The 57,671-nt window shown below is 60.3% G+C and carries 42 protein-coding genes and 3 pseudogenes (2 of these 45 running past the window's edge); 28 read left to right on the top strand and 17 right to left on the bottom strand.

Annotation, left to right across the window (positions count from 1 at the left end):
• The 5 genes from AB8A38_RS02180 to arsC form a co-directional block, all read left to right on the top strand.
• Positions 1–247: the 3' end of a multicopper oxidase family protein gene (locus AB8A38_RS02180; protein ID WP_439084795.1), read on the top strand. The gene continues 1,139 nt to the left of window position 1, outside the view; 247 of the gene's 1,386 nt are visible here — the last part of the coding sequence; its start codon lies beyond the left edge, outside the window; the stop codon is at positions 245–247.
• A 51-nt stretch (positions 248–298) separates the two neighbouring features.
• Positions 299–760, top strand: coding sequence for a cupredoxin domain-containing protein (locus AB8A38_RS02185; RefSeq protein ID WP_439084796.1), 462 nt, complete (start codon positions 299–301; stop codon positions 758–760).
• 39 nt (positions 761–799) lie between these two features.
• The gene (locus AB8A38_RS02190) at positions 800–1,102 is read left to right on the top strand and encodes a copper-binding protein (protein ID WP_439084797.1); all 303 of its coding nucleotides are present in this window, start codon (positions 800–802) and stop codon (positions 1,100–1,102) included.
• 177 nt (positions 1,103–1,279) lie between these two features.
• Positions 1,280–3,538: a DNA topoisomerase IV subunit A gene (gene parC / locus AB8A38_RS02195; RefSeq protein WP_439084798.1), complete on the top strand. Its 2,259-nt coding sequence runs from the start codon at positions 1,280–1,282 to the stop codon at positions 3,536–3,538.
• An 11-nt stretch (positions 3,539–3,549) separates the two neighbouring features.
• Positions 3,550–3,894, top strand: a complete 345-nt coding sequence (arsC, locus tag AB8A38_RS02200; RefSeq protein WP_439084799.1) for an arsenate reductase (glutaredoxin) — start codon at positions 3,550–3,552, stop codon at positions 3,892–3,894.
• Positions 3,895–4,068: 174 nt separating this feature from the next.
• Here the strand turns inward: arsC and AB8A38_RS02205 are convergent, their stop codons facing one another.
• Positions 4,069–5,037, bottom strand: a complete 969-nt coding sequence (locus AB8A38_RS02205) for an amidohydrolase family protein (protein WP_439084800.1) — start codon at positions 5,035–5,037, stop codon at positions 4,069–4,071.
• Between the two features lie 424 nt (positions 5,038–5,461).
• On the opposite strand from AB8A38_RS02205, the gene AB8A38_RS02210 reads away from it, so the two are divergent.
• Both AB8A38_RS02210 and AB8A38_RS02215 read left to right on the top strand, forming a co-directional pair.
• On the top strand, positions 5,462–6,940 hold the full coding sequence (locus tag AB8A38_RS02210; protein WP_439084801.1) for an MmgE/PrpD family protein: 1,479 nt from the start codon (positions 5,462–5,464) through the stop codon (positions 6,938–6,940).
• A gap of 146 nt (positions 6,941–7,086) precedes the next feature.
• Positions 7,087–8,568 (top strand): MmgE/PrpD family protein, encoded by a 1,482-nt coding sequence (locus tag AB8A38_RS02215; RefSeq protein WP_439084802.1) that lies wholly within the window; start codon positions 7,087–7,089, stop codon positions 8,566–8,568.
• 29 nt (positions 8,569–8,597) lie between these two features.
• Here AB8A38_RS02215 and AB8A38_RS02220 read toward each other — a convergent pair.
• A pseudogene (locus tag AB8A38_RS02220) lies at positions 8,598–9,899 on the bottom strand (hemolysin family protein).
• Positions 9,900–10,232: 333 nt separating this feature from the next.
• Here AB8A38_RS02220 and AB8A38_RS02225 point away from each other — a divergent pair.
• Genes AB8A38_RS02225 through AB8A38_RS02235 form a run of 3 tightly spaced genes read left to right on the top strand, consistent with a single transcriptional unit; the run spans position 10,233 to position 15,883 of the window.
• Positions 10,233–11,405, top strand: a complete 1,173-nt coding sequence (locus AB8A38_RS02225; RefSeq protein WP_439084803.1) for an efflux RND transporter periplasmic adaptor subunit — start codon at positions 10,233–10,235, stop codon at positions 11,403–11,405.
• Positions 11,402–14,569, top strand: a complete 3,168-nt coding sequence (locus tag AB8A38_RS02230) for an efflux RND transporter permease subunit (protein WP_439084804.1) — start codon at positions 11,402–11,404, stop codon at positions 14,567–14,569. The genes AB8A38_RS02225 and AB8A38_RS02230 overlap by 4 nt, the downstream gene beginning before the upstream one ends.
• 51 nt (positions 14,570–14,620) lie before the next feature.
• Positions 14,621–15,883 (top strand): adenylate/guanylate cyclase domain-containing protein, encoded by a 1,263-nt coding sequence (locus AB8A38_RS02235; protein ID WP_439084805.1) that lies wholly within the window; start codon positions 14,621–14,623, stop codon positions 15,881–15,883.
• Here AB8A38_RS02235 and AB8A38_RS02240 read toward each other — a convergent pair.
• The 5 genes from AB8A38_RS02240 to AB8A38_RS02260 form a co-directional block, all read right to left on the bottom strand.
• Positions 15,880–17,106 (bottom strand): multidrug effflux MFS transporter, encoded by a 1,227-nt coding sequence (locus tag AB8A38_RS02240; RefSeq protein WP_439084806.1) that lies wholly within the window; start codon positions 17,104–17,106, stop codon positions 15,880–15,882. The genes AB8A38_RS02235 and AB8A38_RS02240 overlap by 4 nt on opposite strands.
• Before the next feature lie 128 nt (positions 17,107–17,234).
• Positions 17,235–19,097, bottom strand: a complete 1,863-nt coding sequence (locus AB8A38_RS02245) for a TRAP transporter large permease (protein ID WP_439084807.1) — start codon at positions 19,095–19,097, stop codon at positions 17,235–17,237.
• Entirely contained in the window at positions 19,094–19,762 is a 669-nt protein-coding gene (locus AB8A38_RS02250) for a TRAP transporter small permease subunit (RefSeq protein WP_315842591.1), read from the bottom strand. Before AB8A38_RS02250 ends, AB8A38_RS02245 begins: the two co-directional genes overlap by 4 nt.
• Before the next feature lie 118 nt (positions 19,763–19,880).
• Positions 19,881–21,014 carry a TRAP transporter substrate-binding protein gene (locus AB8A38_RS02255; RefSeq protein WP_439084808.1) on the bottom strand — a complete coding sequence of 378 codons (1,134 nt, stop codon included), beginning with the start codon at positions 21,012–21,014 and terminating at the stop codon, positions 19,881–19,883.
• A gap of 198 nt (positions 21,015–21,212) precedes the next feature.
• A complete protein-coding gene (locus tag AB8A38_RS02260) occupies positions 21,213–22,472 on the bottom strand; it encodes an MFS transporter (RefSeq protein WP_439084809.1) in 1,260 nt (419 codons plus the stop codon).
• 417 nt (positions 22,473–22,889) lie between these two features.
• Here AB8A38_RS02260 and AB8A38_RS02265 point away from each other — a divergent pair, with 417 nt between their 5' ends.
• Both AB8A38_RS02265 and AB8A38_RS02270 read left to right on the top strand, forming a co-directional pair.
• Positions 22,890–23,201: a hypothetical protein gene (locus tag AB8A38_RS02265; protein WP_439084810.1), complete on the top strand. Its 312-nt coding sequence runs from the start codon at positions 22,890–22,892 to the stop codon at positions 23,199–23,201.
• Positions 23,202–23,255: 54 nt separating this feature from the next.
• Positions 23,256–23,510: a hypothetical protein gene (locus AB8A38_RS02270; RefSeq protein ID WP_439084811.1), complete on the top strand. Its 255-nt coding sequence runs from the start codon at positions 23,256–23,258 to the stop codon at positions 23,508–23,510.
• Here AB8A38_RS02270 and AB8A38_RS02275 read toward each other — a convergent pair.
• Positions 23,446–23,931, bottom strand: coding sequence for a TniQ family protein (locus AB8A38_RS02275; protein WP_439084812.1), 486 nt, complete (start codon positions 23,929–23,931; stop codon positions 23,446–23,448). The genes AB8A38_RS02270 and AB8A38_RS02275 overlap by 65 nt on opposite strands.
• Before the next feature lie 1,571 nt (positions 23,932–25,502).
• On the opposite strand from AB8A38_RS02275, the gene AB8A38_RS02280 reads away from it, so the two are divergent.
• Both AB8A38_RS02280 and AB8A38_RS02285 read left to right on the top strand, forming a co-directional pair.
• The gene (locus tag AB8A38_RS02280) at positions 25,503–25,985 is read left to right on the top strand and encodes a hypothetical protein (RefSeq protein WP_439084813.1); all 483 of its coding nucleotides are present in this window, start codon (positions 25,503–25,505) and stop codon (positions 25,983–25,985) included.
• A gap of 740 nt (positions 25,986–26,725) precedes the next feature.
• Positions 26,726–26,986, top strand: a pseudogene (locus AB8A38_RS02285) (thiamine pyrophosphate-dependent enzyme); the annotation flags it as partial.
• Positions 26,987–27,201: 215 nt separating this feature from the next.
• Here AB8A38_RS02285 and AB8A38_RS02290 read toward each other — a convergent pair.
• The 5 genes from AB8A38_RS02290 to AB8A38_RS02310 are packed head-to-tail and all read right to left on the bottom strand — an operon-like array spanning position 27,202 to position 33,105.
• Complete coding sequence (locus tag AB8A38_RS02290) at positions 27,202–29,682, bottom strand: glycoside hydrolase family 2 protein (RefSeq protein ID WP_439084814.1); 2,481 nt, start codon at positions 29,680–29,682, stop codon at positions 27,202–27,204.
• A gap of 33 nt (positions 29,683–29,715) precedes the next feature.
• Positions 29,716–30,708, bottom strand: a complete 993-nt coding sequence (locus AB8A38_RS02295) for a DUF1839 family protein (RefSeq protein WP_439084815.1) — start codon at positions 30,706–30,708, stop codon at positions 29,716–29,718.
• A gap of 3 nt (positions 30,709–30,711) precedes the next feature.
• Positions 30,712–31,620: an amino acid--[acyl-carrier-protein] ligase gene (locus tag AB8A38_RS02300; RefSeq protein WP_439088449.1), complete on the bottom strand. Its 909-nt coding sequence runs from the start codon at positions 31,618–31,620 to the stop codon at positions 30,712–30,714.
• A 26-nt stretch (positions 31,621–31,646) separates the two neighbouring features.
• Positions 31,647–32,828, bottom strand: a complete 1,182-nt coding sequence (locus tag AB8A38_RS02305) for an acyl-CoA dehydrogenase family protein (protein WP_439088450.1) — start codon at positions 32,826–32,828, stop codon at positions 31,647–31,649.
• A gap of 31 nt (positions 32,829–32,859) precedes the next feature.
• Complete coding sequence (locus tag AB8A38_RS02310; RefSeq protein WP_439084816.1) at positions 32,860–33,105, bottom strand: acyl carrier protein; 246 nt, start codon at positions 33,103–33,105, stop codon at positions 32,860–32,862.
• 502 nt (positions 33,106–33,607) lie between these two features.
• Here AB8A38_RS02310 and AB8A38_RS02315 point away from each other — a divergent pair.
• From AB8A38_RS02315 to AB8A38_RS02340, 6 genes and pseudogenes are all read left to right on the top strand, one after another.
• Entirely contained in the window at positions 33,608–35,413 is a 1,806-nt protein-coding gene (locus AB8A38_RS02315) for a serine aminopeptidase domain-containing protein (RefSeq protein WP_439084817.1), read from the top strand.
• 815 nt (positions 35,414–36,228) lie between these two features.
• Positions 36,229–38,289, top strand: coding sequence for a glycine-rich domain-containing protein (locus tag AB8A38_RS02320; protein WP_439084818.1), 2,061 nt, complete (start codon positions 36,229–36,231; stop codon positions 38,287–38,289).
• Between the two features lie 173 nt (positions 38,290–38,462).
• Positions 38,463–39,644: an acyltransferase family protein gene (locus AB8A38_RS02325; protein WP_439084819.1), complete on the top strand. Its 1,182-nt coding sequence runs from the start codon at positions 38,463–38,465 to the stop codon at positions 39,642–39,644.
• A gap of 321 nt (positions 39,645–39,965) precedes the next feature.
• The gene (locus tag AB8A38_RS02330; protein WP_439084820.1) at positions 39,966–40,847 is read left to right on the top strand and encodes an FkbM family methyltransferase; all 882 of its coding nucleotides are present in this window, start codon (positions 39,966–39,968) and stop codon (positions 40,845–40,847) included.
• Positions 40,848–40,905: 58 nt separating this feature from the next.
• Positions 40,906–41,242, top strand: a pseudogene (locus AB8A38_RS02335) (thiamine pyrophosphate-dependent enzyme); the annotation flags it as partial.
• Between the two features lie 666 nt (positions 41,243–41,908).
• Complete coding sequence (locus AB8A38_RS02340; protein WP_165826668.1) at positions 41,909–42,208, top strand: DUF3551 domain-containing protein; 300 nt, start codon at positions 41,909–41,911, stop codon at positions 42,206–42,208.
• 248 nt (positions 42,209–42,456) lie between these two features.
• Here the strand turns inward: AB8A38_RS02340 and AB8A38_RS02345 are convergent, their stop codons facing one another.
• The 4 genes from AB8A38_RS02345 to AB8A38_RS02360 are packed head-to-tail and all read right to left on the bottom strand — an operon-like array spanning position 42,457 to position 46,841.
• Positions 42,457–43,881, bottom strand: coding sequence for a DHA2 family efflux MFS transporter permease subunit (locus tag AB8A38_RS02345; RefSeq protein ID WP_439084821.1), 1,425 nt, complete (start codon positions 43,879–43,881; stop codon positions 42,457–42,459).
• Positions 43,878–45,026 (bottom strand): NAD(P)/FAD-dependent oxidoreductase, encoded by a 1,149-nt coding sequence (locus tag AB8A38_RS02350; RefSeq protein WP_439084822.1) that lies wholly within the window; start codon positions 45,024–45,026, stop codon positions 43,878–43,880. Before AB8A38_RS02350 ends, AB8A38_RS02345 begins: the two co-directional genes overlap by 4 nt.
• A complete protein-coding gene (locus tag AB8A38_RS02355) occupies positions 45,023–45,760 on the bottom strand; it encodes a methyltransferase domain-containing protein (RefSeq protein WP_439084823.1) in 738 nt (245 codons plus the stop codon). Before AB8A38_RS02355 ends, AB8A38_RS02350 begins: the two co-directional genes overlap by 4 nt.
• Positions 45,761–45,764: 4 nt before the next feature.
• Entirely contained in the window at positions 45,765–46,841 is a 1,077-nt protein-coding gene (locus AB8A38_RS02360; protein ID WP_439084824.1) for a type III polyketide synthase, read from the bottom strand.
• An 876-nt stretch (positions 46,842–47,717) separates the two neighbouring features.
• On the opposite strand from AB8A38_RS02360, the gene AB8A38_RS02365 reads away from it, so the two are divergent.
• From AB8A38_RS02365 to AB8A38_RS02400, 8 genes are all read left to right on the top strand, one after another.
• On the top strand, positions 47,718–48,395 hold the full coding sequence (locus AB8A38_RS02365) for a response regulator transcription factor (RefSeq protein ID WP_093760866.1): 678 nt from the start codon (positions 47,718–47,720) through the stop codon (positions 48,393–48,395).
• Positions 48,355–49,737: an ATP-binding protein gene (locus AB8A38_RS02370; protein ID WP_439084825.1), complete on the top strand. Its 1,383-nt coding sequence runs from the start codon at positions 48,355–48,357 to the stop codon at positions 49,735–49,737. The genes AB8A38_RS02365 and AB8A38_RS02370 overlap by 41 nt, the downstream gene beginning before the upstream one ends.
• Positions 49,738–49,861: 124 nt before the next feature.
• Complete coding sequence (locus AB8A38_RS02375; RefSeq protein WP_439084826.1) at positions 49,862–50,284, top strand: hypothetical protein; 423 nt, start codon at positions 49,862–49,864, stop codon at positions 50,282–50,284.
• A gap of 64 nt (positions 50,285–50,348) precedes the next feature.
• Positions 50,349–51,461: an RNA polymerase sigma factor RpoH gene (gene rpoH / locus AB8A38_RS02380; RefSeq protein WP_439084827.1), complete on the top strand. Its 1,113-nt coding sequence runs from the start codon at positions 50,349–50,351 to the stop codon at positions 51,459–51,461.
• Positions 51,462–51,555: 94 nt separating this feature from the next.
• Positions 51,556–52,935 (top strand): ATP-binding protein, encoded by a 1,380-nt coding sequence (locus AB8A38_RS02385; protein WP_439084828.1) that lies wholly within the window; start codon positions 51,556–51,558, stop codon positions 52,933–52,935.
• Positions 52,936–53,101: 166 nt separating this feature from the next.
• Positions 53,102–53,371: a hypothetical protein gene (locus AB8A38_RS02390; RefSeq protein ID WP_439084829.1), complete on the top strand. Its 270-nt coding sequence runs from the start codon at positions 53,102–53,104 to the stop codon at positions 53,369–53,371.
• A gap of 72 nt (positions 53,372–53,443) precedes the next feature.
• A complete protein-coding gene (locus tag AB8A38_RS02395; RefSeq protein WP_439084830.1) occupies positions 53,444–56,626 on the top strand; it encodes an efflux RND transporter permease subunit in 3,183 nt (1,060 codons plus the stop codon).
• On the top strand, positions 56,623–57,671 hold the 5' portion of the coding sequence (locus AB8A38_RS02400; RefSeq protein WP_439084831.1) for an efflux RND transporter periplasmic adaptor subunit. It continues 205 nt past the right edge of the window; 1,049 of the gene's 1,254 nt are visible here — the first part of the coding sequence; the start codon lies at positions 56,623–56,625; its stop codon lies off the right edge, out of view. The genes AB8A38_RS02395 and AB8A38_RS02400 overlap by 4 nt, the downstream gene beginning before the upstream one ends.

Genomic DNA, 57,671 nt, shown 5'->3' on the forward strand with positions numbered 1-57,671 from the left:
ATCAGGTCAGTTCGGTCCGATCGAGATGGGCGGCATGTTCAGCGTCATGAAGGTGCGGGACGGACTCGCGCGCGACGATTACCGCGATCCCGGTCCTTACGATTTCCCGAAGGGCACGGTGGCCTATGAGATCGAGGCGCCGCAGAGCGAGGCTCCACGACAGACGGGTGTGAAGGGCAACACCATCAAAGGCCAGGGATCGAAGCCGATGGACATGAAGAAGGGCATGAAAATGAAGGGAATGTAGGGCCAGGACTGCACATCGTCATCACGGACAACAAGCACCATGGAAACTGAAATGAACAAGACCCGGAAATACATTGGCGGCGGCGTCATGCTGGTCGCGATGGCTTACTCGGCTGCTGCTGCGGCCCACGACAAGCACGGAGGATATTCGGCCGGCGAACCCGGCGATCCCAAGAAGCCGGCGCGCGAGATCGTCGTCAGCATGAACGAGATGGATTATTCGCCTGCGGTCATTGAGGTCAAGCGCGGCGAACAGATTCGCTTCGTGATCCGTAACGCGGGGACTGAAGCACATGAATTCCTGCTGGCGACCACGGCAGAGAATCTGAAGCACGGCGAAGCGATGAAGAAAAATCCCGATATGGAGCATGACGAGCCCAACGGCTTGCGTCTTGCGGCCAAGAAGTCCGGGGAAATCCTGTGGAAGTTCTCGAAGGCAGGGACGTTCGAATATTCGTGCTTGATCCCGACGCATCGTGAATTGGGCATGACCGGCAAGGTCGTCGTGAAATAGCCGATGCGAACGACTCAATCTGAAGCAAAGGAATGCATGATGAAGACCAATGGATTTATCGCGCTTGTCGCGTTTGTCGCGCTCTCAATGTCCGGCGTCGTGGCGGCCGCGCAGGACGCTGCGGTGCGCGGAGAAGTGAAGAAAATCGATGAAGCGGCGGGCAAGATCACGCTGAAGCACGGTCCGATCAAGAGCCTCGATATGGACGAGGGCATGACCATGGTGTTTCGCGTCAAGGACCCGGCGATGCTGAAATCGGTCAAGGTGGGCGACAAGGTGACGTTCAATGCCGGTCGCGTCGATGGTCAGATCGTCGTGACCTCCATCCAGAAAGCCAAATAGTCTCCGGAAGGGGGCGTCCGGGCGGAGCTTGGAGCCGCCATCTATCGAACGCCTCATGGTTGTCGGAACGACGTGGGCGGCCTTCCCGGGCAAGGCCGCCCCGATATCGATGGAACTTGATCGGTGGTGCATGATTCATTTCTTGCCCGATTCGCCGGGAGGCGCTAACCCCTCGCCATGGGAAAAAGACTGATTCCGCCGGAGCCGGCTGAAATTCACGAAGTGCAGCTGCGGGACGCGCTCGAGGAGCGCTATCTCGCTTATGCGCTGTCAACAATTATGCACCGGGCGCTGCCGGATGCGCGAGACGGGTTGAAGCCGGTTCACCGCCGCATCCTCTATGGCATGCGCCTGCTGCGGCTCGATCCGGGCACGCCGTTCAAGAAGTCCGCCAAGATCGTCGGCGACGTGATGGGCTCGTTCCATCCGCATGGTGACCAGTCGATCTATGACGCGCTGGTGCGCCTCGCGCAGGATTTCTCGTCACGCTATCCGCTGGTCGACGGCCAGGGCAATTTCGGCAATATCGACGGCGATAGTGCTGCGGCCTATCGTTACACCGAAGCCCGCATGACCGATGTGGCGCGGTTGCTGCTCGAAGGGATCGACGAGGACGCGGTCGAGCTGCGCCCGAATTATGACGGCCAGACCAAAGAGCCCGCAGTGCTGCCGGGCGGTTTCCCGAACCTGTTGGCCAATGGCGCGCAGGGCATCGCGGTCGGCATGGCCACCTCGATCCCGCCGCACAACGTCGCCGAACTCTGCGACGCCGCGCTGCATCTGATCGACAAGCCCGACGCCAAATCGAAATCGCTGATGCGCTGGGTGAAAGGACCGGATTTCCCGACCGGCGGCATCATCGTCGATTCCAAGGAAAGCATCGCCGAGGCCTATATGACCGGGCGCGGCTCGTTCCGCACCCGCGCCAAGTGGCATGTGGAAGAGGGCGTCCGTGGCGCCTGGAATGTCGTGGTCACCGAGATTCCATGGTTGGTGCAGAAGTCGCGGTTGATCGAGAAGATCGCCGAGCTGCTCAACGACAAGAAGCTGCCGCTGATCGGCGATATCCGCGACGAGTCTGCCGAGGACATCCGCGTCGTCATCGAACCGAAGACACGCAATGTCGATGCCGGTCTGGTGATGGAGTCGCTGTTCAAGCTCACCGAGCTCGAAAGCAAGATTCCGCTGAATCTCAACGTGCTGGTGAAGGGGCGCATCCCCAAGGTGCTCGGCCTTGCCGAATGCCTGCGCGAATGGCTCGACCATCTGCGCGACGTGCTGCTGCGCCGCTCCAACTTCCGCAAGAACCAGATCGAGCATCGGCTGGAAGTGCTCGGCGGTTACCTGATCGCCTATCTCAACATCGATGAGGTGATCAGGATCATCCGCACCGAGGATGAGCCGAAACCGGCTTTGATGAAGGCGTTCAGCCTGACCGAATTGCAGGCCGAGTCGATCCTGAACATGCGGCTGCGCAGCCTGCGCAAGCTCGAAGAGTTCGAGATCAAGAAGGAAGACAAGGAACTCCGCGCAGAGCTCAAGGGCATCAACGCGATCCTGAAGTCCGAGACCGAGCAGTGGGCCAAGGTCGGCGAGCAGGTCCGCAAGGTGCGCGACATCTTCGGGCCGAAGACGCCGCTCGGCAAGCGCCGCACGGTGTTTGCCGACGCGCCGGAGCACGATCTCGCTGCCCTCGAAGAGTCACTGGTCGAGCGCGAGCCCGTCACGGTCGTGATTTCCGAGAAGGGCTGGGTCCGCACGCTGAAGGGCCAGGTCGCAGATCTCTCAAACCTGACCTTCAAGACCGACGACAAGCTCGACAAGGCGTTCTTCGCCGAGACCACGTCGAAGCTGATGCTGCTGGCCACCAATGGCCGGTTCTATTCGCTCGACGTGTCGAAGCTGCCGGGCGGTCGCGGCCATGGCGAGCCGATCCGCCTGTTCATCGACATGGAAGGCGACGCCGCCATCGTCTCGATGTTCGTGCATAAGGGCGGCCGCAAGTTCCTGATCGCCAGCCACGACGGGCAGGGCTTCCTCGTCAATGAGGATGACTGCGTCGGCACCACCCGCAAGGGCAAGCAGGTGCTGAATGTCGAGATGCCCAACGAGGCGCGCGTGCTGACGGTGGTCGGCGAAGGCAGCGATCAGGTCGCGGTCATCGGCAACAACCACAAGATGGTGATCTTCCCGCTCGATCAGGTGCCGGAGATGGCGCGTGGCCGCGGCGTGCGGCTCCAGAAATACACCAGCGCAGGCCTGTCGGACGTCGCCACTTTCGTGGCCAAGGAAGGCCTGACCTGGAAGGATTCGTCCGACCGCGAGCATCGTCTGACCTGGAAGGAACTAGCCGACTGGCGCGGCAACCGTGCGGACGCCGGTCGTCTCGCGACCGGCCTGCCGAAGTCGAACAAGTTCGGCCGGGTGATCGAGTAACCTCGCGCGCTATGGCGGTCACCATCTTCCACAATCCTTCCTGCGGGACATCGCGCAATACGCTCGCGATGATCCGGCAGAGTGGGATTGAGCCGGTGGTAATCGACTATCTCAAGACATCGCTGGATCGTGATCGGCTCCAAGTGTTAGCGAATGCCATAGGCGGCGCTCGTGAACTGCTGCGCGAGAAGGAAGGTGTCTATGGCGAGCTTGGGCTTGCTGATCCCGCGCTCGGCGATGACGCCCTGATCGACGCGATCATCGCGCATCCGATCCTGATGAACCGACCCATCGTCGAGACGCCGAAGGGCACGCGATTGTGCCGGCCGGCAGATGTGGTGCTGGGGCTGCTCTAGGGATCCAACTCGCCGATCAAAGGACGGCCTCATCCTGAGGAACCGCGTTCTTGCGCGACGTTTCGAAGGACGGCGGTAAGGTTGGTGTCAACAAGCCCATGGTTCGAGACGAGCGCAAAGGGCGCGTCCTCACCACGAGGGCTGCAGATCTCGGCGCCAGATGGGCCGCGGCAATTACGTCACCGGCGCGAACTTGAACAGCTTCTCTGGGTTGGTCACCAGCAGTTTGCGTTGAACCGCAGGATCCGGCGCGTAAAGCGGGATCAGATCCACCAACGTGCCGTCATTGGGCATGATCTTGACATTCGGATGCGGCCAGTCGGTGCCCCACAACACGCGGTCCGGCGCATTGTCGATCAACTGCTTCGCGAACAGCACGGAGTCATGGAATGGCGCTGCGCCAGCCGAGGCGCGTTCGAGACCTGTAATTTTCATCCAGCACTTATCGTCGCTGGCCTGCAGATCGAGCAGTGCCTTGAATTCGGGATCGTCGAGGCCCTTGGCGGCGCTGATCGTCCCCATGTGATCGATCACGTAAGTCACCGGGAGCGCTTTCAGGATCGGCACGAACTCACGGACTGTGCCGGCTTCGAGATAAATGTCCACATGCCAGCCGATGGCGGCGACGCGGTCGACCAGCGTACGGAAGACCTTCATGTCGCCGACGCCGCCAAGTCGTTTGAGGAAGGCGAAGCGGCAGGCGCGGATGCCGCCTTTGTCGAGCGCCATGAGATCGGCTTCCGACATGCTGTCGTTCACATTGGCGACGCCCCTGTACTTGCCGCCGCTCTGCGCGATCGCGTCGATCACCACGCGGTTGTCAAACCCATGGACGGTCGCATTGACGATGACGGCGCGTTCGACGCCGATCGCTTCATGCAGCTTGCGAAACATCTCAAGCGGAGCGTCAGGCGGCGAGTAGGGGCGCTTGGGCGAGAATGGATACACCGCGGCAGGGCCAAAGATGTGTGTATGTGTATCGACGCTTCCGGCGGGCGCGCGGAATTTTGGAGGAATTGTATTGAGATCGGGGCCTGCAATGGTGGGGATTGCGGGTTCGTCGGCAGCCTGCGCTATTCGGCTTCCAATCACATTTGTGAGGCCAAGTGATGCCATCGCGGCCAGAACGTCACGTCGGTGCATTTAATCTCCTTGCGTCTGCATGCGCTGCGGCATGCACCAGACGTGAATCGTCGGTGCATGTGTCGCCGTAGAGCGGCACCTGCAAATTTGTTGGCTGTCTAAACGATATATGTCTCTGAGGGAATGCGAGCAGCGCTCATGGCCGGATGATAAATCTCTGCAGCGTTTCACCCTGAAAGTTATTTGTTGGAATCCAGAGCGCGCATGACGTGCAACGGAAACAGACCGCATCAAGGCTAGTGGGGGTGAATTTATGAAACAAATGAGAAATTCGGGATAATAGCGCTATCTCGTGCATATATTGCAAATCCGTAAGGTCGCCTGAATTCGAACTGCTTGCTATCGAATTGTAATAGGCGTATCGCCGCAGCCCGACGAAGCGGCGCGTCGATCGCGCGAAGAATGATAGTTCGGAGAAAATCCCATGGCGTACACCAATCGCAGGACCATCTTGCAGGCAGCTGCTGCGCTCCCGGCTCTGGCTGCAGCGGGGCGTGGTGTCTTGGCTGCAGAGCCAGCTGCCAGTGAGGCGCCGAAGAAGGTCGCATCGGTTGCTCCGCCGCATGTGACGCAGATTCTCGCGCATTACATCGTCAATGCCAAATACGATGACCTTCCGGCTAATGTTCGCAAGGAAGGCGTGCGCACGCTGTTGAACTGGGTCGGTGTCGCCATTGGCGGTTCGCATCATCAGACGGTGGACATCGCGGCGTCGGCGCTGGTGCCATTCTCCGGTCCGGCGAAGGCCTCGCTGTTCGGGCGCAACGAACGCTTCGACATCATGAACGCCGCTTTCATCAATGGTGTCTCAAGTCACATCTTCGATTATGACGACACCCATCTGAAGACGATCATTCATCCGGCTGGTCCAGTCGCATCTGCGATTCTGGCGATTGCGGAAATGAAGCCGGTGTCCGGCAAGGATTTCCTCAATGCGCTGGTGCTCGGTATCGAGACCGAATGCCGGATCGGCAATGCCGTTTATCCGAACCACTATGACGTTGGCTGGCACATCACCGGCACCGCTGGCGTATTTGGCTCGGCCGCCGCGGCTGGCAAGCTGCTCGGTCTCAACGAACAGCAGATGATCTGGGCGCTGGGGCTCGCGGCCTCGCAGCCTGTGGGCCTGCGGGAGTCCTTCGGTTCGATGAACAAGAGCTTCAATCCCGGCCGTGCTGCCAGCAACGGCATCTTTGCCGCTATCCTTGCGTCAAAGAATTACACCAGCTCCGATGGCATGATCGAGGCCAAGCGCGGCTGGGCCAATGCCATCAGCACCAAGCAGGACTATGCCGAGATCACCGAGGGGCTCGGCAAGCGTTACGAGTCAGCGCTCAACACCTACAAGCCGTTTGCCTGCGGCATCGTCCTGCATCCGCTGATCGACGCGGCGATCCAGCTCAGGAATGAGAACAAGCTGACGCCGGATATGATCAAACAGGTCGACGTGAAGGTTCATCCGCTGGTGCTCGAGCTTACCGGCAAGAAGACACCCAAGGAGGGGCTCGAAGGAAAATTCAGCGTCTATCATGCGGTTGCCATCGCCTTTATCGAAGGCGCCGGCGGCGAGAAGCAGTTCAGCGATGGGGCGGTGCGCGACGCGAAGACGATCGAATTGCGCGGCAAAGTCGTTCCGACTGTCGATCAATCGATCAAGCCGGAACAGGTCGAGATGTCCGTCGAGTTGAATGACGGGCGCGTGCTCAAGAAGCGGATCGAGCACGCCATTGGCAGCCTTGAGAAGCCCATGAGCGATGCCGATCTCGAACGCAAGTTCAAGGATCTCGCTGAAGGAATCCTGCCGCACAAACAGGCGGCAAAGGTGATGGATCTGTGCTGGAAAGTCGAAAGCCTGGCCAGCGCAGGTGACATCGCTCGGGCAGGCGCAAAGTCAGGCGCTTAGTAAATTTTGTCTTATCCATACGCTTACGTCATTGGTGCAGTGACGTAGGTGCGTCTACCGGAATACCGCGTTCCGGAATATGCGTCGTGTGAGGCGTCGTTGCCTCGAATTGGTCAACCAATCCACCTTCATCGTCAAAGGTTCACATGCCCCAGCGCCGTACGCCGTCACGCCGTCGCGTTCTTCAGTCCGCCAGTGCTCTCGCCGCATTGACGCTTTCGCCGCCCATCATTCGCAACGCTGCAGCGGCAGATGCGAAGGCTGCCGCGGCAGGTGCGGATGTCACCGGGCGTCTTGCGCGCTACATGGTCTCGGCGCGCGACAAGGCGCTTCCTGATGTGGTGATGACGGAATGCAAACACCGCATCCTCGATACCTTCGGCGCGATGGTCTCCGGCGCGCGGATGCATCCGGGCGAGATGGCCCTGAAATATGTTCGCGGGCTCGGCGGCGAACAGCAGGCGTCGGTGATCGGATCCAGTTTCCGCACTACCGCCGTCAACGCCGCGCTGGCCAATGCCATGTGCGCGCATGCAGACGAGACCGATGATTTCGAGCCGGTCACCAAGGCGCATCCGGGAAGCGCTGTCGTGCCGTCCGCGCTGGCGATGGCGGAAAAGGAAGGTGGCCGGTCGGGCATCGAATTCATTCGGGCCGTGACGCTCGGATATGATCTCACTTGCCGGCTGCTGATGGCGCTTGGACCGGATCTCGTCCGTGGTTCGCATCGCAGTGCGGAGGGGACCAGCTCCACCTTCGGTTCTCTTGGTGCAGCGGCGTCGCTGGCCCGGCTGGACGAGAAGGGTATGCGTTATGCGATCTCCTATTCCTCGCAGCAGGTGGCTGGTCTGTGGAGCTGGGTGAAGGACGAGGATCACGTCGAGAAGGCTTTCGACTTCGCGGGCATGGGCGCCCGCAACGGCCTGACCGCCGTGACCATGGTTCAGGCCGGTTTGACCGGCGTTCATGACGTCCTCGATGGCACGCATAACCTGTTCATTGCGCTGTCCACGGATCCGAAGCCGGAAGAGATGCTCGCCGGTCTCGGCAGCCGCTTCTACGTCACTGAAACGGCGATCAAGACATTCTCGGTCGGCTATCCCATCCAGTCGCCTCTCGACGCCATCCTGACCCTGCGCAAGCAGAATGGCCTGACGCCTGGCAATGTGAAGAGCATCCTTGTCAAGATCCCGACCGATGCGACAGGGATCGTCGGCACCAGCGCGATGCCCGACGTCAACTGCCCGCATCTGGTGGCGGTCGCACTCGTCAAGGGTGCCGTGTCGTTCGTCGACAGCCATGACCAGGCACTGATGAAGGATTCCAAGATCCTTGAGCAGCGCGCCAAGGTAACCGTGGTCGGCGATAAGGCTCTGATGGACCCTGCCGCGCCGCGCGGCGCCATCGTCGAGGTGGAGATGATGGATGGCAAGAAGGTGGAGCACTTCACCAAGTTTCCGCCCGGCACCAAGGAAAATCCGCTGAGCACTGATGCGGTGAGTGCGAAGACACGCGATCTCATCGCGCCGGTTCTCGGGGCCGAAAAGGCGAAGAAGCTGATCGATCAGATCAACAATCTGGAGAAGGTCAAGGATATCCGCTCGCTGCGGCCACTGTTCACGACCTGATACCCGATACGCGAAGCGCTGGGATCAATTTACCCCAGCGCTTCTTCCTTGACGCGGCTCGCCAGCACCTTGTCGATGCGACGGCTGTCGAGGTCCATGACCTCGAACCGCCAGGCATGCGAGACGATCTCGTCGCCGACCTCGGGAATCTAGCCGAATTCCTGCAGCAGGAAGCCGGCGAAGGTCTGATAGGGGCGCGACTGCGCGGGCAATTCGATGCCGAGCAGGGCAGCGAACTCCACCGCGGGCATCCAGCCCGAGATGAGGTAGGAGCCGTCCTCGCGTTTGTGGAAGGCGACCTCGGCCGGGCCTTCCTCGGTGTGGAAGGCGCCGACTATCGACTCCAGAATATCCGCCGATGTCACCACGCCCTGGAATACGCCGTATTCGTCATGTACGAGGCCGATATGGAATGGCGAGTCACGCAGGATCGCCACTACGTCGCGCGCATCGACGGTGTCGGGGATGACCGGCGCCTCGCGCACCAGCGCGCGGATGTCCGGCGTCTTGCCGCTCAAATACACATCGAGCAGATCCTTGGCCTGCACGATGCCGATGGCGGAATCGCCATCGCCATCGAACACCGCAAAGCGCGAATGCGAGCTGCCGGCGAGTTCGGCCTGGATGGTCTCGATGGGATCGGCAAGATCGATCATCGCCACTTCATGGCGCGGCGTCATGACGGCACCGACGGGCAGGTCGCCGAGGCGCATCACGCCTGCGATCATTTCCTTTTCGCCGGGCTCAAGCACGCCGGCGGTTTCCGCTTCGGTCACGAGCGTGCGGATTTCGTCTTCGCTGACCTTCTCCTCGGCTTCTCCGCGCTGCCCAAGTAGGAACAGGATCGCCTTGCCGGAGCGGTCAAGCAGCCACACCAGCGGCAGCGAGATTTTTGCGAGCAGCACCATGGCGGGCGCAACGCGCACCGCCACGGCCTCGGGATCGCGCAACGCGATCTGCTTGGGCACGAGTTCGCCGATGATCAGCGAGGCGTAAGTAATGATCGATACGACGATGCCGACGCCGAGCGTATCGGCGAGGCCTTTTGACACGCCAAGGTCAAGCAACAGTACCGTGAGACGCTGGCCCAGCGTCGCACCTGAGAAGGCGCCCGACAGGACACCGATCAGCGTGATACCGATTTGTACGGTGGAGAGGAACTTGCCCGGATCGGAGGCCAGCGTCAGTGCGCGGCGTGAACCTGTCACGCCTTTTTCAACCAAAGCGGCGAGGCGGGCAGGACGGGAGGATACGATCGCCAGCTCCGACATTGCGAGCAGGCCGTTGACGACGATCAGGACCGCAACGATCCCGAGTTCGAGAGATAACACCTTGGTTCCTTCTGGTGATGGAAACGCAAATCTAGTCGATCCGGCGGGATCCCGCCATGGTGCAAGCCCGAGGCGACACATGGGCTCATCCCGTTGGAATCACGGCGATGGGCTAATTCCAGGTGGGGCAAATGGCAGCGGAGGTCGCTTTCCCCTCATTCGCGGCCTCATTTATCAAACTTTTGTGCGGTCTCGGCGCATTGTGTGACGCGGCGGAGGCCCACAACTGCTGCCCAACTTGGGATTGTGATCGCCGCCGTCAAAAAATTCGACGTGTCGCAATTTTCATGTACCATTGATTTTGGTCAGTTTGTTTCGCTGGGGGCATTTGTGTTGATTTGCTTCAGATCGATCTTTCCTGCCGTCTCGTCCGTCATCGTACTTCTGCTTCTCGCAGGTTGCGGCAAGAAGGAGGAGGTAGCGGCACCGCCGGCGCCACCGGTCACGGTTGCCAATCCCGTCAAGCGGATGACAACTGACTGGGATGAATTCACCGGTCGCTTCGATGCCGTCGATCAGGTGCAGGTGCGCGCCCGCGTCACCGGTTTTGTCACCAAGGTGACCTTTGTCGACGGCGCCGTCGTCAAGACCGGCGATGTGCTCTACGAGATCGATCCGCGGCAATACGAGGCGACGGCAGAGCAGGCGCAGGGGCAGCTCGACGATGCCAAGGCCAAGGTCGTTCTGGCAGAGAAAGAACTTGAGCGCGCCACAACGCTGATCAAGACCCAGGCGATCTCCGAAAACATCGTCGATCAGCGAAACCAGCAGCTCGCGGCGGCGCAGGCTGCGGTTTTGCAGGCCGAAGGCGCCTTGAAACTGGCCAAGCTCAATCTCGAATATACCAAGGTTGTTGCGCCTATCGATGGCCGCGTCAGCCGGCATCTGATCAGCGTCGGTAATCTCGTGCAGGGCAGCGACAGCGGTGCGACGGTGCTGACCTCGATCGTGTCGATGGCGCCGATCTATCTGTATTTCGACATGGACGAGTCGATCTATCAGCGGAACAGCCGGCTGTGGTTCGAGGGCAGGCGACCAAGTTCGCGGGATACGCCCAATCCGGTGCAGATAACACTGACCGGTGATACCAAGCCGTCGCGCGAAGGCAAGATGGACTTCCTCGACAATCGCCTCGATGTCGGCACTGGCACGCTCCGCGGCCGCGCCATCGTTGAAAATAAAGACCTCTCGATTCTGCCCGGCCAGTTCGCCCGCCTGCGTGTCATCGCCAGCGGCGAATATGACGCGCTGCTGGTGCCCGACACGGCTATTGCGACCGATCAGTCGCGCAAGATCGTGATGGTGGTGAAGGCCGACGACACGGTTGAAGCGCGACCGGTGGTTCTGGGGCCGCTCGATGACGGGTTGCGGGTCATCAGAGAGGGTCTGAAACGCGATGATCGGGTGATCGTTGACGGGCTGCAGCGGGCGCGGATCGGCGCCAAGGTGTCGCCAAAGATGGCGGACGCCAAGCCTGCTACTCCAGCTGCCGGCGCCAAGCCATGAATCTGGGCAGCCTGTCCGTCAATCGTCCGATCCTCGCGATGGTGCTGTCCATCGTGCTGATCATCGTCGGTGCACTCGCTTACACCACGTTGCCGGTGTCGGAATATCCGGAAGTTGCGCCGCCCACGGTCGTGATCACAACGCAGTATCCGGGTGCGTCCGCGCAGACCGTATCCGAGACGGTGGCGACGCCGATCGAGCAGGAGATCAATGGCGTCGAGGACATGCTGTATCTATACAGCCAGGCGACCTCGAACGGCCAGCTCAACATCACCGTCACTTTCAAGCTCGGCACTGACCTCGATAAGGCGCAGGTGCTGGTGCAGAACCGCGTTGCCATCGCCCAGCCGCGTCTGCCTGAGGAAGTCCAGCGCAACGGTGTCGTCACCCGCAAGAACAGTCCCGACCTGATGATGGTTGTGTTCATGCTATCGCCCGACGACACCTACGACCAGCTCTATATCTCCAACTATGCGCTGCGCCAGGTGCGCGACCAGTTGTTGAGGCTCAATGGTGTCGGCGATATCCAGATATTCGGTGCACGTGATTACTCGATGAGGCTGTGGCTCGATCCCGACAAGATCGCCAATCTCGGCATGACCGCGGGCGACGTCATCACGGCCATCCGCGCGCAGAACATCCAGATCGCCGGTGGCCAGATCGCGGAGCCGCCGATCTCCGACCGTGCCTTTTCGCCGAACCTGACCTTTACCGGTCGTCTCAAGGATCAGTCCGAATTCGGCAACATCGTCATCAAGGCAGGCAGTGACGGCCGCACTGTGCGATTGCACGACGTTGCGCGGATCGAACTTGGCGCGCTGTCCTATGCGACCAACAGCTTCCTTCTGAAAAAGCCGGCGGTGGCGCTCGCGGTCTCGCAGCGGCCGGGATCGAATGCGCTCTCCACGGCGAAAGCCATCGCCGATACGATGGTCAAGCTGAAAGCCGATTTCCCGAAAGGTCTCGAATATAATATCGGCTATAATCCGACTGAATTCATCGCACAGTCAGTCAGCGAGCTGATCAAGACGATCTACGAGGCGATGGTGCTGGTCGTGATCGTCGTGCTGGTGTTCCTGCAGGGCTGGCGGCCGGCGATCATTCCGATTATCGCCATCCCGGTGTCGCTGGTGGGTACTTTTGCGGTGATGGCGGCGCTCGGCTTTTCGATCAACAATCTGACGCTGTTCGGGTTGGTGCTCGCTGTCGGGATCGTGGTCGACGACGCCATTGTCGTGGTGGAGAATGTCGAGCGGCATCTCGCCGAAGGAAAGACCCGACGTGACGCGGCGCTGCTGACCATGAACGAGGTCGGCGGCGCGTTGATCTCGATTGCGCTGGTGCTGTGCGCGGTGTTCGTGCCGACGGCGTTTATCGGCGGCATATCAGGCCAGTTCTTCCAGCAATTCGCCGTCACCATCGCGGTCGCGACGGCGATCTCCTGCTTCTGTTCGTTGACCTTGTCGCCGGCTTTGGCCTCGATGATCCTCGAACAGCATCACGAGAAGAAACCGCCCCCAAGCTGGAACGTGGTTGCGCGTGGCTGGAACGCGTTCACCGGTCTGTTCAATCGCGGCTTCGACCGGCTGTCGCACGCCTATGGCACCGCGGCCGGCTTTGTGATCCATCATCTGGCGCTGATGCTCGTCGTCTACGCAGCCCTGATCGGCACGGCTGGCTGGCTGATTTATGCGACGCCGCAGGGCTTCATTCCCGCGCAGGATCGCGGCTATGTCATCGTCGTTGTGCAATTGCCCGGCGCGGCATCGCTCAGTCGCACCACGGAGATCGTGCGGCAGATCGAGCGCATTGCGCTTGAAGTCCCGGGCGTCGTCCGCGTGCCGTCCTTCGCCGGCTTCAACGGTGCCACACGCACGCAGGCATCAAATGCTGCGGCGTTATTCCCTGTATTTGACGATGCGGAGGAGCGCGCCAAACATGGGAATACCGCAGCCAAGATCACGGCCGAATTGCGCAAGCGGTTGGCCGTTATCGAAGGCGCGCTGGTGATCGTGGTGCCGCCACCTGCGGTGCCGGGCATTGGTACCGGTGGTGGCTTCGCCATGCGCATTCTCGACAATCAGGGCAGGGGTCCTGATCTGCTCGAGAAGGCGACCGACGAACTTGTGAATGCCGCGCGCAAGGCGCCCGGCCTCACTGCCGTGTTCTCCCCCTTCAGTGCGAACACGCCGCAAGTGTTCGTCGAGATCGACCGTCAGAAGGCACAGATGCTCAACGTGCCCGTTCAGAACGTCAATGAGGCGATTCAAACCTATTTCGGTTCGGCCTATGTCAACGACTTCAATATCCTTGGCCGCACCTATCATGTCACGGCGCAGGCCGATCTGCCGTTCCGCAAGGAACGGTCTGATCTGGCGCGGATGCAAACCCGCAATGCCGATGGCAACATGGTGCTGCTGGGCAGTGTGGTGAACTTCAGGGATACGGCAGGCCCTGACCGCGTGCCGCGCTATAACCTTTATTCCGCTTCTGAAATCCAGGGTGATACGCTGCCCGGCGTCAGTTCGACGACGGCGCTCAATACCATGAAGAAGCTCGCCGACGAGACGCTGCCGAGCGGCTTTACCTTCGAATGGACCGATCTGTCCTATCAGCAGGTGACCGGAGGCAATGCGGGCCTGTACGTGTTCCCGATCTGCGTGCTGTTCGTCTATCTCGTTCTGGCTGCGCAATATGGCAGTTGGTCGCTGCCCTTTGCGGTCATCCTGATCGTGCCGATGTGCCTGTTCGCGGCAACCATCGGTGTGCGGATCATGGGGCAGGATATCAACATCCTCACCCAGATCGGTTTCGTCGTGCTGGTCGGCTTGGCGGCAAAGAATGCGATCCTGATCGTCGAGTTTGCCCGCGACATCGAGCAGGAAGGCCGCGATCAGCTCGAAGCCGTGATCGAGGCCTGCCGTTTGCGTATCCGCCCGATCCTGATGACGTCCTTTGCCTTCATTCTCGGCGTGCTGCCACTTGTGATCTCGTCGGGCTCAGGCTCTGAGATGCGGCAGGCCGTTGGTGTCGCGGTATTCTTCGGCATGATCGGCGTCACGATCTTCGGTCTCGTTTTCACGCCGGTCTTCTACATTCTGATCCGGCGCCTGTTCCCCGGCTCCGTCGAGATCCACGCCAAGGAGCAAAGCGCGCATGGTTAAAGCGCCGCAGGATGGGTTTCGCAAAGGCTCAACCCGTCCTACAAGTGTCTCATGGAAACTGCCGCACGCATTGAACTGATGAGCTGGCTGGTCGGCGAGGGTCTGACCGGCCTTCCCGAAAACGACCTGATCCGTGGCTTCTGCGAGCGCTGCCGTGCCGGCGGCATCGATGTATCCCGTGGCCTCGTCTTCATTGACACGCTGCATCCGATCTTCGAGGGCCGTGGCTTCCGCTGGAACGACACGGCCAGCAACGAGAGCGACGTGTTCGAATACGGCTCGACCGAGATTGGCGAGGCCGCCGCGAACTGGCGACGGTCGGTGTTCTTCCACATGTTGGAAGAGGGGCACGACGAATTGCGGCTCGATTTGCACGCGCCCGGGATCGCCGACCGCTTCTCGATGGTCAGCAGCTTGCAGGAAGGCGGTCACCGCCACGGTGCCGTGTTCCTGCACAAATTCGGCGAGGCCGGCTCGATGGGGCAGATGGATTGCCTCTATTCGTATTGGGCTACGCGTCATGAAGACGGGTTCGACGAGCGCCAGATGTCGGCGCTGCGCGAACTGGTGCCGATGCTCGGTCTCGCCATTAAGTCGGGAGCCCAGATGGAGATCGCGCGCACGCTTGGCCGCGTGTATCTCGGCCGCGATGCCGCCGAACAGGTTCTCCGCGGCAAGATCGCGCGAGGAATCACCGAGCGTATCAATGCGGTGTTGTGGTTTTCCGACCTGCGCAACTCCACGGGGATCAGTGAGGCGATCGGACCGGACGAGATCATCCCGTTCTTGAATGACTATGCCGAAGCCTCGATCGCAGCGATCCATGATGTCGGCGGCGACGTGCTCAAACTTATCGGCGACGGCATTCTGGCGATGTTCACCGGCGACGACATGGTGAAGGCGAAGCGCAACGCCTTGCGCGCCGAACATCAGTTCCGCAAGAATATCGCCAAGCTGAATGCGAAACGATCGGCCGCGAACCGGCCGGTGACCACGGCCTATGTCGGTCTGCATGAGGGAGAGGTGTTTTACGGCAATATCGGCAGCGACGAGCGGCTCGATTTCACCGTGGTTGGTCCCTCGGTTAACGAGGTGAGCCGCATCGCTTCCATGTGCTCGTCGGTCGATCGGCCGCTGCTGACCTCGACTGCGTTCCAGGCCGGGCTCGATGGCGCCGGTCGCAAGTATTTGGTCTCCACTGGCCGCTATGCCTTGCGCGGCATCGGCCGCGCGCAAGATCTCTACACGCTGGATCCCGAGATCGACAGCGACGAGGTCGTGCGCGGTGGCTATGAGCGCTATTTGGCGCGTTAGCTGACCGTAGTGGTTGGCTGGCGCATCGCGTAGAGTACGATAGCGATCAGGCAGGCTGCACCGAGAACGATCCCGAGCGCCAATGCGGCCTGCGGCACGATAGTGGCCGACAGGGATACGCCGATCGCGGCCCCCATCATCTGCCAGAAGCCGAGCAATGCCGAGGCGGCGCCGGCATGGGTGCCGAACGGCGACAGCGCCTGCGCCGTGCCAAGCGGATTGACCACGCCCATACCCATCAGGAACATGCAGGTCGCGGCGATGAAAGTGACGACGTTACCGTGAAAGTAGGCGGTCGCGAGCACCGCAATGCCGCCGACGAAGGCGATCAGCAGTCCATATCGAATGGCACGATCCAGTCCGAAGCGGGGGGCAAGGCGGGCGGCCAGCATGCCGGAGCCGAACACCACCAGCACGGTGCCCGCAAAGAACAGCCCGAGCGCAATCGGCGTGAAGCCGTAGCCCTCAATGAGAACGCGAGGTGCTGCGGAGAAGATCGAGAACAGTCCACCCATGATCAGGCCAACCGTGGCGGCTGGGATCAGGAAATGGCGGTTCACCGAAAGTTTGAGATAGGTTGCGCTGACGGCGAGCGGATTGAGCGGGATACGCGTCGTGTTGTGGGTTTCGCCGAGCACCAGGACATAGCTGAGCGCCGACAACACAGCGAAGGTGCCGACGAAAACAAATTCTGAGCGCCATCCGAAAAAATAGTCGAGTCCGCCACCGAGCAGCGGGGAGAAGCCAGGGGCTGCGGCCTGCGCGATCATCACCAAGGTGAGTGCGCGCGCCAGCGCCGCGCCGCTGAACAGGTCGCGGGCGATCGCGCGCGAGAGAACCGAAGTCGAACAGGCACCCACGGCCTGGATGGCGCGGCCAATCAGCAGCGAAGGAAGATCGGTCGAGACGCCACACCAGATGCTGCCGATCATGAAGATAGCGAAACCGGCCAGCACCGGCACGCGACGTCCGTAACGGTCGGAGATTGGCCCGACCAGCAATTGGCCAAACGCGAAGACCAGCAAAAACACAGTGATCGATGCCGTGACTGCGGGCGTCGTCACCTTCAAAGATACCGCCATCTGCGGCAGCGATGGCAGCAGAATGTTGGTAGCCAGGGTGCCCATCGAGGCCAGTCCCGCAAGCACCGCGACCTGCAGCGCGGTGGAGGATGCTTCCTGCGGCGGGGTGTCTGCCATGGCGTCTGCCGTGCGGTCGGTCATATGATGATCCTCATTTTATGAATGATGTACATCATATAAAGCGGCCTGCAAAGAGCAGGGCAGTCATGCGGTATTCCGGGAAGACGGGTGCCACCGCCGCGTTCCCGGCGGTGTTCGCGGCCGATGGATCAGTTGCCGTAAAGGTAATTCGGCAGCCACAGCGTCAGGCCGGGCCAGATATACATCAGCACCATGCAGATGATGACGATGAGCATATAGGGCATCATGCCGGAGAAGATCTGGTTCAGCGTCACATGTGATGGCGCGACGCCCTTCAGATAGAAGGCGGACATCGCGACCGGCGGCGACAGGAAGGCGGCCTGCAGGTTCACGAAGACGAGCACGCCCCACAGGATCGGGTCGATGCCGAAATGCTTCAGCATCGGCAGGAAGATCGGCACGAAGATCACGATGATCTCGGTCCATTCCAGCGGCCAGCCGAGAATGAAGATGATGGCCTGCGACAGGATCATGAACTGGACCGGCGTCAGGTTCAGCGACAGGACCCAGCTCTCCAGCAGCGCCTGTCCGCCGAGAATGGCGAACACCGCGGAAAAGAGCGCCGAGCCGACGAACAGCCAGCACACCATGGAGGTGGTCTTGGCGGTCAGGAAGACGGCTTCCTTGGTGCGCTTCCAGTTTAGCGTGCGCGCTTGGAAGGCGAGCAGGAACGCGCCGGCAGCGCCGACGGCGGCGGACTCCGTTGCCGTCGTGATGCCGAGCAGGATCACGGCCAGCACGATGGCAGTCAGGATGCCGAGCGGCATCACGGACGATGTCAGCAGCCGCAGCACCTCAAACTGCGCGGCGCCCATGGTCCAGTAGTAATAGAACAGCATCAGTGCGATGATGGCCGCCGTGAATGCGAAGTAGGTGTAGAATTCCGGCGGCGGTCCGGCATCGACCGGCGCATTCGCCGGGCTGTTTTGCAGATCGGCATTGCCCATCTGCTGCAGTACTTCCGGTTCGCTCTCCTTGACCGACCCCGATTGCGCGGAGCCCAGCTCCTCCAGTTTTTCTTCTTTAGGTGCGACCGTGCCTGCATCGCCGGACTGAACCCGCTCGGTGATCGCGGCGGGCGCGGGGGCGTCGGGCTGCGGATGAATGACGACATACCACCACGCGGCCCATAGTGTGGTCAGCGCCAGGACCAGCGGCACCAGAGCAAAGCCGAGATTCTTCAGGATCGTCGTGTAGCTGACCCGCACGCCGTCCACGGTCAGGGCCATGGCGCGCGACGGCGCTACGGCCGCCGTCAGCAGAGCCGGCAGCATCTTGTGCGAATAGGCTTGCTGCAGATCGGCGATCCACGGCCGGACGGGCACGCGCGTTTCGCTCTCGGGCAGCTTCGGCGCGATCTTCGGGTTAATGAGCGCCCAGCCGACGATGTAGACGAGATAGAGGAAGGCCAGAAAGAAGCCCGGAAACATCGCGGCGGCATAGAGCTTCACGACAGACTGTCCGGCGACGGCGGCATAGACGATGATCATCACCGATGGCGGGATCAGGATGCCCAGCGTGCCGCCGGCCGTGATCACGCCGGACGCCAGCTTGACGTCATAGCCGGCCTTCAGCATCGGATTGAAGGCGATGACGCCCATCAGCACGACGACGGCGCCGACCAGACCGGATGCTATGCCCCAGAAAGTGCAGACGATCAGCGTCGCCACCGCCAGCGAGGCCGGGACGCGGCGGAAGGCCAGCTGGATCGAATAGAACATCTTATCGACCAGGGCGCCGCGTTCCATCACATAGCCCATCAGCACGAAGAGCGGGATGGAGATCAGGACGTCGTTGGTCATGGCGCCATATGTGCGCTGGACCATCAGATCGAAGATGTGGTTGTCGGCCCAGGATTCGCCTGCCCGGTAATAGGCGAAGAAGCCGAAAAACATGCCGAGACCCATCAGCGTGAAGGCCGTGGGGAAGCCCAGCATGATTACGACGACGATGAGGACGAGCATCAGGAGGCCAAGTGCGGGATCACTCATTTCTGCGTCTCCCCGCCCATGCCGCGCTGTCGCGCGCTTTCCTCGATCTCCTGCGCCTGGGCGATTGCATTCCTACGCACGTCGTCATCGACGTGTTCGCTATGTGCGAGCTGTTCCTCGACGACATCGATCTCGGACACATCCTTGAGCCGGCTCGGCCACACGCCGGTCTTCAGGCAAATCGCGGCGCGGGTGATTTCGGCGATGCCTTGCAGCAGCAGCAATGCGCCGGCCAGCGGGATCATTGCCTTGAAATGATAGACGGGCGGTCCGTCCGCCGTGACGTTGGAATGCTCGCGGATACGCCAGCTGTCGCCCGCATAGTCCCAGCCCGCATAAACCAGCGCGGCAATGCCGGGCAGGAAGAACACGATGTAGAGAACGAGATCGAGCGAAGCCTGCGTGCGCGGGCGCATCGAGCTGTATAGAAAGTCGCCACGCACATGGCCGTTCTGCGCCAGCGTATAGGCGCCGCACAGCATGAACAGCGTGCCATAGAGCATGTTCGACGCGTCGAAGATCCATGCCGTCGGCATGTTCAGCATATAGCGCTTGAACACTTCGGCGCAGACGAGGCCCATCAATCCCAAAATGAGCCAGGCCGCAGCCTTGCCGGCGAATGTGCTGATACCGTCAATGGAATGCAGGAAGCGCTGGGCAGTCATTTCATGGAGGCCAGTCTACAGGACATGTGGGCAGGTGAAGGTAGGCGATATCGGGCAACAGCAAAGCATCATCCGGGAGAGGGTCCCGGATGATGCGAGATACGTGTGCCTGATGGCGTCAGGTCTTCTTCTTCGCGTTCGGGCCGAAGTAATGATTATAGGCCATGCGGCGATTCACGACCGTGTCCTGCTCCCACTGCGTGGCGCGCTTGGCGAAGGCCTGCTGGGACTCGGAGATTTCCTTGAAGAGGGGATTTTCGGCCGACTTCTTGGCGACGACCTCGTCATAGACTTCGAGCTGCTTCTGCAGGATCGAGTCCGGCGTCTTGTAGAACTTGACCTTGTCCTTGCTCTGCATCTCCGCATAATCCTGCGAATAGCGGTCGATGGCCTTCCAGGACATTTCCTGACCGGCCGCATCGGCGGCGCCCGCGATGATGGCGCGCAGCTTCTCGGGCAGGGCGTCATATTTGGTCTTGTTGAACAGGATCTCGAACTGTTCGGCGTTCTGGTGGTAGCTCTGTAGCATGCAGGTCTTGGATACGTCGGGAAAACCGAGGATGCGGTCCGACGAGGCGTTGTTGAATTCTGCGGCATCGAGCAGGCCGCGGTCCATCGCCGAGACGATTTCGCCGCCGGGCAATGCGTTCACCGCGGCGCCCAGACCAGTGAATACGTCGATGGAAATGCCGACGGTGCGGAATTTCACACCCTTGAGATCATCGGCCTTGGTGATCGGCTTCTTGAACCAGCCGAGTGGTTGGGTCGGCATCGGCCCGTAAGGCAGCGACACCACATTCGCGCCGATCGACGCGTAGAGCTTGGCCAGCAGCTCCTTGCCGCCGCCGAATTTGTGCCAGGCCAGCAGCATGTTGGCATCCATCGCATAGGCCGGGCCGGAGCCCCACAGGGCCAGCGCGGTCTGCTTGCCGTAGTGATAAACCATCACGCCATGGCCGCCGTCGAGCGTGCCTTTGGAGACCGCATCGAGCAGGCCGAAAGCCGGGACTACGGCGCCGGCCGGAAGCACCTCGATCTTGAGGTCGCCGCCGGTCATGTCGTTGACCTTCTTGGCGTAGTCGAGCGCGTATTCGTGGAAAATGTCCTTGGCCGGCCATGTGCTCTGCCAGCGCATGCTGATCGGGCCCTGCGCCTGGGCGATTGCCGGTGCTGCTATGCTTGCGGCAGCGCCGGCTGTGGCGACTTTCAGAAAGCGGCGCCGAGATGGAGTCCTGTCCTTGGATAAAGCCATTGTGTTCTCCCCGAATGGTCGTCCTTTTGCGGACTGACCTTGTTGATTGATAGCAAGACAAAGGCCTGCCTCGGGGTTTGGCAAGAATGTTCGCAGCGCTGCGACGCTTGGACGCGGCGTAACTATACTAACTATCCGTGCTGCGGTGCGGGGAGATCGTGAGCGAGCGCGAACTACAGATAAACTAAACCGAGCTTGTTAGACTTTCGTCGGAACGCATCCGGTCAAATCGCCGACCATATCCGGCTGCCGTTCCAGCGTCACTGCAGGCGAAGTCAGGATCACCACGGCCTGCCAGGCGAAACCCGCGACGGCGAGATAGAGGCACGCCTCCGCGTGATAGAGCCCGCCGATAACGGCAGCGATACTGGTTCCGATCGGGCGGGCGCCATAGCTCAAGATGTTGATCGCGGAGACGCGTCCGAGCAGGCTTGGCGGCGTTACCGACTGTCGCAACGTTGCGGTGGAGATCACCCACAGGATCGGGCCGACGCCGAGCAGGAAGAAGCTCAGGCCAGCCAAAGCCGGCGAGGGGACCCATGTGGTCAGTGCCATCACGACGGAGGCAACGAAGCCGGTGACGGGGCCAAGCGCGATCACGGTGCCGAACGGCAACCGCTTCATCACACGTGTTGCCAGCAGTGCGCCGATCACCATGCCGACGCCATACATCGCGAGTGTCACGCCGACGCCGGAGGCGGAGAGACCGAGATGGCGAACCGCGTAAGGCACGAACACTGCCAGCACCATGAAGGACGCTGCGCTGAAGATGAACTGTGTGATGAAGACCGGCCGCAAATACCGATGATAACAGACGAAGGACAGGCCTTCGGCGATATCCTGCATCGGCTTGCGTTGTTGGATGGTTGTGCGCGTGGGCTCATGGATGCCCGATAGCAAGGCGACAGCGATGATCGACAGCGCTGCGGCAAAGCCGAAGGCAGGCGCGGCGCCAGTGAAGCCCACAAGCGCGCCTCCGATGGCAGGACCGCTTGCAAAAGCGACGGTGCGCGCGAGTTCTATCCGCGCATTCGCCGCGCCGAGCAATTGCGGCACGACTAGCGATGGCACAAGCGACGGCGCGGCGACGCTGTAGACGACGGTGCCGCACACCGCGACGAAGCCGAGCAAAGCGAGCAGCGGCATCGTCAGCGCGCCGAACCAGATCAGCCCTAGCGTCAGCAACAGTGCGATCGCGCGCAGCGCCTCAGCTCCGGCCATCAGGGTGCGGCGCGACATCCGGTCGGCGAGCAGGCCGGCGGGAATGGCGAACAGCACGAAGGGCAGGGTCAGCGCGGTCTGCAGCAATCCGGTTTGGCCCTCGCCGACGCCGAGCAACAGCACCGCGACGATCGGCGCCGCCGCCAGCGCGATCTGCTCGGCCGATTGGGCAGCGAGATTGGACCAGGCGAGTCGGTTGAAGGTGTCAGGCAGTCGGTCAATGGAGGAGTGGGACATGGCGATTCCTGTCTGTGACAGCCACCATGGGGTCCGGACGAGCACGCAGCCACCCGATTACTGAGCGCGCGTGGAAAGGCCCTCTAAGAATGTCCCCGATTTATTCCTAAGCCATTGATTTTGTTGATGCGATATTTCGGTTCGGCGGCCTAATCTGGCCCTGTACCCCGCTAACAGTGACCCCAATAAGGGCAGACCGCGAAATGAAGAAATCCTGCGTCCAAAATCCGGGCGGGCTTCGCTTTTACTGAGCTCAGGACGCTGATGTGAAGCTGGCGATCAGGCCGGGAGTTTTGGAGCGTCGGCAACATCTGGTGGGCTTGCTCCACAGAAATAAACAGTCGTTACTAAAATAAATATTGTTATTTCTATAGTTTTGTATTATTAAAATAGCGTCCCTTATCAAGGAGCGGCGTTATGTTACCTCGTCATTCAAATGAACTTCTCAAGCACCTCGAAGATGTCGTTGAGTACGGCTGCACGACCATCAGTAAAGCCAAACTGATTTATTGGTATGGACAGCAGCGGCTTACCGTGGGGATCTGGAGGGATATCCAATCTAAGTGGGTTGAAATCCTTGAATCAGTTCCTGTCCAGGAAGACCTTGGAATCCCGCTGTTCGCGGGTGGCGGCGATCCCAGTCAGTCTACCGTCACCTTGGTCTGGGGCGAGGGGCTGACGTCAGACGGTAAATGGCTCAAGCCGATCTCCGAGCTTGCCCGTTCCTAGCTTGACTCTAATGTTCTCTTTTTGTTCTATGGGCCATCATTCAGGGATTGGACCATGGGACTCGACCATATCAGGGCCGAGATTGAGCACATGCGTGTGCAGATCAAGCGGCAGCAGAAAGACATCTCATCCCTCCAGAAGGCCGGCATCAGTACCGCGTCTGCCGTCGCCCTTCTGGAGCGGATGCAGGACAAGGTCGATGAGCTATGCCAGGAACGCGACCGGCTGATCCGCGAGGAGCGGCTCAAGCAGCGAACCTATCCCAGCGGAAAAGCCATTCGGGGCGTGCCAGACCATCGCGGGATGTGATGGACAATCGCCGTAACTGATATTCGTCCACCGGGGAGTGCAGTGCTTGCTCGCGCTCGTCGTAAAGCGTTGACACTTCGTCCTGGTTCGATCGCAAATAGTGCGCGAAATCGCCACTCAATAATCGGTCGCAGTCGCGCGACGAGCACACTAGACGAACATTGTGGACCGGACAGGCTTCGACAGTCTTGACCAGCCACCAGATTCTGGCAGGGGAGCGCAGTTCTTTCGGACCCTTACCGTTTGCAAGGTCCTCATTGACGCAGGCCGGACAGTGACGGAACTGTTCGTAGGCGATGTCCTTATGCCAAATCTTCTGACCGCTGATGATCGCCCAGTGCTTGTTGAGCCGCTCAACCACCCCGCCAGCGAGATCTTCCGCGAGAACGCCACCCAATTCCGCGATGCGATTTACATTCAAGTAGTCAGGTGATCTGTATGATGCCGTCGGCGACTAGTTTGTCGCGGCCAGCAGTGTACTCTCGCGAAGTAAGGCGCCTCAGTGGGTGGCCTCTACTAGGGCACGGTATACGGGGCAGGCGTAAACAAGCAGGCCGATTCCAATAGCCCTTTCAGACGACAATCCCAGAACATCTCGACCACGATGCCCGCTATCAGGATAGCGAAACACACGACACGAAACACTGCCAGCCGACTGTCTGCTTTCATGCCGGCCATTTTCCCCGATGACGGGAGGGCGTCATCCTTGCCCATGATCGCCGGGGCAGGGGCCGACCTGCGTTAGCGTTAGGACTTCTTGCGCTGTTGGGCGTCGACCATGTCTTGAACAGTCGCGCTGATAGGCAGTCCGTGTTGTCGCAATACGCTCCAAGCCACGACAGAAAGAATAGCAGCTCCCATAATAGCAGCGGCGACGATGGCGACGAGGGACCCGTATCTGAATGCGGGAATGATGGGGCCACCCAAGGCGCCTAATAGGGCGGCCAGTGCGACGTAGGACCAAGGCCTAAGCTTCATACCTAGCTTTTCACGAAATCCCATGCTTCGGTCCTTTGTTTCTGTCCGAACTAACACTCATCAGGACGGGCGATTATCGTTCTTGGTCAGGAGCGTGGAGATGGGCGGCCGTAGCGCTTTGCTAAAGATCCCCCTAACATCGCAGTGAAAATGGGGAGCGAGTAAAGCACGATGTTTCGCACATGCATCTGAGGTGTGATGGCGCCGACCGGCAGGGTTATCGAGAGGATGTAGCCCAGAAGAAAAGCCAAACAGGCCGCTACGGCCGTCAACCAACCAAGTCCAAATGGCAGCCTCGCGATTAAATAACCCACGCTTCCTCCTGGAATGAGGGCAACCGCGAAAAGCATGGCCCAAAGTTCTAAGATACCTTCCATATTAGGTGCCTTCATTATTCGGGAGTGCGGAGGCGTCGTTTCATCGCCCATAGCGTTAGGTTCACTAGCATGGCAGCCCCACAAAGGGATCCAGTCGAAATCAGGAAGCCTTCTCTGATCGACCGGCCAGGGTCGGCGAACCCGAGTGGATCAAAACGGTAACGTTCGCGAAGATAGTTAGAGACCAACATAAATCCAGCCGACCACGCCAGGCCGATGAGCAGCGACCATCCCAGTCGAGCACCGCCGCCATTTTAGCCGATGGTGGGCTGGCGTCCTTACTACGGCGCAAACCCGTTCCTGATTCGCAAATGCAACGCTAAAATCTTCCGCATCAACAGATTCGGAGTCCTCTATGTCTACAACGACCGTTCGGGTGACAACTCCAATGCCAACCGGAAAAGAGCCACTCGTTTGGCACTTCGACCTTATGACCGGGAATCCAGCCGAAGCTATTCGCTGGGCCAAGTCAGCTCCGCAGGTTTTGCCGCACGCGACGGTCGAAGTGGTGGAGAGGGGCGGGGCTTAGTTCCAGTTTGATCTTTGATCAAGAACAGCTCCGCTTGACCCCGGAGAGCAACAACGCGACGTTCGATTTTGCTTTGCATACGACGGGATGGCTCTAACAGACACAACGATGAAGGGAGTGTGGACATTGCCTAAGCAACACAGGCTCACGGGCGTCATCGGTCTGGTAACTTTTGTCTACGCTTGTAGCTCGTTCAGCACGCTATCGCGCGCGGATGTCTCTCTCTCCGCCATTGGTATGGGCCACGGGGCGCCATCTGCGGAGATGTTCAGACAATTTCAAGCCACTGCAAATCAGTACAATGCGTCGGGCGAACGATTCCGCATCGATACTCACTGCCCTTCGGCTTGCACGATGTTCCTTCGAATTCGGAATGTCTGCATCGCACCGGGAGCAGCTTTAGCGTTCCACGCTGGCGGCAGTCGGCGGCGCGGCGTTCCTGATCCTTATTTCACCGGTCAGATGCTTAATGCCTACAAGCCAGCTTTGCGGCGATACCTCACTAGTAATCGCTACATGGAGACATTTGATTTCCACACCATTTCAGGTGAGGAAATGACGAAGCGCTTTGGATATCCCGCGTGTCCGTAGTGGCCAATCCTGTCGTCCACAAGCTTCGTTGGCCGAGAGGCGACTTCCATTTGTTATTCCGGATTGCCAGCATCACCTTCGCCATAGGTGCGGACATGCGATCGGCCGGGCCGTCGGCGGCAGCTTCGACCGCACGCCAATCGATGAGTACGGTCCCATCAGGTCCGATTTCATAAAGGCCAATGCTCGCGGGAACGCTCGTGATCTTCTCAGTTCTGACAGGCCGCTGCGTTAATTCCTGCGCCGAAGCGCTGGTGGGCAGTATGATGGCAAGTACGGCGATCCTCACTATTTGCATCTGTCGCAACCTTCTTCATGCCTGGGCTGCGATCTTACAGGGCAGACAGGTCGGATCGTCAACGGCCGAGGATTACGGCGTCTGAACGCGGGCCAGCAAGCATCGTCCTCTCAGCTGCCGGTCCGTTCCTGGCAATTGCGATCGAGGAGGCGCATATCCTGGTCAATCTGCGAAAGGCGCGGCTCAGGCGCCTAGTCCACCAAACGTCTCACTAAGGCGCGGACCGTAGAGCAGGGCGCCCGTCTCCGGCCTCCTCATCCGCAATGGTGAGTGGATATCTGAGTGGCGACGATGCGGAGCCGGAACCTGTTCACGTTCAAGCACTTAACACAAAACACTTGTAACCGCACAGCAGAATATACGTGTAATCACCCCAAGGAGGCTCTGTTCTCCCTTTTAGAGGAGACGGAAGCGTCCGTTTTTGATCCCCGACCAACGGCCCGAGGATCACGCCTGCGGGATGATCAGCTGGAAGCAGGCCGTCGACGGTTGCCGATGCGGGGATGACCTTCGGCAATCCAGATTTCGTCGCCTACGCGCAGTCCTACGGTGCCCAGGGCATCGCGTGACCGAGGCGGGCGGTCTTGCACCGACACTGGAGAAGGCCTTCGCGGCCGGTGGCCTCTACCTCGTGGTGGTGCCGGTGGACTACAGCGAGAATGTTCGTGTTTTGGTGGACGAACTAGCCGACATGCAGCACTAGGGCGCTTTGCTCTTAACGCTGCGCCATCGCCGACGATGCGTTGTAACCGACGGCTATCTGCGCAGTGGCCGGTTCGGCAATTTGGGCACGAGGCTCGGCGAGCTCGCGGCCGGTCGAGGCTTGAAGGAGCACCTGGCGGCTGCTGGCGGTACAAATTTTCGGATGAAACCTCTTGGCTGAGAACTGGATGCCGATACCAATGGACCAATGCGAAGTCAGTATTCGACTTCAGTTAGCAGGGTGAGCGCAGAAACTCTCCCCGATGGGCGCAAATGGTGGGCGGAATGCACACGCGGCGCCAAGCGCACGATCTTGCGATGCCCGAACGCTAAATGGAAATAGTTGTCGTCGGGCAGGAATTTGTTGTCCGCGATTTCAACAAAACGCGTCGCCGTGACGGCTTGCAGGTCGAGAAAGAAACCGGCGTCGTCTTCACCAAGCACCGCGCCAATCGTCTGGTCAACCGCCGACGTCGGGGGGCAAAGAAAATGAAAGGCCTCTCGAGGTTGATCGGAGTCCTCGGCTGCGAACGTTGCATGCACGGTGTCATGCGCCGCTGGCCCAAAGCGATAGCAGTGACCGGCGTCGAAGAACCGGTCGAGCATTTCGAACGCTCCGATTGAAAGCCCGGCATGCGGTGCGATGGTCACATTGCGCACCGCTTCGATCACCGGCGTCTTGCCGTCTCTCAGGCAACGCAAGGTCAGTTTGCCTGCGGCGGCCCGCGGCGTGTCGTTAACGAGATGCAGGTAGAGCCCGTTGGTGCCTTCGTCAGTGATCGACAAGCGAAGCGGCAGCGCGGCGCGGCGCAGTGCGTAGAAGGCCGATTTCGGGCGGCCGTAGCAATCCAGCAGGCCCCAGCCTGCGCCGGGCTGCAGGTCGCGCCACAGCCATATCAGCGCGCCAGCGGTGGCGGAGGCTGGGCGGCGCCATTCGTCGATCGTCCGTTCGATGACCTCGGCTGTGATCGCGCGCGATAGCTGGCGCCAGCGCCCGGGTTCGCTGGGGCGCAGGCTGCGGCCGTCTTCGTTCCACAGCGCCTGAAGATAATGCTCGCGCACATCGTCGAAATCCCAAGATGCACCGCCATCTCGCGGGACGCCGGCGAGCCAGCGTTCCGGATTGCTGGCAGGATCGAGCCGATGGTCAGCGAAGTGACGATCGTCCGGCAGGTTGGCGAAAGCGAGACACTCGGAGGCGAAGCGGACATTGGCGCGGCGCGCATCGTCGAGGGGCCGCAAATAGGCGCCAACGCCGTAATAATGCGACGGGCCCGCTTCAGCCACGAAGGGCAGCACGCCGCCGGACGGCGAACCCGGCACATAGGCGACGTCACACCAGCCCGCCAAAACTTCGGGAATGACGGTTTCCGCCAGCGGTACGTCGCGCATCTGGCGCGGCAGGCCCATCATCGCAGCCTGCTGACCAACCTCACTGCCACCGCACATCACGACCAGTGACGGGGACGCGCTCAACCGGCGAGCGACCGTCGTGATTTCGCTGCGGATGACTTCAGCAAAGGCCACATCCGACGGGTAATCAAAATTGGCCATCATGACGTCCTGCCAGACCATGATGCCGAGCCTGTCGCAGAGGCGGTGGAAACTTGGGGTCTCATAGACCATGGTCCCGCTGAGACGGACCATGTTGAGGCCAGCACTTTGCACCAGGCCAAGGTCCCGCGCGTAATCGGCGTCAGATGCCTGCAGGCTCACCACGTCGATCGGCGTCCAACATGCGCCGCGGCAGAAAATGCGGACGCCGTTGACGTGCAGGGCGAAGCCCTTTTCATCCGGCCCGCGGTCGACCGCGATCCGGCGAAATCCAACCTCTCCCAAATCGATCCGGACGGTACCGATGTCGATGGTCACCGCATGGAGCGTCGGGCTACCATGGGTGTGAGGCCACCACAGCTCCACATCGGGGATCCGCAGTGTGCCCTGCCAGCGCGCCGCACCGGCGGGCGGCGCTTCGATGTCGAGCGGTCTCAGCTGCACCTCCGCCCCAGCGCAGTGCAGGACCGGCGTCACGCCTTCCGGCACTCCCGACAGATCGAGCGCGAGCGTCAGAACGCCTTCGGTGTCGTCGAGCCGGCTGCGCAGATCGACATTGTCGGCGCGAACAATTCCCTCTTCGATCAGCAGCACAGACCGGTATGGGCCGGCCACATCGACGGGCGGGCACCATCCGGGCATGTGCCCGATCAGCGTGGTGCGCAGGAACCGCAGCCGTGGCTCTTCGATCATCATCGTCTTCCAGCGTGGCCGAGGGCCTTTCGTTCCTGCCAGCACGCCGCGGAGGCTCCTGAAGGCGATATGCATCCAATGCTCACCGCCGAGCACAATCTCGGCCTCATACGGCTCGAACATCGAGCTCCCGGTCAGGATGAGCCTGCCATCGAGGAAAACCTCGGCGAATGTCGCGAGCCCCTCGAACCGCAGCTTGCGCTTGCCGCGTCCACTGATTTGGACCCGGTACCAGACGTCCTTGTTGTGCAGCGGCTGAGGGTCATCGAAACTCCATTGCCCGAGGGTCCGCAGCGCGCCGGCGGCTGTGCCAGGGATGATCGCGGGCAACCAGACGGCTTCACTCAAACCGCTGGGCTCCTGCCATGCGTGAGGGAGCGACAGCGCCAGTTCCCAGCCGGTGTCGAGCGGCTGAACCTTGCGTCCCGTCATGGCGCGGATGTCGGTCATGGCAATCAACAGGCCGATCAGGTCACAGAGAAATCATGCCGCGGCGCCGCGAGTCGCGAAGCCGTTCATGAGGCTGTCGAGAGCGATATCGTAGTCGGTCGCGAGCTGGCGGATGGCATCCGCCACATCCGGAACCTTGCCGCGGGCCGAGGCGCGGGCGAATTGAAACTGCATGATCTTGGTGCCGCCGGCGATCGCCTCCGCGGCCAGCCTGGCGCGCTCCAGCGCCGGCTCACCGTGCTCCTGCAACCACGCCAGATAGGTCGCGAGCAATTCGAAATTCGCACCGGCCTGACGTAATGTACTGAAAGCGTAGGTGTGAAACCACTCGGGAGGCCGTCCCATCAGCCGGCCGATGTCGGCACCGATCACGTCGCCCCATGCGGTAAATGGATTCCGCGCCGGACGACGACGCAGATGTTGCGCCAGCAAGGTGCGAGACATTTCGATCTGCTTATGGGCAGAAGACGCCGGACCGAACTTGATGAATTCGACGTAAGGGAAAAGCGGCTGGCCGTTGTCACGCGCGGGCCGCAACAGCCCCTCGAAGTCTTCGCCTTCGAGGCGGAAGTATCCGCCATTGTGAAAGTAATCGAGCCGGCGGTCGACCGAATCCAGGACGTTGACGCCGATGGTCGTTTTGCTGTGACTGTGACGATAGGTGATGCCGCGGGTATCCGGCAGGTAGTAAGAATCGACCTCGATCAGCGGCAGACGGCCCCGCGTCAACTGCACGCGCGCGTGATCTTCCAGATGATCGAAGATCGCAAGCTCCAGAATCTCGATGCCGTACAGCAGCGCGAGATCGGCGGCCGGAATCTTGAAAAACGTGAACTGGTCGCCCTCGTAATCTTGCGCGACCGTGAAAGCCAGCGCCGCCCGGGGATCATGCCCGCGCCGGGCCAGAACTTCGATCAGCAGATCGACGTAGCAGTTCGTCTCGGGCCAGTTGCGTGCGGGATCATGCAGCCCGTGACGCACATAGGTTGCCGGATCCAGTCCATCGATGGCGCAGGCGGTTTGCAAGGCCTAGCCCCACAGCACGCGGCGGACATCCGCGGGCCACGCGTCGACCTTGGTGCCGTGGTGACGGAACAGCGCCAGCGCCGTCCGCTCCAGGCCGAAGCCGACGCAGGCGGAGTGCGCGACCTCACCGTCCGCGAAATGCATGCCCCACAGGCTGCCGAAATGGTTCTGGTGATAGTTGAACGACAGACACGCCGTTGGATCTTCATCGCTCGCGACTGGGATTAGCAACTCAAATTTCAGACCCTGGTCGCGCTGACTCGACGCCATGACGCGGCCAGTGCGCCCGAAGAACGGATCGTTGGCCACATCGACAACGCAAGGCAGGCCCAACGAAGCGATAAGCTTTTCGCCGCGCTCGAGCCAGGTGGACCGGAAAGATGTCACTTCGTCGGCCGTGCCGATGCGGACGAATTCGCGCATCCGGAACAGCTGCATCCGCGCAGGATCCTTCGAGGGCTCATGGCGGAAGCAGTATGACTTGAGATCGAACAGCCGACCGCCTTCCGGCACCGGACCTTCCGCCGCGACAGTGGGATACAGCGGGTAGCAGGCAGCCGGCGTCAGCGCGACTTCCGTCGCATCCTGCATCTCGGTCCAGTCTTCGCCTCGCTCGATCATGCCGATGAGCTTGGTATGGTCGGCGTTATCGCCCATGAAAGAGTGGACGCAGCCGGCCAATTGCGGAAAGCTCTTCAGGTAACCGGCTTTCACAAGATTCTTGCGCGGCATGCCCGGCGGAAAATGAATCCGCGTCGCCTGATCGCCGACGGCTATTTTCGTCACCGCGGCTTCGAACCCGTCGATGACCTCTTCGAACACACCGGCGCGGCCATAGAGGCCATCGACGCCGGTCTTGATCAGGATCGACTCGTCGAACAGGGCGTCGAGAAATGCTTCCGGACTTTGCACGGCTTTAACAGGCGCGTTCATCACCATTACTCCAGGTCTGAGTCAAATCGGCTCGCGACCACTAGGCCAGCGGTGTTGGCGAGGATGCGATCGTTAGCCACCATCAGCGGCGCCGACAGCACATCCCTGAGATGGCGACCGACCGAGAATGGACCGTCGTTGCGATAGCCGGCGATGCCCGTCACCATCAGTGCTTCACGTACGATGTCGACGGCCATGGTCGAAGCCATGACCTTGAGATTGTTCATTTCGATCGCGAAATTGATCGAGCTGAGATCGTCTTCATTGCGCTTCGCAGTCTCGAACCGCTCAATATGGGCGACGAGCGTGGACTTGAACGCCTGCAATTTGGCGGTGGCCTCGGCTAGTCGAGCCGCGCCTGGGAGTGGCCCCGCGAAATCGGACGGCACGCGCCGCGCCGTTGCTCGAACCGAGGCTTGCGCGCGCGACAAAGCATCGGTCGCGATCCCGAACCAGACGCTCGCCCACAGCACATGCGCGGTGGCCAGCATGGATTGCACCGCGATCTCGTGGAACGGCTTCGGAAAGATCTGATCGGCTCCGGCTGTTGCCGTCAGCAGGAAACCCTCGGAGCAGGTGGCGCGCATGCCGAGCGTATTCCACTCAGCGGTGCGCTGAAGTTGATAGTCACCACGCCGCAGCGCGATCAGGACCTGATCGGACCCGATCGACGCCGGACCGCGCCGCGCGGTCGCCATGATGATATCGGCTTCCGCGGCATAAGACAGGACACTTGCCTGCTTTGTCAGCGAAACCCGATCACCCGTCGTCTCGATCGCACAATTCGATACCCGCAGATCGCCGCCGATACCAGCCTCCGTGGTAGACGACGCGATCAGTAGCTGCTTGACAGCTACATCGCGCATGAGGGCACGATGATATTCGGTTTGCATCCCATGGGCGACCAGGCTCGATAGCTTGATCTGATGCATGGCGTAAATCATGCCGCTGGCGCCGCACGCGCCCGCGAGAATCGCGCAAAGATTGGCAATCTTGCGCAATTCCAATTCCTGGCCACCAAGGCTTCTAGGTACCATCAAGCCGAGCATCTTGTTACGACGAAGAGCTTCGAATGTCTGCGCTGGAAACGTCGCGGTTAGGTCCGCAAGAGCGGCATTTGGCGAAGCAACCTCGATGGCAACCCGCCGCATCGCGTCACGCCAGGACACGGCTTCGGGCACGTCAATGCCTTGCTTCACCGCGTTCGGGATCATGACCCTAGACTTTCTCAGAGACGAGCTGGTCGACAGCAGCAATCAACCCACCAAGCGTCGCAAATGTCTTGCGAGTCAGCAGACTGTTGGGAAATTCGATATCGAATTCTTCCTCGATGGCCATCATCAGCTGAACTGAACCGAACGATGTCATGCCCGCATCGAACAGATTGTCCTGGTCGGATAAGCCATCGACTGGAACGGGAAGTAGGTTCAGCGATCCGACAATGGTGCGGACACGGTCACGCATGAAGTTTCTCCAACGCTACAAAAAAAGTCCATCGCTTCGCCAGGGGATGCGAGCGGCTCATAGTGATATGGACCAGATACCAATCAAAGGTAGAGAGAATCGTAATAAGCTTCAAATGCAACAGACCGTTCCGGCGTCAAGATTAACAAAATGAAGATGCAATCACGCAAAATAGACGCTTTCGTCAATCCTGGCGCGGGTTGCTGCGGTCGCGACTATCAGTCGGGTGCTTTTGAGCAACGGCGCTGATGGCAGGATCAGCGGCTTCAAGTCGATCGCACGAGATAGTGCACCATGATTAGCAAATTGCTAACTATGTGCGGCGACGTACTGCACCGAGCACACGTTAATGATGGAACGCGATATCGAATGACACCTTCGTCGTGCCTGAGTTAAGAAATGGGCATCCGGCAAGGGCGGCTGCTAAGCAGCGAAAATATCGATATGCTGACGCCATTCGGCTGACGAATTGGATTCGGCAAACTGTGATAGTTTCAAGATCATGACATCCCGATATGGCGCACCTGTAACGTTCGATACTTTCGGCGGCTTTTATCACACGGGCTGCATTGACCGCTGCGGACGCAAGGCGGTGCTGTTGCTCGCACCGATCGGATATGAGGAGTTGTGTACCCGCGCCACATGGAGTGCTTTGGCCGAGTACATTGCGGCGGCAGGTCATGCATGCCTCAGATTCGATTATCCCGGCACGGCAGATGCTATCGATCTCGCCGGCGACCCCGAAGGCATCTCTGACTGGTTTGTTGCTGCTCGTCAGTGCGTTGCATTCTTGCGGGAATACAATCCCGGCATCGAACTCATTCTGGTCGGACAAGGCCTTGGCGCGAGTCTGGCCGTCCAACTCGCAACCGAATTACCGGACGTCGCAGCAACGGTCCTGATGGCGCCGGTCGTCAAAGGCCGCGCCTATCTTCGTGAACTTCAGGCCTGGTCGCGCATGTTGACCGACCGGATGGGTATCGGGCCCGACCCTTCCGACAACGGCTACAGCGTCGCTGGTATTCCTCTGGCAAGCGGCCGTGCCGCAGTCATCAAAACTATCGATCTTACTCGGACAAGTGAGCCTCCCGCCGCGCGGATCCTTTTGGTCGAGCGCAGTCAAATGTCCCGCGACAGCTCAATCGGCAACCACCTGAAGATGCTCGGAGCCGATGTTTCGTCCATCGACTACGAGGGGTATGAAAATATCCTGCAAAATCCAAGTTTGGCTGGTCCACAGCTCGGCACGCTGGCACGCATCGTGTCATGGATCGGCAATCTCGGGCATTCTCCAACCGCGGGCGCCGACTGTTCTGCCAAAGTGGTAGGGCCCGCGCGGTCAATCGCCGGACCTCACTATGACGAGTTACCGGTTCGGTTTGGGCCAGACGAGCGGCTCTTCGGAGTCCTGTGTTTGCCGCTAGGTCGAAGGCCTTCAGCTATCGCAGTGCTCGCTAATTCGGGGCGCGACTATCACATCGGTTGGGGTCGCGCGGCAGTAGAACAGGCGCGGGCCCTCGCGGAGCGCGGGATCGCTTCGTTGAGAATCGACGCTGGCGGTATAGGCGACAGTGCGGCGTCGGCAGGCGCGCCGCCCGAAGTACTTTATTCGGAAGAGCAGACTGCTGACCTGCGTCACGCGATCGACTATGTAGAGAAGCTCGATGCTGGCCCGATCGCCTTGGTCGGACGCTGCAGTGGTGCTTACGCCGCATTCCAGGCAGCGGTGCAAGATGTGCGCGTTCGCAATGTCGTCGTTATCAATATCATGCGTTTTGTCTGGGACCCACGGGAAACCGTTGCTGAAGCCTTGTTATCGGCCCATCGGACCATCGGCGGGTCTGTTGCGATGTTATTTAGCAAGCGAAGCCTGAGACGACTTCTGTCAGGCAATTTGCGCGTCAAAGCTCCGCTTATCTTTTTCTCCAAACGCCTTGTTCGAACTGTCTCATTGATAGCCAGCCACATCCCGGGCCGGGCCGGCCAGAAGCTCTACAGCGAGGGTCATCGCCGTTTCCAAATTCTCGAAAGTCGCGGCGTTCGTCTAGCGATGTTATTTTCGGAAGGAGATCACGCGCTGGGCGAATTCCGCACGTATATGGGAAGAAGGGGCACGCGGCTACGCCGCTATCCGAAGGCTTCGGTTTCGATAATCCCTGATGCCGACCACGATTTCACCCATTCGGCGGCGCGCGCGCGACTAACGAACGCCTTGTGCGACGTGCTCGCGGCGCCTTCGTCACCGCCATCCCGCGAACAGCACCGTCAGGCTTCCAAGTTTCCCTCGGGATCTCTCTTGCGCCGCTAACGTTTCTCGACTGCTTTGCAGTGCCTCACCTCTCTCAGCGAGCAGTCGAGGATTATGACAAAGCGATATCCCAGGGACATCTCAGTCAGGATGATCTGGTGCTGCTTCAGGTCGGGTGCGGCTATGCCTATCTCAGCCTGAAAACCTGTCGAGCCGCCATAAAGGACTTCACTGCTGCGCTCAAATTCACTCCTGCCTTCTCCAACGCGTTGAAATGGCGCGGTCTCCATCTTGAACGGATAGACTAGACAGAGAATGCAGTTCGTGACTACGAAGCTGCCTTAAAACTGAAGCCACTAGGCAGCGTGCTTGCAAAGAAATTGCGGGTCATGACAGCAAGTGAATCGTTTCCAACTAGCATCGACTTAGTCAGCAGCAGCATAGCAGTAGGAAAGCATCGATCTTGAATTCACTGCTGACCTTCGTCTCTGCATGATCCGCCTCCATCTTTGTGAGACACGTAAATTGGTGTCGATCAAACTGGTAACAGTTCACGCACGCATTTGTGCGTTGACGCTTGGCAAAGATTGTGCCGCCGCCGCCGATTTGTGTCGATCTGATAAAATCTAATGCCGGTACTACAATTCTTTATCGGTTATTCACCGCGCCGTCCGATTGAGAGCTGCATGCCTGCCGCGCTCTTGACGAAGCCATACGACTACCTCTCATTGCAGAATGAAGCGATGATCCGCGATCGTGAAGATGCTCAATGCGGGATGATCACGCTCTAAAATAAAAACTTTCTAAAGGGACGTGACATGCCTGCCTCCACACCGCTTCCATATGCAACAGTAACGTCCTTAAGCGCTTTCGACATGATCGACAGCATGGGGACAAATACAAACATCGCTTATCAAATCGGAGGGACAACGGCCGCGGATCTGCCAAATAGGGATGGTGAGATCGAGCTGATCAGCGCGCTGCAATATCTCGGCATTCATCACATCCGCAACGCCGGCTTGGATGCAAATCCAAACGAGAATGCTGGCACTGCCTATCCAAATGCGCCGAGCGACTATCAGAATTTCCTAACAATCCGAAACTCAATTCCAAACATTAAAATAGATTTCGTAGTTGACGCAGGTGGACCGCCCTACTGGGGTGACGGCACGGCGAGCGATATGAAGATTATCCTGCTCAACCTCGCACAGCTTGGTGCTCTGGCTGCCATGGAAGGCCCGAACGAGCCGAACAATCAAACGACGTACAGCCCCTCCGGAAGTCTCTATCCGCCAGGCAACACGGCTTACAATCAAATCTGGACGGACTGGGGCGTCGCATTTCAGAGTTTGAAGAACAGTAGTACGGCGTTTACAGGCGTCCTCATATTGCCGCCCACTAGCGCGGTGACGGGGCCAAATGGCGCCGATGGTGTCGAAGCGACCTATGCGACTTCCGGACTGACCGATCATACGGCCTACTATGATCTGATGAACTTCCACAGTTACTCGTCCGAAGGCCTTGATGGCCTCAGTCTTGGCGACCCGCACGGCGCTATTTCAAATGGCAATCCACCCAACTCCGGTTGTTATCAAGTATCGATCCCCAACTGGGGTCGATATGCTATGCCGGGAAAGAGAGTCGTCATAACCGAAAGCGGAAATAACACGGCGTTGGTGGCAACTGGCGGCCTGAAGGTAAGCGAACGTGCGCAAGGCGTAGCACTTGTCAGTAATTACTTTTGGGCAAAGTATTTTAATGCCCTCAGGCTCTATCAGTATGAGATCAATGACGACTCAAACGACTTGAGTGATAGTACTGTGGTGCGCTGGGGCTTTTACCGCGGCGATTGGAGCAAAAAAGTCGCTGCCGACTACGTGCATAATTTTACGAGCGTTCTAGCGGATACCGCACAAAGTGATCCGAGCATGATCCCGAGTTTTACAGTGTCGGGGAAGAATACATCGACTTGGGGGGCGACCCTGGCATTCTCCAAGTCAGACGGATCCTACGTGATCGCCTGCAATAATACGCTTCAGTGGTGGAACGCGACGAATGGCGGAGATCTGACTCCAATCGCGGAAAACTGGACGATTACGTTTTCAACGAATTCAACCTATACCATCACCGATGTCATGACCGGCGTGACGTCTGCTCCCCAGACTGGGTTAACGGCCGCTGTTGCCGTCCGTGGATATCCCATGCTGGTCCACGTCACTAACAACGCGCCAACTGTTGTTGTTCTGACGAACGGTACCTCATGGACCGTTCCGGCAGGCGTCACAAAGCTTTCGCTGGTCGAGTGCACTGGCGGCGGTGGCGGCGGCGCCATGGTGACCGGGAACGGTGGTGGAAACGGCGGCGGTGGTGGCGCATATGCTGCGATCGCCAATTTTACTGTCACACCGGGCGCCAGCATTCCCTATAAAATAGGAGCTGGCGGCGCGGGCGGAGGCAATAACGGTTCAAGCCCCGGTGGAGCAGGGGGCACGACCTTCTTCAGTTCGGCGAGTAGCGTATCTGCCGTGGGAGGAAAGGGCGGAGTTTTAACCAACAATACAGTGGCAGCCGGCGGGTCCGCTACAAATTGCGTCGGGACAATGAAATTCAGCGGCGGCAATGGCGGGCCGAACACCACCTTCGGGGCATACGGCGCAGGCGGCGGTGGCGCGGCGTCAGCGGCTGGCGCAGGCAATGCGGGTCACAATGATAATACGGGAGCTGGCGGCAGCTCGCCGGGTGGGGGGGCTGGCGGTGTGCCTGATGGCGACGGTGTGTCTAGCCCGAATGGCGGTGGTGGTGGCGGCGGCGTTAACAGCTTGCGCTGTGGTAACGGCGGCACCCCCGGCGGTGGTGGCGGCGGCGATGGCGCCGATATATCCAGCCTCGGTGGTATTGGTGGCCAAGGGCAAGTCCGAATTACCTATTCTAACTAACAAAAGGGCGCGCCTATAGGCTCCAGTCGGAACGTGGCTCGGAATCAAGTTGAGCCTTTCTAAATTCATAGAAACCTCGAGCCCGAGGAGTGTCATGGAAACGTGTTCATGTCGTCTATCTGCGTACGATCGGAAGAAGCTTGACCCTATCGATCTTGTGGAGGAGGGCCATTATGTCTGACCCAGAGGTCAGCTCTCAACGGTTGGAAAAATTTCCGGCTTTTGACGGCTTTCGTGGCGTGGCAGTGCTAGTTGTCGTCTTCAGCCACTTACCGCAAGTGGTTGACAGTGACATGTATAACATGGCCTGGAAGCTCAATCAGGCGCCCCGGGCAGCTTATGTGGTGCTGGACATTTTCTTCGCCGTCAGTGGCTTCTTTATTACCCGGCTATTGCTGCGGGAACGCGCCAAGACCGGCCGCATTTCGTTCTTTAATTTTTACGCTCGCCGCGCCCTGCGAATTGTTCCGGTCTATTACATTGCCGTGGTCTCTTGCTACTTCGTTTTTCATTTTGGGCCGTGGGATACGCTCAGTCTGCTTACCTACACATTTAATTTTTACCACCCGTTTCATCCTGCGCCGCATCCGCTCGAGCAAACCTGGTCGCTCTCCGTCGAGGAGCAGTTTTATTTCTTCTGGCCGCTGTTGGTCCTGTTGGTGCCGCAGCGTCTGTTGAGCGTTGTTACGGGGCGCGTGATTCCGGCTCTTGCAATCGTCAGCGGCCTCGTGATCGCTGCAATTTATGGCAGCCGAGATAATGTTTTGTCCGGCGATCTCGTTTATATGTCGATCTTTACGCGCATGCTGTCACTATCGCTTGGCGGTTGGTTGGCGGTTCGCGAGTTTGAAAAGCGCTTGCTGCGTGGATGGCATTGCGTGCTGTTTCTGGCGGTCGCGATCTTGCTGCTGATTGCCGATCGGGTAGGCCGGAGCACTGACATCATCACCTCCCAAGCGGCGTATTGGACATTGGCTCTAGCGGCCTACGCGATGATCAGTGTATCGTTCGTCAGTACGATGGTTTTCGACGATGGTGTCGTGAAGCGTGGGCTGACCGCGTTTCTGTCGATGCCGATCTTGCGCGGCTTTGGCCACATCTCCTACGCGATGTACGTTGTCCATCTCCCGGTGTTGTTCTTTTTGGGCCTGAACGATGGTGCGCTAAGCGGCAATAAAGCGCCACTGGCGCAGGTTGTCCTCGCCTTCGCCATTACCCTTGCACTTTCTGTTCTCTCGTATTTTGCTCTCGAGAGCCCGCTATCATCCTTCAAGGCGAGATTTGGCGGAGCGCCGGCGCAGCCTGCGGAGAGCCCCGTCGTTGAAGCGTTACCCACAGGGGCGCCGTCAAATTGAAGTCTGCGTCCCTGTCTTGTCGCGCCTGATACAGCAGACTGTCCGCGATCGTTGGGAGGCTCTAGGTGAGTGATGGCGGTCTCCTAGAAACCATTTACGTTAATCAGAACTCCCCGCGATTGCTGTAGACAAGTACCGATAATAGCTGTTCGGTCCTCGTTGGCGGCTGAGGCAAATGCTGCGGAACTGACGATTAGATTAAAGTTGGAAATACTTCCGGAGTTTTACAGCTTCCGAGGGATGGGCGTCGCTATTTGCTCCCTCAATATCCTGCACTGCAGTCCATGTTTGGTATCAGGCAATCTTCAGAAGGCATGCTTTATGGGAAATCTGGCCGATCTCTACCATCTGTCGCGCTTCGCAAACCGCCATCCGCTGGCGCGCGAGAATAAACGTCGCACGTTCTTAAGGTTCATGCGATGGCAGGTTGCCAGCCGCGCCATTCAACAGCCCATCGTTTTACCCTTCGTCGGAGAATCTCGGCTTATTATATCCAAACAGATGCCGGGTGCTGCGGTGAACTATTACTTCGGCTTGCCTGAGGTCGAAGAAGTCTCGCTCGCGCTTCACTTCCTTAGAGAAGGCGATCTTTTGGGAGATGTCGGCGCCAATATCGGTGCACTCTCGATTGCGGCAAGCAGCGTAGCAAAAGCACGCGTGATCGCCATGGAACCGGTGCCGTCGACCTTCAAAGCTCTGCGCGACAATGTGGCGATCAACGAGGTATCGAACCTCGTGACCACGCTTAATATGGGGGCGGGGAAGGAAGCTTCCGATCTAAATTTCTCCACCGATCGCGGGGGAAATGACCGGATCGTCCTGGATGGCTCCGGGCTGTCAATTCCCGTCCGGGCACTTGACGAGGTGTTCCCGGAGACGCCGAACATGCTGGTTATCGATGTGGAGGGATTTGAACCCGCGGTAATCGCGGGAGCGAAACGGATTCTTGCTGATCCCAAGCTTGAGATCATCATCGTTGAGACGCTTGGGCTGGCCTCGGACTACAATCTCGACGATCGCGCGATGCATGAGACGATTCTCAGGAATGGTTTCGTTACAGCGAAGTACGATGGGTTCACGCGCGTACTGGAGCCGACAATGGGCATGGATAAATTCAATACGATCTATGTGCGTGATGTGGCGAGGGTGAGTGAGAAAGTCCGCAAGGCAAATGCCTTCCGAGTCGGCGATCGCCTTATCTGAAGATCGCCTCAATACCATGCTCACGGGTCGGGCGCTAGCGCGTTGACTCAACAGGTCGGGGGCGGCCGTCACGCTGCGTTCGCTGGAGACTGTGCAGTGTCTGAAGCTCGATCTCGTCATGCTCGCAATCGAGGATTGCGTGTACGGGATGATCAGGTGGAAGCAGGCCGTTGACGGTTTCGCCGATGCGGCGCCTAGCCTTCGGCAAACCGGATTTTGTCGCTTACGCGCAGTCCTACGGTGCCCAGGGTCATCGCGTGACCGAGGAGGGCGGCCTGGCACCCACACTGGAGAAGGCCTTCGCGGCCGGCGGCCTTCACCTCGTAGTGGTGCCGGTGGACTACAGCGAGAATGTTCGTGTTTTGGTGGACGAACTAGCCGACATGCAGCACTAGGGCGCTTTGCTCCCTTGTTCTTGTGGAAAAAGTAATGAGAGAGGGCGCCGGCGGCGCAAAGAATCTCGGCGGACTGATCGCACGCGATCTTGCGAGAGAGGGCGCGAAGGCGATCGCGGACAACAACCACGTTCATATCCGTTAGCATCGCGCCGTGGTGTGAAAATGTAGGTGTGATCCGACCTGCCTCGATACACCCTCAAGTTTGCACGGGGGAAGGCGTGAGTCAGTAAGTGACGGGCAAGGAGTGCTTCGACCTGGTCTGCCTTGATCAAGTGCAGAATCTCCATCCGCACTTGTTACCTTTTTTCAGCGTGAATCGCTGCTTTGTGCCGAAGATGATGGCACCCTCTTTGAAACCTTGCGGAAAATTCGAGAGGCCGATTTCCCGCTGTCAGTCAGACCTTCATTCGGAACGTCGATCGGGGTCGCTCCGAGCGCTTTCGAAAGTTAAACACGTATTTATTCGGGAAATACATAGGATTTCCTATCTCTTTGGTATGGGACCTGTGCGAAGAAAATCTTGAATTTCCAGCGCACGATGATCTCGGAAACGTAGCCCTCGGCTGCCCATCTTGCAGGCTTTGCAATCGCGATTTCCCGATCGATGCGACTGCGGGACCGCGAGCGGCACGCTTTGAGGTTCACAGCAGATGGAGATGGATGATGATTTTCGATCGACAACCCAGGTATCTCACTGCGGCCTTTGCCGTTGCCGTCGTGCTCTCGTTTGCAGCGCTGAGATCGCAACCCGCCGAAGCTACGCCACTGCACCGTGACGCATCGCCGTTCTGTCTGTTGCCAGGCTCATCCAATGGTCCAGGGGGCGCACCGCAGATCTGCGGCTACTATGATTATCAGGAATGTCTGCAGGCCGCGGCCGACATGCACGCCAACTGCGTGGAGAACATCGATTTCCGCGGTAGTTATGAGCGAACGCCTGACGGGTGGCGTGCCCGGTACTAAGCGCCTTCGCGAGCGGCACAGCCCGGTCAATAAAATCTCTCGTGCGGAAAACGAGATCATCTTGAAAAGGGGCGCCGAGAAGCGCGTCTATCGCTTCTCGGGATGGCGGCGGCAGCGCCGCTCGCCCGGGCTGAACTACTGTTCGCGCCTGCCCCATGCGAATGGCACCAGCAGCACGGCAAGCAGCGCCGTTGCTGCCAGCATTGCCCAGGCATCGTTCACACTCCAGACAAAGGCCGTCTTTTCGATCATAGGCCGACCAGGGCTTCCATGGCGGGAGTGGGTGGGCCGGAGAGACCGCTTGTCAGCAATGCGGGATCGAGGCCAATGGCCGTTGCCGCCGTGGGGTCTCCCGATAGCAACCGCATCTGCAACGCATCGGCGTAGATGTGGGCGCGGCTATATAGGATGGTGCCAATCAGCGCGATGCCGATCGCGCCGCCCAGATTGCGCATCAGGTTGAACAGGCCGCTCGCTGCCGACACCTGTGCTTCCGGTAGCGAGCCCAACGCTAGGCGGGTCGGTGGCAACAGGCAGAACATGATGGCGATGCCGCGAACGATTTGTGGCCAGAACATCTGATTGAAATCGGTGTCGCGTGTCTGAAACATGCTGAGGGCGAGTCCGATACCAAACACCGCAAAACCTGCGGCGGTCAGCCAGCGCGCATTGAGCCGCCGTTCCAGCGCGACGGCGATGGGTGACATCGCCAGTTGCGCGGCGCCGGTCACCAGCATCGTCGAACCAATCTGCAGGGCGTCGTGACCCCTGACGTAAGCCAGAAAAACCGGGATGAGATAGACCGAGCCGTACAAGCCCACGCCCAGGCAAAAGCTCAACGCGCATCCGATCGCGAACGAGCGGTTTCGGAACGGGCCAAGCTGGACGACAGGATGGGCAGCGCGCAACGTGCGTCGGACGAACAGGCCGCCGCAGAGCGCGCTGATTGTGAACAGGCCCGTGCAGGTAATCGATACCCAGCCATCATGGGGGGATTGCTTCAGTCCGATCTCCAGAGTGGTCAGCGACGTCGCCATCAGAACCAGCGACCGCCAATCGATTTCCGCAACGTCGCCAAAGTTCAGCTGCTGCCGGGGCAGCAGAGGAGGCGCCATAAGGCAGGCGATCAGCCCGGGAACGACATTGATCAGGAACAGCCAGTGCCAGGACCAGGTCTGCGTGATCCAGCCGCCGACCACAGGTCCGACCGTCGGCGCCAGCACCGCCACAATGCCGGCGATCGTCGTGGCAATACCTTGGCTGCGCGGCGGGAACAGCAGGAAGACCGCAGCGAACACCGCCGGGATGAGCGTGCCGCCTGTGAATCCCTGCAGCACACGAAACGACACGAGGGCGGCGAAGGTGCCGCTCGCGGCGCAGCCGATCGACGCCAGCGTGAACAGCGCGAGGGCTGCGGCAAACAGCCAGCGCATTGAGAGCACATGCGTCAGCCAGCCTGTAAGGGGAATGGCTATGATCTCGGCAATCAAATAGCAGGTCTGGACCCAGCTCATCGTCTCCGGGGAGATGGCGAGGGCATTCTGAATGGTCGGTAGCGATGTTGCGACCACCTGAATGTCGAGGATCGCCATGAACATCCCAAGACACATCAGGACAAAGCCGAGCCATGTCCGGGTGTCCGCGAGGGGCAGTTCGGTGCGCAGGGTCGTCATGGGCTTACGAGCGGCGGGACAGGCAGCACGGCAGGGTCAAGGCCATCCATCGCGCGGGTTAATCGGGTGCGGCGGACGATCGAGCCGATCAGGCCCGGGCCGCGCGTGGCCGCGGCGAACATCAGGTTTCGGCTGATGCGATGCCCGGCAAGGCAGGAGACGATGCTCGCCAGCCGGATCGGACCGGCCGTGAGTTTTCGCGCGGCCGCCAGATACACATCAGGTGAAAGGCCCTCTCGGATATGCGCGACTGCCAGCGCGGCCGATCCAAGGGCGATGGCAAGGCCGTCGCCGGTGAAGGGCGGGATGTGGGCGAGACGGTCGCCGACCCGATAGGCTGCAGCGTTTCGCTCGCGATGAAGATGTCCGCCGCTGGGACAGACCACGGCCTTCGGCTTCTCCCACAGCGGCTCGGCGTCTGCCAGCCGCTGTGCGAGTGCGGGAAGCGTCGCCGCCACATGGTTGCGCAGCGCAGGCCAGCCGGATCCGAACTGGCTCATGGTTTCACCCGGCAGCACCATGCAGAGGTTGGCGATACCGTCTTCGACCAGTTCGAGGCCGATATAACTGGCCTCCAGAAAGTAAAGCTCGACCCGGCCCTCGAGCGCTCGGCGAATGTCCGGACTAGGCCGCAGGTGCATTTTCAACCCGACCTGCGAGCCGTCGCGCGTGTCGTCGATGCCGCGCAGACCCAGCTTACCGGTGGCCAGTACGAGGTTCCGGCAACTCACCGTATGGCCGTTGTCGCACACGACCAGCCAGCCGGGTCCATCGCGTCTCGCCGTTTTCACCGTCACGTCGCGATGCAGGCGTGCGCCGCTGAAATGTGCGTGTCGCAGCAGCGCGGCGTCGAGACGATAGCGCGACAGCGACAGCCCGTGAAACGGTAGTGCCGAGGTCACGCTGCGTCGCGAGGAATACAGCGCCACCTCATCGACCGTCACCGCGCCGAGCGCCAGCGGATCGACGCCCAGCCGTTGCAACAGCAGCTGTGTCTCGACGCTGAGGAATTCGCCACACACTTTGTGCTGGGAGGTCGCCGTGCGCTCGATCAGCATGACGTCGTGGCCATGACCGGCCAGACCGCAGGCCACCGCGCTGCCGGCCGGCCCGCCGCCGATGACGATCGTCTCGACCTGGATCATCGCACACGTCCGATCACGAAGCGGAACAGGAACCATCGCAGGCGCACCGCGCGCGGCGCGATCCCGGCATCGCGTAACCGTGCTGTCCATTCCGCGCGGGTAAGGGCTCTCGCAACTGAGATCCGGCCGTCGTGAATGACAATGGGATGCAGCCGCGTCAGCCAGCCCATCAGGCCGATGAAATGGAACGGCACCCGGTGGCGCTGCAGGTCGTAGATCATCCAGCCGCGCCGCGCGTTCCTCTCCATCCAGCGCAGGAACGTTACGATCATCTCGTCGGACATATGATGCGTGAGCAAGCTGCTGACGACGAAGTCGATGGGGGAGGGTGGGATGAAATTGAAGATGTCCATCACCTGATATTCGATATTGAGATCGTTTCCTGTCGCCGACTGCGCGATGCGGACCGTCTCGCGATTGAGATCGAGCCCGATCAGCTTGATCTGCCGGCCGCGCCCGGCGGCCCAGCTGCGGATCGCTCGGAGCAGGTCGCCATAGCCGCAACCGACATCGACGAGCGTGAGCTCGGTGCCTTCAGGTATTCGCTGGATGGCGGCGTCCAGCCAGGCAATCACCGCTCGGTGCCCGAGCATCGCGCCGTTGAAGCGGGCGAGGTCGCGCAGCACAAGTTCGAGCTCTTCCGGACTTGCGTCGGCGCTGTCCAGCCATTCGGCTTCGGTACTTCGCTGCGACAGGTCCGTCGCTGCAGCGTGGGTGGTGCTGAATGTGCTCATGGGGTCAGGCCGCGGTTCGAAAAAGCATGGTTTCCGCGATCAGTCCGGGCCCGAACGACATTGCGCACCCGCTGCGACCACGTGCGCCCGAACGCATTAGCCGCTCGATCACGAACATGACCGTCGCCGACGACATGTTTCCATAACGGCGCAGCACGTCGCGCGACACCGCCAGCGCGGTCGGCGCCAGCGCGAATGCTCGCTCCACGGCGTCGAGAACGGTCCGGCCGCCGGGATGCACCGCCCACAGGTCGATCGACGCCGCGGGCGCCCCGGCCAGGATCTCATCGGCGCTCCGCCGTAGGCCGTCCTGGATGACGGCCGGAACGCGTCCCGACAACACCATGTCGAAGCCGGCGTCGCGGATGTTCCATGTGATCAGATCGTGGGTATCGGGGACCAGCATTGCGCGGAAACTGTCGAGCGCGATGCCAGACGGTTCGGCGCTCACAAGGCTTGCCGCGCAACCGTCGGCGAACAGCAGGAACGAGAGCATCTGCTCGAGATCGGCGGTTTCCTTGAGATGCAGCGTACAGAGTTCGAGGTTGACAATCAGTACGCGCGCCGACGCCTCGGAGCGGACGATGTGATAGGCCAGCTTCAGCGCGTTGATGGCGGCGTAGCAGCCCATGAAGCCGATCACGGTGCGTTCGACCGTCGTCGGAAGCTCGCAACGCGCGATGAGATCTAGGTCGACGCCGGGCGCGGAGAAGCCGGTGCAACTGGTGACGATCAGGTGTGTGATGCGGTCACGATCTGCTCCGAGACGCAGGCGATCGACGGCGGCTTGCGCCAGTTCGGGCGCGTGTCGCTCATATTGCTCCATCCGCGTCGCCGTATCGGGAAAATCACTACGGGCATAGAAGCCGCCGGCATCGAAATGGTCGCCTTCCGGCCGATTGCTCGGCGTAAGGCACGAGAAGCGGTGCTCGATGCCGGACTTGTCGGCCATGCGTTCGAACAGTCGCGCCTGACGCGGGTTGGCCAGATGGAGCGTCGACCGTGCGAAGCGGCGAAAGGCATCATGGACGTCGTAAGGCGGCACAGCCGTTGCGACACGATTGATATAAACTGCTGGCAAGGGAATCCCTCCGTATGCCTCCGCCGAAATGAGCGCCGGCCGATGAAGGTCGAGATAGCGAAGAAAGTCCGCGGAGCGATTAAATTGCGATTTAAGAACCGACCGAAGCTCTGCTTCGGTCGGTTCTGGCGGGGGCGATGGCAGGTGTCTGGCCGGCAATCGTTGCGCATGGGACGTCAGTGCGTCGCAGGTTAAATTCGTATTTAATTGAAGAACACAAGCCTTCCGAAGATGTTGTGGCCATTGGTTTGCCGTCCGGCTGGGCGCGTTCCGATGGCTGCTGCATCAGTAAGCGCCGTTCGCAGGTGGGTCGATGGTTGGAATTCTGACGTCGTTCGTTCGACAAGGTGCGATCTCGCTAGGGGTGTCGCTGTTACTTGCCGCAACCGCATTTGCGGTGGCGCGCCCGCCGCACAAGTCGCCGCCGTTTCAACCGGCAGCGATTGAGCGTCGCCCGCCCACTGCGGCCGCTTTCATTGGAGCGAGTCCGTTCGCTCTCAACAGCTGTTCTGCGACCGACAAGATGGTCGCTGATATCAATCTTCGGCCGATGGCGGACAGGGATCAGGATGTGTTTGCAGAACTGGTATCGCGAGGACCGGACGTAATCGACATGGCGCAGGCCGTGCTTTGCTACGGACACGAGGAAAAGCTCCGCCGCCTAGCCCGGCAGATCATGGCGACACGGCATACCGACGCCGGAGCAACGCCGTACCCGATCCCGGGATCCTCGGTATCTGTCGCAGCGGCGAGGTTTGCACCGATCGGATGGACGAAATGACCGAGTTTCGACAAAATGACGACGTTTTACGTTACGCTACGGCGCGGTCGCACCTTATCGTGTCTTCAGATCAAACGGTGCCCGAGATACTCCAGATGACCAAGATTTTGCTGATCGAGGACGACAGTGAGACCGCCGAGGAACTCGTGGCCGAACTGACGCAGCGCGGCTTCGAGGTCGAACACGCCGCGAGCGGCATCGAGGGACTCGACAAGGCCCGCTCCATCAAGCCGGACTTGATGGTCGTCGATCGCATGTTACCGGGAATGGACGGACTCACCATCGTCGAGGCGCTGCGGCATGACCAGATTCGCACGCCCGTACTGATCTTGAGCGCGCTTGGAGCGGTCGATGATCGCGTCCGCGGATTACGTATGGGCGGCGATGACTATCTGACCAAGCCTTTTGCGATCGTCGAACTCGTGGCGAGGATCGAGGCCCTGTTACGCCGTCCGATCGAAACGCGGGAAACCATGTTGCGGGTGGGGCCGCTCGAACTCGACCTGATCGAGCGCACCGCGCGACGTGGCGAGCGGGAGATCGAATTGCTGCCGCGGGAATTCCGCCTTCTCGAATACATGATGCAGCGGAACGAGCAGCTGCTGACGCGGGCGATGCTGCTGGAGGAGGTCTGGAACTATAAATTCGTCCCGGACACTAATCTTGTCGATGTCCATATGGGGCGGCTACGGCACAAGGTAGACACGCCGGGCGATCCGCCAATGATCCACAATGTCCGCGGCGCAGGATTTATTCTTCGTGCGCCTTCCTGATTTCGTCCGCACGACGACGTTCCGGTGGACGTCCATTGCGATCGCGCTCTGCATTCTCTTGTTCTCAGCCTTCGTGTACTGGGAGGCTGGCAGCTCGATGCGGGCCGACATGGACGTTTCGATCGCGGAGGCGAGCGAGGCGATCGCTTCGGACGTGCCAGAGCGCAGGGTCATCGCCATCGAGGACCGCCTGGCGTCCGATCCGCGCCGGACCCGGTTGGCCGGTCTGTTCACAGCTGACGGAAAACGGATCGCCGGCAATCTGCGCGATATCCCGCCGCAACTGGCGATCGACGCGCAGATTCATGCGACTCAGGTGGTCAGGATCGATCCGCACAAGCCGGAATCGATGTCCGTGCGCGCCATCGGTCGTCGCTTGCCTGACGGCCAAGTGTTGGTCATCGCGCGCCATAGCGGCGAACTCAAGGAATTGGCGGCGGCGATCGGCCGCGCCCTGCTGCTCGGTCTGCCGGTGGCGGGCGCCCTCAGCCTCGCGATCGGTGGCGTGCTCAGCCTGCGGGTGCAGCGTCGTGTCGATGAACTCCATGCACAGGTCAGGCGCATTATCGATGCCGACTTGCGCGAGCGACTTCCGACGGCCAACCTCGACCACCCCTTCGACAAGCTGGCCATCATCGCCAACGGTATGCTCGACGAGATCGAGGTGCTGGTCACCGAAATGGCAGGGACCGGCAACGAGATCGCGCACGATCTGCGCACGCCGCTGACCCGTGTCCGCGTTGGCCTCGAGCGCGGCCGCGCCAATGCCACGACGGTCGCGGACCTGCAGGCGGTCGCCGACCGCGCGATCGCTGGCGTTGACGAAGTGCTTACCATTATCACCAGCCTGCTGCGTATCCAAGAGATCGAACATTATGGCGACCGCAGAGGATTCGGTGACGTCGTGCTGGCGGGTTTGCTGCGTGAGGCCTGCGACCTCTACGAACCGATCGCCGAAGACAAGCAGGTCAGCCTGCGCGTCGATGTCGACGACGATGCCATTGTCCGATGCGATCGCGATCTGCTGCAGGAGGCCGTCATCAATCTGGTGGATAACGCGGTGAAGTTCACGCCGCCCCATGGAAGCGTCCAGCTGGCTCTCGTGCGAGGGCCCAGCGATGTCATTATCAGAATATCGGACACCGGACCCGGCATTGGAGAAGACGAGCGTGAAGCAGTGCTGCGGCGGTTCTATCGCTCCGACAAGAGTCGCAGGACTGTTGGCACCGGTCTTGGCCTCAGCCTGGTTTCCGCGATCGTCAAGCTGCATGGATTCCGGTTGACGCTGTCGACCGGTCCCGGCTGCGTCGCGGAGATCGCCTGTCCATTGCCGGAAAGGTGATCTGTCTAAAGGGCATTTTAATCGTCTCGCCGTGTCCGCTCACCATGTTTCGTAGATCACGCTGTTGCCTCGACGTCAGATGGACGTTCACGCCAACAGCGGCATCGATGGAAAGGATGAGATCATGAAAGGACGTACATTCAAGGTATTCGCAACGGCTGCGCTGGCATTGAGCCTGCTGGCCACCGCCGCTGATGCACGCGGCGGCGGCGGAGGTGGCGGCCACGGCGGTGGTTTCGGCGGCGGTGGCGGCCATATGGGCGGCTTTGGCGGCGGCTTCGGTGGTGGTCACATGGGCGGCTTCGGATCCGGCGTCGCCGCCGGTCATGTGGCTGGAATCGGCGGCGAGCGTCTCGGCGGAATAGGTGGCCAGCGTTTCGCAGGAGGCGGATTCGGATCGCACGCCTTGGCTGGGCATCACCTCGTCAGACATACCGGTCGTGGCTTCGGCTTCCCGGGCTATTACGATGACTACGGCTACGGCTGTCCGTATGTTTACGGCCCGCTGCATCCCAACCATTATCCCTGGGTCGCCGGCTGCAGCTGACGAACCGGCCTGCAAGGCATCGCCGGCGTGACGTTGCGGAAGCCACGTCACGCCGGCCTCGTTCGTGCCGCAAGCCGAACCTGAATTCGAATTTACATCCTTAACCTGTAATTTAATGGTTCCCGCGACCGCCACCGCTATCTCTTCAGGATCGTCCGCAAAGGCCGTGACATCGGCCCCGGACATCGATCAGCAACAGATCAATCGTAGCGGAGCGGCCGACATGAATACCGATGGAACGTCGACAGAGTATTCCACACCGGCGCCTGGTCTGGCGGCTCCGATCGGGCTGCGGTCGCCCGCGGCAGCCGGCGCCGCCCTGAATTACCTAACCGATATCCGGCGTTTTGCGATGCTCGAACGTGAGCAGGAATACGTGCTGGCGATACGTTGGCGCGATCACGGCGACCGTACCGCAGCAGAGCAACTTGTCACCAGCCACTTACGCCTCGCCGCCAAGATGGCCATGAACTATCGTGGTTACGGCCTGCCGCTGTCGGAAATCACTTCAGAGGCCAATCTCGGCCTGTTGCAGGCCCTTGACGGGTTCGACCCGGACAAGGGATTCCGCTTCTCCACCTATGCAGTATGGTGGATCCGCGCAGCGATCCAGGACTACATCCTGCGCTCATGGTCGCTGGTGAAGATCGGCACCACCGCGAGTCAGAAGAAATTGTTCTTCAAGCTACGTTCGGCCAAGAGCAGGATTTCGGCACTGGGAGGCGGCGACTTGCGGCCCGACCAGGTGACCCTAATAGCCGCCGATCTGGGCGTGACTGAGAAGGACGTCGTTGACATGAACCGTCGGCTCGGCGGTGATGCTTCGCTCAACGGGCTGGTGCACGATGACGAGGGCGCCGCCGAGTGGCAGGACTATCTGATCGACGAGGCGCCCACGCCAGAAATGGTAACGGTCGAGCAGGACGAAATCGATCATCGGCGTCAGGTTCTGGTGCGCGCGATCGATGTGCTCAATGCGCGCGAGCGGCACATCTTCGAAGCGCGTTATCTCGCCGACGAGCCGGACACGCTCGAAGACCTCGCGCAGCACTATGGGCTGTCGCGCGAGCGGATCCGCCAGATCGAGCAGCGGGCGTTCGAGAAGGTGCAGTCGGCGGCGCGCAAGCTTTCGCATGATCGACGTCACACCCGCGCCCCCGCGCTGGCGACGCACTGAATTGCGGCATTCCGGCGGGCGATGAGGAATTCGCGCAAGCGCGGGAAATCCGTTATGTTGGCGGTTCAAATGTCCCTCATGGGCCGCTCACGCGATGAATCTGGCCGAGTTTGCGAGTAGTTCGACCTTCCGCGCCGCTACGGTCGCGGCTGTCGCGCTTTCTCTGTTCGTGCTGGTCCTGTTCGGCTTCATCTATTGGAAGACCGACCGCCTGCTGGTGACCCGATCGGACCATGTAATCGCCTTGCAGCTGCAAACGCTGGCCGCATTGCCGAATGAACGCAGGCTCGAGGCGCTTCATCTTCAACTCAGCCAGGATTCGCGCGACGTGCATTTCATCGGCCTGTTCCGGGCGGATGGAAGCCGGGTTGCTGGCAATCTCGAGCACCCGCCGGCGACGCTGCGGCTGGACGCCACGGTGCAGACCGTCGAGATTACAAGGCAGCGCCCCGCGGGCCCGGAGCAGCTAACCGTTCAGGCCATCGGCCAGCAGTTGCCGGACGGCGAGGTATTGGTGATCGGTCGCTATGTCGATGAGGCGAAGCAGCTGTCGATGGTTGTCAGCCAGGCTCTGGCTCTCGGTCTGATCCCGGCTCTGCTGCTATGCCTTGCGCTGGGCGCACTGCTCAGTCTGCGCGCCGAACGTCGGATCGCCGACGTTAATGAGCGCATTCAGCGCATCGTGGCGGGCAATTTGCACGAACGGCTCCCGGTCAATCGCGGCCGTGGCCGCGATCCGTTCACTCAACTCGCTGGCATGGTCAACAGTATGCTGGACGAGATCGAAACGCTGATCCACACGATTGCCGGAGTCGGCAATGACATCGCGCACGATCTGCGGACGCCGTTGACCCGGGCACGCCTGGCCCTGGAGCGCGGCCGGGACAACGCCAGGACACTGCCCGAACTGCGGTCTGTGGTCGACAAGGCCATCGCGAGCATGGATCAGTCGCTGGCGATTGCCGCAGCGCTGCTGAGGCTGGCCGAGATCGAGAACAGCCGTCGCTCCACCGGATTCGGAAAAGTCGCACTGGAGGAGCTGCTGCACGAGGTCCGCGATCTCTATGCGCCGATCGCCGAAGACAAGGGCATTACATTGCGCACCGATATCGTTCATTCCCCGGTCGTCGAGGGGGATCGTGACCTGCTGATGGAAGCGATCGCCAATCTGGTCGATAACGCCGTCAAGTTCACGCCGAGGGGTGGGCAAGTCCAGATCACCACGGTTTCCGGCGACGGCGAGAGTATCCTGCGCATCACGGACACCGGCGCGGGGATAGGCGAACACGAGCGTAGCGCGGTGCTGCGGCGGTTCTACCGCTCCGATGCGTTTCGCAAGACACCCGGCCTTGGGCTCGGCCTCAATCTTGTTGCCACGATTGCCAAATTGCACGGCTTTCGGTTGACGATCTTTTCGGGCGCGGGGTGCGTGATCGAAATCGGATTCCCTAACGCTTCCGAGATAAAAGTCTAGACCGCGATCACATCGCAGCGAGATCGCTGTCCGTTGCCCGGTGCGCCGTTTCCTAAATCGTTATTTAGTTGGCCTGCCGCATCGCATCATTACTTCTTCCAAAGACCCAACAGTCGCGCGCCACTGGATTGCCAATCCGGTCGGGCGCCAAGGAAGGAATGATCCAATGCGCTCAGATCTCATGCCGGTAGTGTCAGCAGTCTTCATCGCGTTGATCGCCATCGCGGCAGCTCCGAATGCCGCGATGGCCCGTGAATCCGTCGTTGCATCGAAACCCCTGCCGGCGCCGGTGGGGCACGCCCAGCCGACCCCGAATGGCTTTCTGTCAGACGAAGATGCGAACGCGGACGAACAGCAGCGACTTTCGAAGTTCGATGCGCAGCAGCATCTATTGGACGAACAGCTCGACAAGTCACTGAACATCTGCCGCTGCTGAGCTTCAGCTTTCACGCGGCGCCTAGGGGCAGTCGCAAGATTCTTTCGCATACGGACAATCTGGGAGCGAGCAATGGGCATCGTGCGGTTTGCACTGAGATTTCCGTATACCTATTACGTAGTGGCAGTGCTGATCCTGTTCCTCGGCGGCGTTGCTATCCGTTCGATGCCGACCGACATCTTCCCAGAGATCCGAATTCCCGTCGTAACGGTGATCTGGAGCTACACGGGTCTCTCGACACCTGAGATGGAAGATCGGGTCTCGACCTACAGCCAGTACTCCATCAGCGCCAACGTCAACGGCATCAAGAATATCGAAGCACAGACGCTGAACGGGCTCTCGATCCAGAAGATTTACTTCCAACCCGACGTCAATCTCGACCTCGCAATTTCGCAGATCGTTTCGGCTACAAATGCGATCCGTGCGCTGATGCCGCCGGGCATCCAGCCGCCAATCGTGGTGCAGTTCAATGCCTCCAGCGTTCCGGTGCTGCAGCTCAGCCTCAACTCCGATACGCTCAACGAACAGCAATTGTATGATTTCGGCATCTACAGGGTCCGGCAACAGCTGGCGCCAGTGCATGGCGTGACGCTACCTACGCCGGCTGGCGGCAAGTATCGCCAGATTATGGTTGACCTCGATCCTGACAAGTTGCTGTCGCGCGGACTGACCCCGCTCGATGTCGTCAACGCGGTCAACACTCAGAACCTGACGCTGCCGACCGGAACCGCCAAAATCGGTGACAAGCAGTATACGATGCGTACAAACGCGACGCCCGCCAGCATCGCTGACCTCAACATGATCCCGGTCAAGTTTGTCAACGGCGCGACAATCTTTCTGAAGGACGTTGCCCAGGTTCGCGACGGGTCGGCAGTGCAGCAGAATATCGTGCGCCAGGACGGCCGGCGTTCGGTGCTGTTGAGTATCATCAAGAACGGCAACGCCTCGACGCTGACCGTGGTCAATGCAGTCAAGGACGTGCTTAAACAGGCGCGTGCAGCAGCGCCCGCCGGGTTAAAGATCAACGAGTTGTTCGATCAGTCCGTATTCGTCAAGTCATCGGTGACGGGCGTGCTGCACGAAGGCGCGATCGCCGCCGGCCTGACGGCGCTGATGATCCTGCTCTTCCTGGGATCATGGCGCTCGACGCTTGTGGTGATGATCTCGATCCCGCTGGCGATCCTGTCGTCGCTCGTGGTGCTGTATTTCCTCGGCGAGACGCTCAACACGATGACGCTCGGCGGCCTCGCGCTTGCGGTCGGTATTCTGGTTGATGATTCCACGGTGACGATCGAGAACACGCACCGGCTTCTGACCGAGGAGCACATGGCGCTGCCGGACGCGACCCTGCATGGCGCAGCCGGCATCGCGATCCCGACGCTGGTCTCGACGCTGGCTATTAGTTGCGTCTTCACCTCGGTGGTGTTCCTCGATGGCCCGGCGAAATATCTGTTCACGCCGCTTGGCCTGGCGGTCGTATTCGCCATGCTGGCATCTTACGGCCTGTCGCGGACGCTCACCCCGATCACCATCGGGCTGCTGCTGCGGTACGAAAAGCATGGCCCAGATGATGGCCATCCGAAGGGGCTGTTCGCGCGGCTGTCGGGTGCGTTCGAGCGCGGCTTCGAGCGGATGCGTACTGCTTACGTCGCGCTGCTGACCCGGTTGCTCAAGAATCGCGTCGCCGTGCCGGTGGCTGCGGTGCTGATCATCGGTCTCGGCGGCGTCATGCTGGTCTCGGTCGGCCGGGATTTCTTCCCGCTGATCGACGGCGGCGAGATCCAGCTCCACGTCCGTGCCCCTGCCGGCACGCGGATCGACGCCACCGAAAAGATCTTTCAACAGGTGGAGGACAAGATCCGCCAGATCGTTCCGGAGAGCGAGCGCAGTCTGATCGTCGACAATATCGGCCTTCCTGCCCGCCCCTATAATCTTGCCTTTACCGACGGCTCAACCATTGGCGTCAATGACGGCATTATCCAGGTTCAGCTCAAAGAAGGTCACAAGCCGACCGCCGACTACGTTCGCAAGCTGCGCGAGGTGCTGCCTGCGGCATTCCCCACTGACGTGTTCTACTTCCAGGCCGCCGATATCGTAACGCAGATTTTGAATTTCGGGCTGCCGGCGCAGATCGACGTCCGGACCGTCGGCTACGACCCCGGTGACCTTGCCATCGCGCAGAAGCTGCGGGAGCGCATCGCGGCGATCCCCGGCATTGTCGATGCGCATCTTCAGCAAGAAACTGACGCGCCGTCATTCTATACCGAGATCGATCGTACCCGCGCGGCGCAGCTGGGACTCAATGCCAGTACGATCGCGACGAATATCAATGTCAGCCTGAGTTCCTCGTCGCAGGTGTCGCCGAACTTCTGGACCGATCCGACATCTGGCATCCCTTATTATCTCGCCGTGCAGACACCCGAGTACCGACTCAATTCGCTCAACGCCTATGGCAATACGCCGGTGTCGAGCACGCTGACCGTCGGAGGCCAGCCGGTGCCGGGAATGCTCAGCAACGTCGCGACCTTCAAGCGCGAACCGCTGCCCACCAACCTGAACCAGGCCAATGTGCAGCCGGTTTACGACGTCTATGCCAGCGCGCAAGGCCGCGACCTCGGCGCGATCTCCGCCGACATCAACAAGGTAACGGCCGATTTGCAGAAGGAGATGAAGCCCGGAAACAGCATTGTCGTATTGGGCCAGATCCAGAGCATGAACGATGCCTTCGTCAACCTCGGCATCGGTTTGCTGTTCGCTGCTGTGTTCGTCTATCTCCTGATGGTGGTGAACTACCAGAACTTCAGCGATCCCTTCGTCGTGATGCTGGCGCTGCCGGCAACGCTGGCCGGCATCGTCACCATGCTGTTCATCACGGGTACCACCCTGAACGTGCCGTCGATGATGGGCGCGATCATGGCGGTCGGCGTGGCGTCGGCGAATTCGATCCTGTTGGTTACCTTCGCGCGCGAGCAGCAACTCGCAGGCCATTCTGCGTTCGAGGCCGCAATCAGCGCCGGCCACACCCGGATCCGGCCGGTGCTGATGACTGCGGCGGCGATGATCGTCGGCATGATCCCGATGGCGATCGGCAGCGCCGGGGAGGAACAGAATGCAGCGCTCGCCCGCGCGGTGATCGGCGGATTGCTGTTTGCGACGCCGACCACGCTTTTGATCGTGCCGTACTTGTTTTCGCTGTTGCGCAAACGCGTCGACGGCCAGCCGCCACACGGCGTCTTTGAGGAGGCTAGTTCATGACCGGGATTCAGAGGTTGCATGAGGCGCGAACCCAGGAGGAGCCGTCCGTGGTAAATCGGCAGGCGGATCCGCCGCCGGTGCGGCCTCGCTCCAAGGCCCGGCTGATGCTGGTTCTGGCGGTCCTGCTGTTACTCGGCGGCGGTCTCGGCTTCGGCTTCTGGCGGCACCAGCAGGCGCAGCAGGCCGTTGCGGACACGGCGAAGGAGCTCCGCGATCTCGTCCCGGACGTGAAGGTCGCGGTTATCAGCGACAGCACCGGCAGCAACGACATTTCGCTGCCGGCCACCACCACGGCGTTCGAAGCGGCGAATATCTTTGCCCGCACCAGCGGCTATGTTGAAAAGCGCTATGTTGACATTGGCGATCGGGTCAAGGCCGGCGACCTTTTGGCCGAGATCACCGCGCCGGAACTCGATCATCAGATCACTCAGGCCCAGGCCACGCTGAAACAGAACCAGGCTGCGTTGCAGCAGACGCAGGCCAGCCGGGATCTGGCGGACGCTACCAACGGCCGAGACAGCAGGCTTGTGAAGCAGGGCTGGCTGACGCTGCAACAGGGCGACAACGACCGGCTGACACTGGCGGCCCAGCAAGCGGCGGTCGGAGTCGCGCAGTCCAACATCGCCGCGCAAGAGGCGCAAATTCGGATACTCACGCAGGAGAAGGCTTATCAGCGCGTGATCGCGCCGTTTGACGGCGTCATCACCCAGCGCAATATCGATAACGGCAGTCTGGTTCAGTCCGGATCCACGTTCATGTATACGCTGATGCACAGCAATGTCGTCCGCGTTCAGCTATTCGTGCCGCAGGACGCGGCGTTCGGTGTGACGCCCGGCGTGAAGGCGAGCGTCCACGTTCCGGAAATTCCCAATCGGGTGTTTGACGGCACGGTCACGCGGATCGCCTTTGCGTTGCAGCCCGGTAGCCGGACGTTGTTGACCGAAGTCGACATCCCCAATCCAGACGGGGCGCTCAGCCCGGGAATCTACTGCACCGTGGACCTGCATGTTCCGCGCAAGACGCCTGCCTTTATCGTGCCGGCAGA

Origin of the sequence: Tardiphaga sp. 839_C3_N1_4, from assembly GCF_051811045.1 — a bacterium.
Classification (GTDB): domain Bacteria; phylum Pseudomonadota; class Alphaproteobacteria; order Rhizobiales; family Xanthobacteraceae; genus Tardiphaga.

Bases quoted from the DNA above. Each gene is read 5' to 3' on its own strand.
- AB8A38_RS02230 (WP_439084804.1), top strand. From the start codon at position 11,402: ATGAATCTGGGCAGCCTGTCCGTCAATCGTCCGATCCTCGCGATGGTG.
- AB8A38_RS02270 (WP_439084811.1), top strand. From the start codon at position 23,256: ATGGGACTCGACCATATCAGGGCCGAGATTGAGCACATGCGTGTGCAG.
- AB8A38_RS02355 (WP_439084823.1), bottom strand. From the start codon at position 45,760: ATGAGCACATTCAGCACCACCCACGCTGCAGCGACGGACCTGTCGCAG.
- AB8A38_RS02290 (WP_439084814.1), bottom strand. From the start codon at position 29,682: ATGACCGACATCCGCGCCATGACGGGACGCAAGGTTCAGCCGCTCGAC.
- AB8A38_RS02330 (WP_439084820.1), top strand. From the start codon at position 39,966: ATGGGAAATCTGGCCGATCTCTACCATCTGTCGCGCTTCGCAAACCGC.
- AB8A38_RS02210 (WP_439084801.1), top strand. From the start codon at position 5,462: ATGGCGTACACCAATCGCAGGACCATCTTGCAGGCAGCTGCTGCGCTC.
- AB8A38_RS02370 (WP_439084825.1), top strand. From the start codon at position 48,355: ATGTCCGCGGCGCAGGATTTATTCTTCGTGCGCCTTCCTGATTTCGTC.
- AB8A38_RS02320 (WP_439084818.1), top strand. From the start codon at position 36,229: ATGATCGACAGCATGGGGACAAATACAAACATCGCTTATCAAATCGGA.
- AB8A38_RS02375 (WP_439084826.1), top strand. From the start codon at position 49,862: ATGAAAGGACGTACATTCAAGGTATTCGCAACGGCTGCGCTGGCATTG.
- AB8A38_RS02245 (WP_439084807.1), bottom strand. From the start codon at position 19,097: ATGAGTGATCCCGCACTTGGCCTCCTGATGCTCGTCCTCATCGTCGTC.
- AB8A38_RS02250 (WP_315842591.1), bottom strand. From the start codon at position 19,762: ATGACTGCCCAGCGCTTCCTGCATTCCATTGACGGTATCAGCACATTC.
- AB8A38_RS02325 (WP_439084819.1), top strand. From the start codon at position 38,463: ATGTCTGACCCAGAGGTCAGCTCTCAACGGTTGGAAAAATTTCCGGCT.
- AB8A38_RS02390 (WP_439084829.1), top strand. From the start codon at position 53,102: ATGCGCTCAGATCTCATGCCGGTAGTGTCAGCAGTCTTCATCGCGTTG.
- AB8A38_RS02265 (WP_439084810.1), top strand. From the start codon at position 22,890: ATGTTACCTCGTCATTCAAATGAACTTCTCAAGCACCTCGAAGATGTC.
- AB8A38_RS02255 (WP_439084808.1), bottom strand. From the start codon at position 21,014: ATGGCTTTATCCAAGGACAGGACTCCATCTCGGCGCCGCTTTCTGAAA.
- AB8A38_RS02240 (WP_439084806.1), bottom strand. From the start codon at position 17,106: ATGACCGACCGCACGGCAGACGCCATGGCAGACACCCCGCCGCAGGAA.
- AB8A38_RS02205 (WP_439084800.1), bottom strand. From the start codon at position 5,037: ATGCACCGACGTGACGTTCTGGCCGCGATGGCATCACTTGGCCTCACA.
- AB8A38_RS02215 (WP_439084802.1), top strand. From the start codon at position 7,087: ATGCCCCAGCGCCGTACGCCGTCACGCCGTCGCGTTCTTCAGTCCGCC.
- AB8A38_RS02235 (WP_439084805.1), top strand. From the start codon at position 14,621: ATGGAAACTGCCGCACGCATTGAACTGATGAGCTGGCTGGTCGGCGAG.
- AB8A38_RS02385 (WP_439084828.1), top strand. From the start codon at position 51,556: ATGAATCTGGCCGAGTTTGCGAGTAGTTCGACCTTCCGCGCCGCTACG.
- AB8A38_RS02315 (WP_439084817.1), top strand. From the start codon at position 33,608: ATGACATCCCGATATGGCGCACCTGTAACGTTCGATACTTTCGGCGGC.
- AB8A38_RS02190 (WP_439084797.1), top strand. From the start codon at position 800: ATGAAGACCAATGGATTTATCGCGCTTGTCGCGTTTGTCGCGCTCTCA.
- AB8A38_RS02280 (WP_439084813.1), top strand. From the start codon at position 25,503: ATGAAGGGAGTGTGGACATTGCCTAAGCAACACAGGCTCACGGGCGTC.
- AB8A38_RS02395 (WP_439084830.1), top strand. From the start codon at position 53,444: ATGGGCATCGTGCGGTTTGCACTGAGATTTCCGTATACCTATTACGTA.
- AB8A38_RS02350 (WP_439084822.1), bottom strand. From the start codon at position 45,026: ATGATCCAGGTCGAGACGATCGTCATCGGCGGCGGGCCGGCCGGCAGC.
- parC (WP_439084798.1), top strand. From the start codon at position 1,280: ATGGGAAAAAGACTGATTCCGCCGGAGCCGGCTGAAATTCACGAAGTG.
- AB8A38_RS02260 (WP_439084809.1), bottom strand. From the start codon at position 22,472: ATGTCCCACTCCTCCATTGACCGACTGCCTGACACCTTCAACCGACTC.
- AB8A38_RS02310 (WP_439084816.1), bottom strand. From the start codon at position 33,105: ATGCGTGACCGTGTCCGCACCATTGTCGGATCGCTGAACCTACTTCCC.
- arsC (WP_439084799.1), top strand. From the start codon at position 3,550: ATGGCGGTCACCATCTTCCACAATCCTTCCTGCGGGACATCGCGCAAT.
- AB8A38_RS02340 (WP_165826668.1), top strand. From the start codon at position 41,909: ATGATTTTCGATCGACAACCCAGGTATCTCACTGCGGCCTTTGCCGTT.
- AB8A38_RS02185 (WP_439084796.1), top strand. From the start codon at position 299: ATGAACAAGACCCGGAAATACATTGGCGGCGGCGTCATGCTGGTCGCG.
- AB8A38_RS02345 (WP_439084821.1), bottom strand. From the start codon at position 43,881: ATGACGACCCTGCGCACCGAACTGCCCCTCGCGGACACCCGGACATGG.
- AB8A38_RS02365 (WP_093760866.1), top strand. From the start codon at position 47,718: ATGACCAAGATTTTGCTGATCGAGGACGACAGTGAGACCGCCGAGGAA.